Origin of the sequence: Caulobacter sp. SSI4214 (assembly GCF_012184455.1) — a bacterium.
GTDB lineage: Bacteria > Pseudomonadota > Alphaproteobacteria > Caulobacterales > Caulobacteraceae > Caulobacter > Caulobacter vibrioides_E.
Genome location: NZ_SZWJ01000034.1, coordinates 1 through 44,560 on the forward strand (window position 1 = coordinate 1; position 44,560 = coordinate 44,560).

Annotated in this window: 34 protein-coding genes; 13 read left to right on the forward strand and 21 right to left on the reverse strand. The window is 67.9% G+C overall.

The genetic code is table 11. From position 1 onward, the window contains the following. The 7 genes from FCU40_RS11840 to FCU40_RS11870 all read left to right on the forward strand — a co-directional run. Positions 1-1,014: WYL domain-containing protein (locus FCU40_RS11840; protein WP_342672548.1), on the forward strand; the 1,014-nt coding region annotated here is incomplete at its 5' end. Positions 1,015-1,132: 118 nt separating this feature from the next. Next, positions 1,133-3,829, forward strand: a complete 2,697-nt coding sequence (locus FCU40_RS11845) for a PD-(D/E)XK nuclease family protein (protein WP_168075113.1) — start codon at positions 1,133-1,135, stop codon at positions 3,827-3,829. A 2-nt stretch (positions 3,830-3,831) separates the two neighbouring features. Continuing rightward, positions 3,832-6,999 carry a UvrD-helicase domain-containing protein gene (locus FCU40_RS11850; protein WP_168075115.1) on the forward strand — a complete coding sequence of 1,056 codons (3,168 nt, stop codon included), beginning with the start codon at positions 3,832-3,834 and terminating at the stop codon, positions 6,997-6,999. Beyond that, positions 6,996-7,778: a hypothetical protein gene (locus tag FCU40_RS11855; protein WP_168075117.1), complete on the forward strand. Its 783-nt coding sequence runs from the start codon at positions 6,996-6,998 to the stop codon at positions 7,776-7,778. The genes FCU40_RS11850 and FCU40_RS11855 overlap by 4 nt, the downstream gene beginning before the upstream one ends. Beyond that, positions 7,775-8,476: an exonuclease domain-containing protein gene (locus tag FCU40_RS11860; RefSeq protein ID WP_168075119.1), complete on the forward strand. Its 702-nt coding sequence runs from the start codon at positions 7,775-7,777 to the stop codon at positions 8,474-8,476. Before FCU40_RS11855 ends, FCU40_RS11860 begins: the two co-directional genes overlap by 4 nt. A gap of 75 nt (positions 8,477-8,551) precedes the next feature. Beyond that, entirely contained in the window at positions 8,552-8,794 is a 243-nt protein-coding gene (locus tag FCU40_RS11865; protein WP_168075121.1) for a hypothetical protein, read from the forward strand. Positions 8,795-8,829: 35 nt separating this feature from the next. Beyond that, the gene (locus tag FCU40_RS11870; protein ID WP_168075123.1) at positions 8,830-10,308 is read left to right on the forward strand and encodes a hypothetical protein; all 1,479 of its coding nucleotides are present in this window, start codon (positions 8,830-8,832) and stop codon (positions 10,306-10,308) included. On the opposite strand, the gene FCU40_RS11875 is transcribed toward FCU40_RS11870, so the two are convergent. Continuing rightward, on the reverse strand, positions 10,294-11,064 hold the full coding sequence (locus tag FCU40_RS11875; protein ID WP_168075125.1) for a hypothetical protein: 771 nt from the start codon (positions 11,062-11,064) through the stop codon (positions 10,294-10,296). The genes FCU40_RS11870 and FCU40_RS11875 overlap by 15 nt on opposite strands. 636 nt (positions 11,065-11,700) lie before the next feature. On the opposite strand from FCU40_RS11875, the gene FCU40_RS11885 reads away from it, so the two are divergent. Continuing rightward, positions 11,701-12,954 (forward strand): type II toxin-antitoxin system HipA family toxin, encoded by a 1,254-nt coding sequence (locus FCU40_RS11885; protein ID WP_168075129.1) that lies wholly within the window; start codon positions 11,701-11,703, stop codon positions 12,952-12,954. 3 nt (positions 12,955-12,957) lie between these two features. On the opposite strand, the gene trbB is transcribed toward FCU40_RS11885, so the two are convergent. Genes trbB through mobQ form a run of 3 tightly spaced genes read right to left on the reverse strand, consistent with a single transcriptional unit; the run spans position 12,958 to position 17,432 of the window. After that, positions 12,958-13,911, reverse strand: coding sequence for a P-type conjugative transfer ATPase TrbB (gene trbB / locus FCU40_RS11890; RefSeq protein WP_168075131.1), 954 nt, complete (start codon positions 13,909-13,911; stop codon positions 12,958-12,960). A 25-nt stretch (positions 13,912-13,936) separates the two neighbouring features. Further along, a complete protein-coding gene (locus tag FCU40_RS11895) occupies positions 13,937-15,928 on the reverse strand; it encodes a type IV secretory system conjugative DNA transfer family protein (RefSeq protein WP_168075133.1) in 1,992 nt (663 codons plus the stop codon). Between the two features lie 7 nt (positions 15,929-15,935). After that, positions 15,936-17,432, reverse strand: a complete 1,497-nt coding sequence (gene mobQ, locus FCU40_RS11900; protein ID WP_168075135.1) for a MobQ family relaxase — start codon at positions 17,430-17,432, stop codon at positions 15,936-15,938. Between the two features lie 264 nt (positions 17,433-17,696). Between mobQ and FCU40_RS11905 the strand changes: the two genes are divergently transcribed. Then, positions 17,697-18,368 (forward strand): hypothetical protein, encoded by a 672-nt coding sequence (locus tag FCU40_RS11905; protein ID WP_168075137.1) that lies wholly within the window; start codon positions 17,697-17,699, stop codon positions 18,366-18,368. Positions 18,369-18,380: 12 nt separating this feature from the next. On the opposite strand, the gene FCU40_RS11910 is transcribed toward FCU40_RS11905, so the two are convergent. The 6 genes from FCU40_RS11910 to ssb form a co-directional block, all read right to left on the reverse strand. Next, entirely contained in the window at positions 18,381-19,214 is an 834-nt protein-coding gene (locus FCU40_RS11910; RefSeq protein ID WP_168075139.1) for a cell wall hydrolase, read from the reverse strand. After that, positions 19,214-19,765, reverse strand: a complete 552-nt coding sequence (locus FCU40_RS11915) for a S26 family signal peptidase (protein WP_168075141.1) — start codon at positions 19,763-19,765, stop codon at positions 19,214-19,216. Before FCU40_RS11915 ends, FCU40_RS11910 begins: the two co-directional genes overlap by 1 nt. A gap of 1,058 nt (positions 19,766-20,823) precedes the next feature. Further along, positions 20,824-21,792: a replication initiator protein A gene (locus FCU40_RS11920; protein WP_168075143.1), complete on the reverse strand. Its 969-nt coding sequence runs from the start codon at positions 21,790-21,792 to the stop codon at positions 20,824-20,826. 140 nt (positions 21,793-21,932) lie between these two features. Next, on the reverse strand, positions 21,933-22,367 hold the full coding sequence (locus tag FCU40_RS11925; RefSeq protein WP_168075145.1) for a hypothetical protein: 435 nt from the start codon (positions 22,365-22,367) through the stop codon (positions 21,933-21,935). A gap of 16 nt (positions 22,368-22,383) precedes the next feature. Beyond that, on the reverse strand, positions 22,384-23,046 hold the full coding sequence (locus tag FCU40_RS11930; protein WP_168075147.1) for a ParA family protein: 663 nt from the start codon (positions 23,044-23,046) through the stop codon (positions 22,384-22,386). 900 nt (positions 23,047-23,946) lie between these two features. Beyond that, complete coding sequence (gene ssb, locus FCU40_RS11935; RefSeq protein ID WP_168075149.1) at positions 23,947-24,306, reverse strand: single-stranded DNA-binding protein; 360 nt, start codon at positions 24,304-24,306, stop codon at positions 23,947-23,949. 686 nt (positions 24,307-24,992) lie between these two features. Here ssb and FCU40_RS11940 point away from each other — a divergent pair. Together FCU40_RS11940 and FCU40_RS11945 are read left to right on the forward strand one after the other, a co-directional pair. Continuing rightward, positions 24,993-25,715, forward strand: a complete 723-nt coding sequence (locus tag FCU40_RS11940) for an antitoxin Xre/MbcA/ParS toxin-binding domain-containing protein (RefSeq protein ID WP_168075151.1) — start codon at positions 24,993-24,995, stop codon at positions 25,713-25,715. Next, positions 25,712-26,296 carry an RES family NAD+ phosphorylase gene (locus FCU40_RS11945; protein WP_206677335.1) on the forward strand — a complete coding sequence of 195 codons (585 nt, stop codon included), beginning with the start codon at positions 25,712-25,714 and terminating at the stop codon, positions 26,294-26,296. Before FCU40_RS11940 ends, FCU40_RS11945 begins: the two co-directional genes overlap by 4 nt. A gap of 144 nt (positions 26,297-26,440) precedes the next feature. Here the strand turns inward: FCU40_RS11945 and FCU40_RS11950 are convergent, their stop codons facing one another. The 9 genes from FCU40_RS11950 to FCU40_RS11990 form a co-directional block, all read right to left on the reverse strand. After that, positions 26,441-26,659 (reverse strand): hypothetical protein, encoded by a 219-nt coding sequence (locus FCU40_RS11950; RefSeq protein ID WP_168075153.1) that lies wholly within the window; start codon positions 26,657-26,659, stop codon positions 26,441-26,443. A 323-nt stretch (positions 26,660-26,982) separates the two neighbouring features. After that, the gene (locus tag FCU40_RS11955) at positions 26,983-28,245 is read right to left on the reverse strand and encodes a Y-family DNA polymerase (RefSeq protein ID WP_168075155.1); all 1,263 of its coding nucleotides are present in this window, start codon (positions 28,243-28,245) and stop codon (positions 26,983-26,985) included. Further along, the gene (umuD, locus tag FCU40_RS11960) at positions 28,242-28,661 is read right to left on the reverse strand and encodes a translesion error-prone DNA polymerase V autoproteolytic subunit (RefSeq protein WP_168075157.1); all 420 of its coding nucleotides are present in this window, start codon (positions 28,659-28,661) and stop codon (positions 28,242-28,244) included. The genes FCU40_RS11955 and umuD overlap by 4 nt, the downstream gene beginning before the upstream one ends. 151 nt (positions 28,662-28,812) lie before the next feature. Then, positions 28,813-29,745, reverse strand: a complete 933-nt coding sequence (locus FCU40_RS11965) for a DUF2493 domain-containing protein (protein WP_168075159.1) — start codon at positions 29,743-29,745, stop codon at positions 28,813-28,815. 230 nt (positions 29,746-29,975) lie between these two features. Further along, positions 29,976-30,587, reverse strand: coding sequence for a hypothetical protein (locus FCU40_RS11970; RefSeq protein WP_168075161.1), 612 nt, complete (start codon positions 30,585-30,587; stop codon positions 29,976-29,978). 38 nt (positions 30,588-30,625) lie between these two features. Continuing rightward, entirely contained in the window at positions 30,626-31,525 is a 900-nt protein-coding gene (locus FCU40_RS11975) for a zincin-like metallopeptidase domain-containing protein (protein ID WP_168075163.1), read from the reverse strand. A 143-nt stretch (positions 31,526-31,668) separates the two neighbouring features. Then, a complete protein-coding gene (locus FCU40_RS11980) occupies positions 31,669-35,928 on the reverse strand; it encodes a strawberry notch-like NTP hydrolase domain-containing protein (RefSeq protein WP_168075165.1) in 4,260 nt (1,419 codons plus the stop codon). Positions 35,929-36,061: 133 nt separating this feature from the next. Beyond that, the gene (locus FCU40_RS11985; protein ID WP_168075167.1) at positions 36,062-38,092 is read right to left on the reverse strand and encodes a chromosome partitioning protein ParB; all 2,031 of its coding nucleotides are present in this window, start codon (positions 38,090-38,092) and stop codon (positions 36,062-36,064) included. 84 nt (positions 38,093-38,176) lie between these two features. Then, positions 38,177-39,082 carry a toprim domain-containing protein gene (locus FCU40_RS11990; protein WP_168075169.1) on the reverse strand — a complete coding sequence of 302 codons (906 nt, stop codon included), beginning with the start codon at positions 39,080-39,082 and terminating at the stop codon, positions 38,177-38,179. A 346-nt stretch (positions 39,083-39,428) separates the two neighbouring features. Between FCU40_RS11990 and FCU40_RS11995 the strand changes: the two genes are divergently transcribed. Beyond that, positions 39,429-39,803: a hypothetical protein gene (locus tag FCU40_RS11995; RefSeq protein WP_241693599.1), complete on the forward strand. Its 375-nt coding sequence runs from the start codon at positions 39,429-39,431 to the stop codon at positions 39,801-39,803. A gap of 573 nt (positions 39,804-40,376) precedes the next feature. On the opposite strand, the gene FCU40_RS12000 is transcribed toward FCU40_RS11995, so the two are convergent. Together FCU40_RS12000 and FCU40_RS12005 are read right to left on the reverse strand one after the other, a co-directional pair. After that, on the reverse strand, positions 40,377-42,191 hold the full coding sequence (locus FCU40_RS12000; protein WP_168075171.1) for a methyl-accepting chemotaxis protein: 1,815 nt from the start codon (positions 42,189-42,191) through the stop codon (positions 40,377-40,379). 113 nt (positions 42,192-42,304) lie between these two features. Continuing rightward, positions 42,305-42,859: a recombinase family protein gene (locus tag FCU40_RS12005; RefSeq protein ID WP_168075173.1), complete on the reverse strand. Its 555-nt coding sequence runs from the start codon at positions 42,857-42,859 to the stop codon at positions 42,305-42,307. A 116-nt stretch (positions 42,860-42,975) separates the two neighbouring features. Here FCU40_RS12005 and FCU40_RS12010 point away from each other — a divergent pair. Next, positions 42,976-44,560, forward strand: a 1,585-nt coding sequence (locus FCU40_RS12010; RefSeq protein ID WP_168075175.1) for a DUF4158 domain-containing protein, incomplete at its 3' end; no start/stop codon positions are given.

The following is a 44,560-nucleotide window of genomic DNA, read 5'->3' on the forward strand; positions in this document are numbered from 1 at the left end:
AGGGACGCCATGCGCCATGAAAAAGCACAGTCACTCTTGCATCTGGCGCGGGTTCTCGCCGGGTCGGCCGAGGGGCTGACCCTCGACGAGATGGCTGAAGTCGCCGGCACCGGCCGGCGCACGGTCGAGCGGATGCGCGATGCGCTAGAGCAGCTCTTCCCACAACTTGAATGCATCGAAGAGCCGCCGTCCAAGCGCTACCGCATGACCTCCGGCCTGGACGGGCTGTTCCAGGCGCCCACCGCAGAAGAACTGGTCGCACTGGGCACGACCGCCGAGGCGATGCGATCGAGCGGCAACCACGATCGCGCGGCCGCCCTGGCTTCAATCGAGACGAAGGTACGAGCCTCAATGCGCTCGTCGGCGCTGCGCAAGCTTGTGCCGGACATGGAAGCCTTGCTCCACGCCGAGACCGTCGCCGTCCAGGCCGGTCCGCGGCCATTCGAGGACGAAACGGTGCTGGCCACCGTGCGCCATGCGGTCAAGGCGATGTGCGGGCTGAAATTCGCCTACGATGGCGGTTCAACGCCGGGCAGGCTCCGCGAGGTGGCGCCCTACGGCCTGATGTTCGGCCGCACAAATTATCTGGTGGCCGCGGAGCTGGGGTCGGACGAACCGAAGTCATGGCGCCTTGATCGTATCCGCGATCTGACCCTGCTGGACTGCCCAGCTCCAGCCCCCGACGATTTCAACCTCACCGCCTTCGCCGGCCGCTCCTTCGGTGTCTTCCATGGGGACGCCGAAGATGTGGTCCTGCGGATCAAGCCGCATGGCGCGGCGGACGCTCTAGGTTGGCGATTTCATTCCAATCAGCAGGTCACCGAACAACCCGACGGCTCGGTCCTGGTGTGCTTCACGGCAAGTGGAATGCTTGAGCTGGCCTGGCATCTCTTCACCTGGCAGGACAAGGTCGAGATCCTCGCCCCTACCAGGCTGCAGGACCTGATGGTCAACGAGCTGCAGAACGCCTTGGCGGCGCATCGCTCCGCCGCCACCCGCCCGGAACTAGCGTGAGCTGCTTCAGGTAAAATTGCGGCCTTTCAGACCCGCGATCTTTCACCCGACCGAATCTGTCGGGGACACACGGTAGCCTCCAAGAATGGCGGCGGATGATTTTGGCGGGGATACCGGCATGGACTTGATTTTGGGGCTGGCGTGCGACGGGCGAGCCTATCCGGACTTCCCCGGTGACGCGGAGGGCGCCTTGCACGCCGCCGTTGTCGGGCCGAGCGGCCTGATCGACATCCTGGAGGTGCAGCTGGGCCTGACTGGCCCCCGCGGCGCCGAAGCCGTCCGCATCGCCGCCTATGCCGCGAAACTGCGCGCCGCGGCGGCGGTGAACGGCGACCCGTTTTACGCGGCGTCCTTCGCCCGTGACCCTTGGGCCACGGCCAAGGCGTTGTTGGGCTGGCGCGACCAGCTGATCGCCGCCGGGTGGCAGGGTGAAGCCATTGGATCGCCGCGCCTAGACGATCTCGCCCGTGCCGAGAGCGCCGGGCCGTCGCTTCCGGCAGGATCGCCCGATCGGCTGTGCGCGGTACTCACCGCCCTGTTGGACCGGCCCGCGATCACTATCGACCATATCCATCTCGTCGAGCCCCGCCAGGTGCTGCACCCGCCCTATCGCCGACTCGTCGATCAGCTGGAGCGTTGCGGGACTGTGATCGGACAGGTGTCGGTCTCCGGATCGGCCAACGATACCGACCTGCGGAACGTCCAGACGTTTCTAGCCACGGGTTCGCCGCAAGCCCTGCAAGGCGATGCGAGTTTCATGACCGTCGAAGCCGACACCGCTCTGATGGCGGCCGAGGCGTTGGCGGAATGGCTGGCGGCCGGCACTGAAGAGGAGCTGGCCGGGACTGTTGTCGTCAGCTGCGATGGCGACACCGCCCTGCTCGATCGCGCCCTGCAAGCGCGCGGGCTGCCAGCCCTTGGACAGTCCGCCGCCTCGCCCTGGCGTGGCGCGCTGCAGGTCTTGCCGCTGGCCTTCGCCGCCAGCTGGGCCCCGTTCGACGCCAAGGCGCTGCTAGATCTGCTCTTGCTGCCGCGCCCGCCCATCGGCCGGAGCGCAGCGCGCAAGCTGGCGCGCGCCCTCGCGCGAGAGCCCGGCACGGGCGCCGCCGCTTGGGATCGGGCCTGGGCGGACCTCGATGCCGACCTGGCGCAACGGTTCGCCGATCATCCGACCGCCGAGGCCGAGATCCGCCGCAGGCGGGATCGTTGGCGCGAGTGGACAACGGGCGGGCTCTACAATCGGCTCGACGGCATTCCAGCCGACGCGGCCCGCCGCATCGCTGTGCGCGTGGGCCAATGGGCCATTGAGACCGATGCCGGCGGTGGCGACCCGTTGCTGTTGACGGTCGCCGGCGCGGCGAGCGCGCTGACGCAAGCGATCGATGTCCTGGGGCAGGATCACCTCCCCGCCCTGCTGGTCGAACGGATGATCGAGCAGGTGCTGGCGGAAGGCGCCCAGAACCCCGAGCATATCGCGACGGCAGGCGGCCTGCGGTGCGTGAAGACCCCAGCCGCGATCTGGGGGCCGGTCGACCGGCTGATCTGGTGGGATTTCAAGGGGCCGGGTGATCGGGTGCCGACCCCGCCGTGGAGCCAAGCCGAGATCGCAGCCCTCATAGACGCCGGCTGCGAACTTGAATCGCCGGCCGCCGCGGCCGCGCGCATCGGTTGGGGCTACGCCAATGCCCTCCACCACACCCAAACTCGCGCGATGCTGATCCGCCCCGCCCTGTCGGCGGGCGAAGAGACAGTCAGCCATCCGCTTGCGCACCAGCTCAACCCTCTGCTCCAGCCGGCCGGCGGCAAGATCCGCTGGACCGCCGAACGCCTGCTTGAAGACGCCGCCCACGATCTGGCGGGCCGGCGACTACCGCGCGAACTGGCCGCCATCGTCGAGCCGCCCCAGGCGCTGGCCTGCTGGGCCCTGCCGGCGTCAGCCGTCGCCAAGCTCGCGGGCCGCAAGGAGAGCGCCACGAGCTTTGAGCGCCTGGCAGATTGCCAGATGCGCTGGATGCTGCTCGACGTCCTGCGACTCTCGCGTGGCCGGTTTTCGGAGATCCCCGGCCCAGACCAGCTGCTCGGCAATTTGGCCCACGAAATCGCCAACCGCGTCTTGCAGCCCGGTCCCGTGGCGGATGCCGAGGAGGTGCTGCGCCAGGTCGACGCGGTGTTCGACACCCTACTCAGCGCCATCGCCGCGCCCCTGCAACAGCCGGAATTCGCCGGCGAGCTGGCCGCCGCGCGCACGCGCGTTCCCGCCGCCCTGGCCGAACTCGCCCGCCTGCTCCGCCAGAAGAACCTGGAGGTGGTGGGCACCGAGCTCGACCGTGAAGCCGCCTTCGCAAACGGTCTCGATGTACTGGGCCGTCTGGACCTGGTGGTCCGTCACCAGACCCATGGGACCGGCGTCATCGATCTAAAGTGGACCCGCAGCGCCAACCGCCGTCGCACCGAACTCGCCGAAGGCCGAGCGCTTCAGTTGGCGACCTACGGGGCGATCGCTGACCCGGCGGCGGGGACCCCGGCGCCAGGCGCCTACTACCTCCTCAACCAGCGTCGCCTGATCGGTCCGACAGGCGCCTTCGTCGCCGATGAGGAGATCGAGGCGTCTCGCTCTATGGCGGACACCTGGAACGACCTGATGGAAACCTGGCGCGCCTGGCGCGACCTCGCGGTCCAGGGCGTCGCCCTCGGCACAGGCTTGCCGCAGGCCGCGGACCACTTCCCGGCGGACCTGGGCGTCACCCCCGGGGAGGCGCCCTGCCGCTATTGCGAACTGACCAGCCTATGCCGCGTCACCCAGGAGGCGAACTGACCATGAGCGCCGCCAAGATCAACACCGTTGTCGCCTCCGCCGGGGCCGGCAAGACCACCCGCATCGTCCGCGACATCGCCGGGGAAGTGGAAGCCCGCGAGCCAGAAGAAATCGTCGCCACCACCTTCACTGTGAAGGCGGCGGACGAACTCATCGAGCGATCGCGCGCCCACCTCTTCAAGGCCGGCCGCGCAGAACAGGCCGCGCGTCTGTTGGGGGCGCGGTTTGGCACCGTCAACTCGATCTGCGGCCAGATCGTCGGCGAGCACGCCATCGACCTGGGCCGCTCGCCGCGCGCTGAGGTCATTCCCGAAGACGGCGTCTCGCGCCTCTTCGCCATCGCGGCGGACACCGCAATCGAGCGTCATGCCCCAGCGCTCAACGCCCTGGCTGAAGCGATGGGCTTCTTCGAGCCGAAACGCGCCGCTGACGCTGAGCGCTCCGACTGGCGGTCCACCGTGCGGCGGCTGATCGAACTGGCCCGGGCCAATGGTCTGGGGGCCGCCGGCCTCGCCCACTCCGCCGATCGGTCGGTGGAGACCTTCATGGCCCTGTTGCCGGCGCCGAGTATCAGCGCTGACGCGCTCGACCGGGCGCTCCACGGCGCTGTAGCCGCCGCCCTCACCGTGTTCCCCGCAGAATTGGGCAATGACGGCAAAGCGGCGCTGAAGCTGCTGCGTCCAGTGCAGGCCGCCGTACAGCGCGGCGAGCGCCTGTCATGGCCGGATTGGGCGCGGCTCTCGAAGGTCAAATGCGCCAAGAAGGACGGTCAGGCGCTGATCGACGCCCTCGACGCGGTCTCCCGCGCCGCCGCACGCCACCCTGAGCATCCGCGCCTTCAGGCCGACTGCGAAGCCTTCGTCCGCACCCTCTTCACCTGCGCGGCGGAGGCATTAGACGCCTACCAGGCCTACAAGGCCGAGCGCGGCCTGATGGACTTCATCGACCAGGAGGCCCTGGCGCTTGAGGTGCTGCGTGATCCGTCCATGGCCGCGCGGCTGGGCGAGCGCATCAGCCGCGTCTTCGTCGACGAGTTTCAGGACTCCAGTCCCCTCCAGATCGCCATCTTCACGGCCATGGCCGAGCTGGTGGACGCCAGCACATGGGTCGGCGATCCCAAACAGGCGATCTACGGCTTCCGCAACGCCGACAGCGCCCTGACCCAGGCGGCGTTCGACGGTGTCGCGGCCACCACGACCGATCCTCAAGAGGTGCTCGCCACCTCTTATCGCAGCCGCGAGGGGATTGTGTCTTTCGTCAACGCCGCCTTCGGCCCGGCCTTCAGCGCCATGGGCCTGCCGGCGTCGGAGCATGCCTTTAGCGGCACGGCGCGCACGGAGGCGGACTTCAGCCATGCGCCGTTCGCGGTCTGGTGGCTGGAGGGCAAACTGGACCAGCAGTACGCGGCCCTCGCCGCTGGAATCCGCGACGCCATCGCTGACGGGTCCGACTGGATGGTCGGCGACAAGGCCGAGGGCGGGGTCCGCCCGCTCAAGGCCGGCGATGTGGCCGTGCTTTGCCGCAGCCATGCCGACATCCTGCGGGTCGCCACCTCGCTCAGCCGTCTTGGCGTCAAGGTGGCGGTCGAACGCGACGGCCTGGCCAAGACGCCCCACGTCGAGCTGGTCATGGCGGCCCTTCGCTGGGTCGCCGACCCGACCGACCGCCTGGCTCTGGCCGAACTGGCGCGCTTCTTCAGCGACGACCCGACCTCGGACCTTTGGCTGCAGGCGGTGAGCGCCGACGATCAGGACGCGGCTCTGCAGGCCGCCGTGCCGATCTCAGGCGCCCTGGCGGCCCTGCGCGAGACCGTCCTGACCCTGACGCCGGCCGATCTGGTCGACGCCTTGATCGTCCTGCCGCAGGTCGTCCGGCGGATCGAGACCTGGGGCGATGTCGCCGCCCGGCTGGATGACCTCGAAGCCTTGCGCGGGTTCGCCCGCGCCTATGAGGCCAGCTGCGCCAGTTCCGGCGCGCCGGCGACCCCCTCGGGTCTGGTCCTGGCCCTGGCCGCCGACGAGCCGCGCCGCCCCAAGAGCCTGCAAGCCGACGCGGTGAAGGTGATGACCTACCACGGCGCCAAGGGGCTCGAGTGGCCGCTGGTGGTCCTGACCGGCCTGAATCGCGAGCCCAAGCCGCGTCTGTTCGAACCGGTCGCGGAAGCCGAGGGCGCCCTGGACTGGCGCAACCCCCTGGCCGGGCGCTGGATCCGCTACTGGCCCTGGCCTTACGCCAGCCAGAGCAAGGACGTCGGATTGGACGAGGCCGCCCTCACCTCCCCTCTTGGGCAAGCCGCCGAACTGCGAGCAAGGCAGGAGGAAACCCGATTGCTCTATGTCGGCGTCACCCGTGCCCGCGACTACGCCGTCTTCGCGCCGCCCGCGAAGGGTGAGCTGAAATGGCTGCAGGTCCTCGACGCGGCGGCCCCGGGACAGGTGGTCCTGCCTTCGGGCGCCAACAACGTCCTGACCGCCGGAACCGCGACCTACCCGGCGCGCGTGAGCCCCCTGGTGGCCGATGACGCCTTGGTCCCGCCGGTGATCCGCCCCGCTTATGTCCGGCTGACGCGGCAGGCGCGCGAGCGCCCGCCCCTGCATCGTCGGCCAAGCGGCGAGGCGAGCACCGGCGCCTTCGTTGTAGTCGAGAAGGTCCAGCTCGGTCCGCGCCTGCCCTTTGTCGGGACGCCCGACATGCTGAGCCTCGGCGAGGCCGTCCACGCCATCTTCGCCGCCGATCGCCCAGACCAGCCAGGTCCACAGCGACTGCCGAAGGCCGATGAGATCCTGCAGCGCTGGGGCGTGCATCAGGTGAAAGCCCAGGATGTTCTCGACGCCTGCGACCGCCTGAACACCCATCTGGGCGGGCTTTGGCCGGCAGGCCGTCTCCACCGTGAGACGCCCGTGTTCGCGCGGCTGGGTGAGCAGCTGGTGTCCGGCCGCATCGACCTCTTGGCCGAGCATGAAACAGGGTTTGCGGTCATCGACCACAAGAGCTTTCCCGGGTCGCGCGACACATGGGAGGCCCGCGCCGTCAGCTACGGCCCGCAGCTTGGTCTCTATGCCGAGGCCATCGAAGCCGCCGTCGGCCAGGCCTGCGACGGGCTCTACATCCACATGCCGATTGTCGGCGCCCTGCTGCGTGTGGCGCGCCAGAACGAGGGCGCGGCTTGACGGACCTGGATCCCTTCACCGACGCACGAGCCGCCCTGCTCGACCATTTGCCGAAAGCCGCCATCTTGGCCCGCTTTCAGGTGGCCGGCGGTCAGGAGCTGATCAGCGGCAAGTTCGCCAACCCTGAGTCCTCGGCGGCTCTGGTCGCCAATGCCTTCGGCTATTTCGCCGACCAGCCACAGGCGCTGAGCCTGCCGGGGCTCGTCGTGCCCGGCGAGGCCAGCCGTGTCGAGCTCGAGGTTGAGATGCGCTTCCCCTGGAGCGGCGGCTACCATCCCTGGCTCGACGTCGGGGTGGAAACCCCCGATCGCCTGATCGGCATCGAGTCCAAACGCTATGAGCCATTTCGCGACCGCAAGGCCGCCAGCTTCTCGGCCGCCTATTCGCGACCGGTGTGGGGCGAGGCCATGGGCGCCTACGAGGCCATGCGCGACAGCCTGACGGGTGGGCGGGCCTTCGTCTTTCTCGACGCCGCCCAGCTGGTGAAGCACGCCTTTGGTCTTCGCACCCAGGCGCAGGCCACGGGTCGGCGGGCAATCCTCTGCTATCTCTTTGCGGAACCGGCGACCTACCCTGACGGGCGGACCGTGGCCCCGTCGGCCATTGAAGCCCATCGCGCCGAGCTGGCGGCCTTCACCGCCGAGGTCACCGACGCCCTCGCCGACGTCACCTTCTGCAGTCTCTCCTATGGCGCCCTGCTCCAGCATTGGGCGCAGATGCCAACCCTCGCCGACCATGCCCGCGCGCTCGCGGCGCATTTCAACGTCGGCGCGCCATGACCCGGCTGCGCGTGATCGATCTGGAGACGACGGGGACAGAACCGCCGGCTGAGATCATCGAGTTTGGACGGGTCGATGTGGTGATCGGCGCCCAGGGCGCGACGATCGAACCTCCCCAGTCATGGCTCTACCGGCCCATGCGCGGCATCCCGCCGGAGACGATGGCGGTCCACCACATCACCGAGGCCGACTTTGGGCCCAACACGCCGGTCTGCACGCCCGACCAACTCCACGCCGCGGTGTGGAGCGGTCCAGCGCCAGCGGCGCTCGTGGCCCATAGTTGCGCCTTCGAGCGCCAGTTCATCGCCGAAGCGACGACCGGCGCGATCCCTTGGATCTGTACCTACAAGGTGGCCCTGCACGTCTGGCCGGAGGCCCCGCGCCATTCCAACCAGGTGCTTCGCTACTGGCGGGGCCTGACCCTCGACAACGCCCTGGCCATGCCGCCCCATCGGGCCGGCCCAGACGCCTGGGTCACCGCACACCTGGTCGCGGAGCTGGCCCGCTTCGCCAGCTTCGATCAGATGGTCGCCTGGACCCGCGAGCCGCGGCCCATGCCGCTGCTGACCTTCGGCAAGCATCGCGGCCAACCGTGGGCGCAGGTGCCCAGCGACTACCTGCAGTGGATGATCGGCCAGACCGACATGGACGCCGACACGGTCTGGCACGCGCGCCGCGAACTGGCGCAGCGGATCTGACACCCGACCGATTCTGTCGAGCCAACGGCCTACCCTAGTCTTGGGGCCGCTCTTCGCGGCGTGGGGAGGTCAGCCATGAGCCGAGCGGTGCGCAACGCCTTGATGGTGGCGGGCCTGATCGCCCTGGCCTGGATCGTGATCGTCCTGGCCTGGCGGATCACGCGCTGGCTGTTCATCCTGGGCGTCTGGGTCCTGGCTTTCACCATCGCCGGCGCGATTTTGCTGGCTCAGGTCGTGACGCGAGGTTTGCCGGTCTGGACCGCACGTCTTAGCGGCCAGGCGCAGGGTCCGCCTAGGCCCCAGGAGCTCAAGTCGTGACCGATTCCATCCGCCTGACCCTGGACATCCCCGACTTGGCGACCGCGCCGGACGAGGTCATCGAGACCCTCCTGCGGGCGCGTGACGGTCGCTGGAGCCGCCAGACCAAGGCCATGCTGGCCAAGGCTGGCACGGACCGTCTGACCCTTAACGACGCTTGGGCTTCAACGGCGATGAGCTGGGTCTGTCCCTGCTGCCAGCGTGACAAGCCTTCGATTGCGCGCCTGACCCCCAGCGGCGTCCTGCTCTGTCAGTTGGACTATCATCACGACCATCTCAACGACCGCGCCAAGGCGATCTTCCGGGCCGACAATCCTGTGCCGGAAGAGCGCGAAGCTCGCGAACAGCTGATCCGGGCCATCGACAGCTGCCGCCAGCTGATCGAGCGCTTCGCCACCAGCCTGCTTTGCAACGACTGCAACGCGGCCGAAGGAGCGGCCAAGTTGGCGCTGAAGGCTGAGATCGATCCTGACTTCTCCTTCTCGCCGAAGGAGATCGCAATCTTCATCAACCCCAAGCCCCATCAACCGCACGAGATCGATGTCGAGCGCGCGCGCGAGATCTGGCGTGCGACCAAGCCGGTGTTCGAGGACTTGGTCTCCTTTGCGGCGCTGCTCTCGCAGCGCGTGGCCGCGGGGCGACATCGCAAGGAACGCCGGCCAGGCTCACCCTATGGCCGTCCCCTCTCCGACCCGGAGATCGTCCACCACCTTCTTGTGGCCCAGGCCGGCGAGCGCTACCGCCCCTATCAGCTTGCCGGTCTGCTCGACGCCCGCTCACGCGCGGCGTCCGGCGCCGGCAGCGCCCTTCGTCCCAAGCGCCGCCCAGGCGGCGCGGCCCCCTCAGCCGAGGCCTTCGCCGCCCTCGACGCGAAGCAGCAACAGACCTTTGCGCCCTGGCGGGCGGCCCCGGCGGCCTGGCGCTGTGAGGTCTGTGACCGCAGCAAGATCGAGATCTGCCGCACGTCGAACGCCGGCCGCTGGTCGGCGCAGATCCATGACGTCCCGGAGTTCGAGCTCGAGACCGATCCTGTCAATCTGAGTTACCGGCTGGCGGAGCGCGGCCGGCCCATCATCGGCGGACACCGAAGCGCGCTGATCTGCCACGACTGCCGCAACATCGTCGCCGAAGCCAAACGGCGCGCCCCGGGCCTGACCGACGCCAGCCTCACCCTCGAGGATCTTCGCGCGACCATTCTGGCGGTTCAGCCCCACGCCCGACACGACGTTGATTTCGTCAGCGTTCTGGAACGCGGCGCGGCGAACGCAGACCGGGTGGCCGCCGTCCAAGACTACTGGCGCCATCGAAGTCAGGCCTCGGGGCTCTTCCACCAGGCGACCCATCTGCATAAGCGCTGCGGCTGGGCGATCGAAGACGTCGAATGGACCCTCGCTGCCGACACCCTGCCCTCGGCCGAGGAAGATCCTGACCGCGCGCTCGAGCAGATTCGTTGGCTGCTCGACCAGGGCGCGGCGTTCGCCCGTCAGGACCGGCCTGACTTAGCGACCGGCTAGGGCGGCGACCTGCCGTTGCAGGCGCTCTCGCGCCGCATCGATCCGACCGGGGTTGGTCTTGGCCGAAAGCGCCGCGCGGGGTTTGCGGCCAAGGAAATAGGCGATCCGCTCGGCATTGGCGCCGCTCGGGTGCGGCAGTCCGGTCAGGATTCGCGCGGGATCGAGACGACCCGCCTGGGCCAAGTGCTGCAGACCGGCCTCTGCGTGCCCGCCAAGCGGGACCCAGATGGCGCTCGGCAGAGCCGCCGCCTCTTCCGCCAGATGTGTTTCGACCATTTTGCGCAGGACCGGGTGGGACAGAGGCGCAGGCGCGCCCGAATAGTTGGTGCCCCCCGCCAGATAGACCGGATAGCGCAACATCGACGTGAAGTGGACGAGCGGGCTCCCGGCCTCGAAAAACGCCGCCGCGCTGGCCCGACCGAACTTCTGCGGCACGCCGACGAGGTCGAGCATGGCGATCAGCGATGAGCGCATCGATCCGCTGAAGCTCGCCGTGGACTTGGCCGCCGCGAGCGCCCCCTCGAGGTCCCGTCCGGCGTTCAACTGGCCCTGTAGAGCCTCGAGGGCGTTGGCGGCTTGGGTTCGCCCGGGGGTCAGTCCAACGAGCACCAGCTCGGCCTTCCGGGCGATGTGGTCGAAGGGCGCGTAGGAGACGAACAGATCGCGCCCGTCCGATAGGGTAAGCTCTGGCGGGGTGACGCCTCGGCGATAGGCCGCCAGATCCAGTTGGCGGGCGGCGTCGATGTAGGATTGCATCAGGAGACTCAAGCGAACGCGAACAACAACCCCAACCTTAGAGCATCGCGGAGCGCCTCGGGCGATCCGCGCCAAGCAAAATGAAGGCTGCAAGGAGCCCGCGCGAAGCGCGCGGCGGGACGCGCCGTCGAGCGGCTAGCGGCGCGAAGCGCCCGTAGGGGCGGACCCGTAGGAGCCGCGGCACGCGGCGGGACCGAGCACGCCCGACAGCCGCTCTCCGATTTAGCTTCGGCAAAGAGGAGCGTCCCGAGACCGTATCGTTTTGGACAATTATCTTGAACTTTCCCCATTAATTGGCCATATACGGACAGTGTTACAGACACCCTCCGAGATCCTGCATGAGCTCGCCGGCCGCATCAAAGCGCGCCGGGTCGCCTTGGGCTGGCCTCAGCTCGAAGCCGCCCAACGCGCTGGCGTCGCCTACCGGACGTGGCGGCGGCTGGAGACCGAGGGACAGGCTTCGCTGGAGGACATGGTCAAGGCCGCCGTCGCCCTGCGCTGCGAGGAAGCGTTAGGCGCTCTCTTTCCCCTGCCCGCGGCCAGCAGCCTCGACGCTCTCCTGGCGCAGCAGGCCGCGCGCGTCCCAACGCGGCGGGTACGGGCGCCACGTTCACGCTCGGCCAGGCCGCCTACCCCATGAAACTTGCGCCGGGAACCCCGCTGGCCGCCAGTCTGGCCTTTGACGACGACCAGGCCGCCCTGCCCGTCGGCCGCCTGGCCATGGCCGGCGGCCTGGCGCAACTGGAATGGTCTCCGGAACTCATCGCGGCGCCTGTGCCGGTTTCGGCCCTGCTCTACCCGCCAGAACCCGGCCTGCACCCCGCACGCGGACGCGACTTCGAGGGCTTGCACGGCTTCCTCGCCGACAGCTTGCCGGAAGGTTGGGGCTTTCTCGTCATGCGGCGACGCCTGAGCAAGCTCGGCGTCAGCATCGAGACCTTGAGCCCGCTCGACCGCCTGGCGTTGGTCGGCGACCACGGCCGCGGCGCCCTGACCTATCGGCCGGCGACCGCGCCGCCGCCCGAGGTGGCGAGCCTCGACCTTGACGCCCTGGCAGCAGAGTCCACCGCGATCCTGACCGGTCACGAAGGCGAGCTTGCCGACACCTTGGCAGCCCTGGCCGGCGGCTCGGGCGGCGCGCGGCCCAAGGTCCACGTCGGCTTCGATGCCGAGGGACGGATTTCGATCTCGGAGGGCGAGACCGCCGCAGGTCAGGAGGCCTGGATCGTCAAGTTCGCCGCGACCAACGACCCGCCCGACATCGGGCCGATCGAGGCCGCCTATGCCGCCATGGCCCTGACCGCCGGCCTCGACATGGCGCCCTACCGGCTGCTCCCGTCCAGAACCGGCCCCGGCTATTTCGCGACCCGCCGGTTCGACCGGCCGCGTCCCGGCCAGCGACTGCACATGGTCTCGCTGAGCGGCGCCGTCGAAGCGCCCTGGCGCACGCCCGCAAGCTACGACCTCTTCCTGCGCGCCACCGTCGCCATCACCCGGCACGCCGAGGATCTGCAGGCCGCGTTCCGGCGCATGGTCTTCAACGTGCTGGCCAGCAACCGCGACGACCATACCCGGCAGCACAGCTACCTGATGGATGCGCAAGGCCAGTGGCGGCTCGCGCCGGCCTATGACCTGACCTATTCGGCAGGCCCCGGCGGCGAGCACTACCTCGACGTCGAGGGAGAAGGCCGCAACCCCACCCGCGCGCAGGTTCACGCCCTGGGTCGTCGCCACAGCCTCTCCGACCGCCTAATCGACGCCATCATCGAAGAGGTTCGCGCTGCCGTGGCCGATTGGCCGCGCTTTGCCGAAGACGCCGGCGTGACCCGGGCCTCTCGCGCTGAAATCCTCGCCGCCCACCAGGCGGTCGAGGCTTCCTTCTCGACCTGAACTCTAGGCGGCCTGGACGACGTAGCCGCCCTCACCCCACCCCGTCACCCGCATCAGCTCCGACACCCGGCGGCCGCCGGGCGTGCGCGCAATGTGGATCACAAGGTCGATCGCCTGACCGATCGCCCTGTGCGGAATCCGCTGCGTCACCTCGCCGATCAGGTCTTCCAAGCGACTGAGGCCTTCCGCCGCGCTGTTGGCGTGCAAAGTCGCCAACCCGCCCGGGTGACCGGTATTCCACGCCTTCAAGAGATCCAGCGCCGAGCCGTCGCGCACCTCGCCGATGACGATGCGGTCGGGCCGAAGCCGCAGCGTGTCGCGCACCAGGTCGGTCATGGTCACCGCCGGTTCCGTGCGCTTGGTCAGCATCTGAATCTGGTCGGCGGCCGAGCACTGCAGCTCGGCGGTGTCTTCGATCAGGACCACTCGGTCGCCCGCAAAGGCCGGCTCGGCCAGGATGGCGTTGGCCAAGGTCGTCTTGCCCGACCCGGTGCCGCCCACGATGAGCAGGTTTTGGCGCAACTCGGCGGCGGCCCGGATCGTCTCGGCCTGGCTCGCGCTCATCATGCCGCCCTCGACATAGTCGGTGAGGGTGAACACCACCTCGGGCCGCTTGCGGATCGCGAACGCCGGCCGCGCCACGACCGGCATGAAGGCGCCTTGGAAACGCTCGCCGGTCTCCGGCAGGGTCGCGCTCACCCGCGGCCGGTCGCGGGTCACCACCTCCCCCGCGTGATCAGCCAGGAGGCGCAGGATCCGGTCGGCGTCAGCCGCCGCCAGCAGCTCGCCTGTCCAAGAGCGCCCCTCCCCGATCCGGTCGATCCAGATCTTGCCGTCGGGATTGACCATCACCTCGACCACCATGCGGTCGGCGAGGGCGGCGGCGATCACCGGTCCCATGGCCTGGCGCAGCGCGGCGACCTTACGGTCGAGAACAACAGGATGGCGTTCGGTCATGGGGCGCTCGCGGGACAAGGAAGGGTCATAGGCTGCCGTCGTCGTCATCGGCCCGCAGCGCCGCCACAGGGGCCAAGGTGAGGTAGTCGTACGCCAACACCGCCTCTTGGGCGTCGGCGGCCTCTGGAGGGCCCTCAGCCCCGCTGTAGCGGGGCTTGGGGACCCGGACACCGGCAAAGGCTTCTGGCGGGGCGCAGACGGCCCGAACGCCACACCAGTCGATGCTGGCGGGTCCGGGCAGATCGGCCGCGCCCGGCCGCTGCTCATAGGCCGCCGGCACACCGTGGAAATAGGCTCCGGTGCGCGCCTTGAAGAACGGCTCTTCGTAGTAGCGGATCTTGTCGGCCAGGATCGGCTTGGTGTTGTTCACGAACAGGAACTGCTTGCGGTCATCCAGGCCGCGCACGTCCTCCTCCGACAGGATGTAGCGCTGCTGCTCTGACTGCGAAGTCGACCGGTGCGCCCGCCCGAACAGGCTGCGCGGGTCGCTGTAGCTCTCCCGCATCTCTAGCGCCTTGCCGGCGCGGCGCGTGACCTTCTCGATGCTAGTCGGCTCCGACGTCGCGAACGTCGCGGTGATGTGCATGTTGTCGAATAACGGCGTTTTGTCACCGTATTTGGAGAACACGTCGTTGAAGCTCTGGCAGACCAAGTGGGCGGTGATCCCGTAGCCGGCCATCTCGCCCATGGCGTTCTCTAGGAACGGCAGACTGCCGAGCTTGGGAAACTCGTCGAGCAACAGCAGCAGCCGATGGCGCTTACGGCGCCGCCGGCTGTCATAGTGCTCATGCTCCATCAGGCTGTTCACGCTCTGGCGCATGAAGACCCGCACCAGGAAGGCCAGGCGGTCGGCATGGGCCTGCGGGGTGATCAGGTAGAAGGTCACCGGCGCCTCGGCGCACACCAGGTCGCCGATCGAGAAATCCGACCAGCTGGTGGCGTATTCGACCAGGGGATCGGCCCACAGCGACAGCGAGGCCCGGCAGGTCGCCAGCACATTGGACTTCACCCGCTCGTCCATGCCGGCGAGCGCTGTGGCCCCCAGCCGCACCTCGGGATGGGTCTCGGGGATGGGCGCCCCGTCCGCGTCGCGCGCCAGGCCATCGTCCGCGTGATATTCGGGCTGATGGCGATGCTGGGTGTGCAGCATGGCGTGTAGCGTCGGCTCGATGTCGATCAACAGCCGGCGGACCTGCGCGAGGTTCTTGCGCTCGTCAGGCTCGCTGTAGAGCACATGCAGGATCACCGCCGTGAAGAAGTCGGTGGCGCTCTGGTCCCAGAAGTTCAGGTCGCCGGCCTTGCGCCCGAGCGGGTCGACCAGAATGCCGACCACATTCTGGATGTCGGCGATTTCCATCGGACCCTTGCGGACCTCGAACAGCGGATTCCAGCGCACCGTGTTGGGATCGGTTGGGGCGAAGTAGAAGACGTGGCTGAACGTCTTCCGATGATCGGCCGTGATGTGCCAAAGCTCGCCCTTGCGGTCGTAGACAAAGGCGCTCTCCGGCCAGGCCACCAGAGTCGGCACCACATGGCCGGCGCCCTTGCCGCTGCGCGAGGCCCCCACGATGATGGCGTGCTCCGGGCCACCGTAGGTCAGATAGCGGCCCTTGAATCGGCCCAGCACCCGGCCCCGGATCTGACCGCCTTGGCCGAACAGTTTGGCGCGCGCGACGTCCGCCAAGTCCGCCCAGGCGTCGCGGCCAAACGCCTTGGGCGCGCGCCCCGAGCCGCGGGTTACGAGCGCCGTGAAAAGGATCGGCGCCATCGCCACCGCGAGCCCCGCCAGCCCGGCGCCATCGAACAGCCGCGGGTAGCGCGGCTGCAACGCCAGATACCATTCGGCGAAGGCCCAAGGCCGATAGAGCCGGACCGGGCCGAGGTCCGCCCAGCCCGCCCCCAAGGCGGCCGCGTAGTGCAGACCGTGCGCCGCCTGTTGGGTGGCCCAACCGAGGCCGAGCAGGATCGCCAAGACCGCGATCGGCAAGACGAGGAGGAGACGCTGGGAGGTCGTCATTGGAACCTCATCGACCTGGAAGGATGCCGCGGCCGATGGTCTGGCCCATGGAGCGATTGACGCGCTCGACGGCCAGCGCCCGAGCCTGCGCCGGATAGCGCAGCAGGGCGGCCCGGGCGGGCCCGCCGACCTCGCGGATGAACCGGGTTTCGTCGGGCAAGCGAGACGGAACCTGCAGCTCCTTCTGGCCGAGCGCCTGGGCGACCCGCAGATCATTGTAGGCCCGCGTGGCGCCCTCAATCCGCTTGTCGATCCGCTTGATCTTGCGCTCCAGCGTGCGGCGCTGACGCGCCACGTCCCCTGCCCGCTCCAGCTGCGGCCCGCGTCGCCCCGCGACATAGGCCTGACCGGCCGGCGAGGCGATCCAGGCAGCTCGCACCTGCACATCGATCTGCGCCCGCCGCGCCGCCGCACGCGCCCGGGCGATGGCGTTAAGCTCCGCGTGCTTGGCCCAGATCATCCGCGCCGGATTGCGGATCCACTGGACGAGGGCGAGCCGCCTCTGGCGCACGCTGGCCACCCGCTGCTCGACCTGACGCAGCCGAAGTTTGGTCGCCGCCAGCGCCGCGCGGGCGGGCTGCAAGAGCTCGCGCTCCACCGCCCGCACGCTGTCGATTTTCGGTAAGACCAGCGCCGACCTTTCGGCCGCCCAACGATCCCGTTCCGCGATCATCCGGGCGCGCATCTGCTCGGCCTCCGTCGTTAGTTTCGCCACCGGCACGGCGATCACCGGCGCCTCGCGCACCAGCCGATCCGCCGTCGCCTGAAAGTCCGTCCGGAGCTCTTTTCGTTTGGCGTTGTGGGCGCTGGTGTCCCGGTTCTGCTGTCCACGCTCCGAGGCGATGTCCTTGCGCTCCAGAGCGCTCGCCGTCGGCCCCAAATGCACCCCGGGCTCCCGGTCCGAACCCTGCTCGGCCAGGGACAAATGCGAGACCTGCGGCGCGTCGGGACCAAGATGCCGACGCAGATGTTCGTTCTGGATTTCCGCCCACGCAGACCGCCATTCGCGGACCGCCTTCGGGCTCCACCACTCGGCTGGCTTCTTGCCGAATCCGGCCGGCGTCACCGAACGGGTCGTCACCAGAATATGGGCATGGAAATTACGCTCGTCGCCGGCCTGACCAGGCCGGTGCATCGCCACGTCGGCGACCATCCCGCGCGCCACCAACTGTTCGGCGACGAAGGCCTCCACCAAGGCCCGCCGCTGCGCGAAATCCAGCTCGTGCGGCAGCGAGACCAACAGCTCCCTCGCGGGCACGGCGTCCTTGCGATTCTCGGCCGCCTCGGCCGCGTTCCATAGCGTCTGACGATCTCCGAAAGCTTCCGGGGCGTCGGTTGGCGCCATGATGGCCGCGAACTCGATGTCGCCCTTGGCGCCGAAGTCGAACTCCATCGCCAGACGCTCGTCGATCAGGCGATCGCCCGAGCGATAGGCCGCCGCCGCGACGGCGGATCGGCCGGCCGATCTCTGGATGGTTTGGACCTCTAGACGGTACTGCGCCATGCGCCCTCCTCCAGCCTCTTCGCTACGGCCTCTGCCGGGATCGCTAAGGGCAGCGCCCTTGGCTCAAGGTTTCCTGCGGATCGTAGAGACGAAGGGCCTTGAGGGTGTCGGGCGGGGCCTGACCGCAGGGTTGGTGGGCGCAGCACATCCAACCCGTAACTGCGCCCTTGTGACGAAATACGACGAACCCCGGCATAGACCGATTTGCGCTTTGGTGGCAGGATTACGCCGTTTCGTGCTTTTTCTCCAATGAAAGGCCGCGTCATGGCCAAGGTCGACAAGCGCCGTAGGAACGCCCGCCCCTCCAAGTACAAGCCCCGCTCGCCCGCCCAGCTCGCCCGCAAGCGCGAGCTCTGGGCGGCCCGTTCAAGCGACCGCGAACGCGCGAAAAGGACCGACGAAGAAGCCGCCCTGGTCGACCGTCTGGCCGAGCTGGAGACTGCGCTTCGAGAGGCCGGCCAGGACGGAGTCCACAAACAGCGGCACGTCACCCCGCTCGAAGATATCGAAGACGACGCCAAGCGCTTCCACGTCCTGAAAGCCCGTGTCGAGCGGCTCGAAGCCCTGTGGTCGATCAACAAACGCAGGCGCGAAACGCGCGGCAAAATCATCATCGGCGGCGCCCTGCTGGCGGAAGCCGGCGACGCCCATTTTGCCGGAGACGACGAGCTGCTCGCCCGCCTGGGCGACATCCTTGATCGCCGTGTCGAGCGCGTCCGCGACCGCCTGACGGTGCGCGAACTCCTAGGCAATGTACCCCTGCCCTTGCGCCCGGGCGGCGACCTGGATGAGGACGCTGAAAGCGCCCTTCAAGCTGCCGGCGACCGCCTCCCCGATTTCGATCTGATGGCCGAGACAGCCCTCGCTCAGGAAGACGCTGACCCCCTGACGCCGAGCGATCTCGACCCCGACGACGCGGACCTCGATCAGGCCTAGCGCGCCGCCTGATCATCGCTCGGCGCCGGCCGCAAGGCCGGGTCCCACCACGAAGATCGAGCGGCCCGGGTCGGTGACATTGGTGGCCTGCAACGACCCCTGCCCGGCTTCACGCGCCGCCGCATCGGCCGCCGGGTCTCTCGCTGCGTCCGCCCGGTTGTCGCCGACGAAAATAGCGCCGCCAGCTGCCTGCCAAGCGGCGGCGGACGTCGATCCGCGAGGGGTGGTGGTTGCGGCCGTCGTGCGAGATCCCCTGCCCCCAGCGGACCGCGCTTCGACATAGAAACTGTGTGCGCCAATCACCGCCGAGGGACCCGTGCCCCCGAAGTTGACTAAGCCCTCAGACACCTCGCCCCGACGGGCGCGGTCCGCAACGATCTGCGGGTTCTGGAAGAAGCGCGCGCCGTTCGTCAGGTCCGGCAACCGGCCTTCCAGTGCGAGGTTGAGGATAGTCTCGATCCGGGCGCGTTGCGCGACGGTGGAGGCCGGCAGGCGACGCCAGTCACCGCCAGCGCGCATCACCGGCTCGAACTGGCCGCGGGCATTGACCACGGCCTCGACTGTGGCGCCCCACCGCCCGTCCTGGACCCGGTTGAGGATCGTGTAGACGACGGCGGCCAGGCCGCTGTCGCCCTGATTGCCGGCTTCGGCGAAGGCGACGCGGGTGATCGCTTCGCGTGCGTCAGGACCGGCCACGAGGGGACCCAGACCGCTCCCCATCAACGGCGGCGTCATCGCCGCCAAGGCAGGCGCGGGAGGCGGGCAATTGACGCCCGCGGGCATGGGTTGGGCGCTCTGTCCGCGCGCCAGCAGCAGGCACAATCCCGCCAGGGCTGCCGGGTCCATCAACGGTCTCCAAGGGAGGAAAGCGACAGGGTCACCGGCCGGAACACACCGACGATGTCGGCGCGGTTCACCGGGCCGAAGTAGCGACTGTCGAAGCTGTTGGGGATGCGGTCGGAGAAGACGAACACCTCGCCGTCGCGAAGCCGGCGGCAGCCGGTCCAACGCGGCAACACGGCGCCACGGCGATCCTGCTTCAGGATGGGGGCCCGCACCTGCCCATTGATCACCAGCCGGCCGTCGTCCGTGCAGACTTGGTCGCCGGACACGGCGGCGACGGACTTCAGCACCGGAACCCGGCGCAGGTAGTTCATGTGCCCGTCGGCGTAGGGAAAAGCGGCCGCAGGCGCGGGAAAGGCGACCAGCGCGCCGACCCTCACCGGCTCGTCCTGCCGCGCGTAAAGACCCTCCGGCTCACTGGCCGTTCGGTTCCACAAGAGGAGCGGACGAACGCCCCCAGCTGTGGCGATAGACAGCGCCCCGATAAGCGCGGCGCCGCCGCCGAGAGCGCAGGTCACGGGCGTCCAACGCGGGGCTAAAAGGGACAGAAGCATGGGGTGGGACCGGCGCAGCCTAAACGAGCCGAAGGCTCGGCAGGGCTTGCGGCCACGATGTGGCTAATGGCCGGCGATTGTGGGCTTGGGATCGCCGCGCGCCATACCGTCCCTGAGGCCCAGCATGATCTGTTCCCCTCCCCTGTCCCATAGAGCCAGCTTCTGGAGAGCTGTCAGGCTCGCCCTAATAAAGCTCCGCATCCGCAGTGACCGGGACGCTTCTTGAAGGCTGAGCTTGAGCCCCTGGCCGCCAGGCTTCGGCGCACCATCCGATCGTATGACCCCCAGGATGTCGGTGGGCGATCCCCCGGCAAGTCTTGCGTTTAGCTCAAGCCGGCGACTAGGGCCGATTTTTAGGCCCTGCTTCGCCGGCGCGCCTGACGCGGCTGCATTAGGGAGATTGTTAGAAAAGAGGTTAGGTAAGTTAAGCGGCCGGGAAGAGCAGAAAGTTCCTCTGGAATCAAACGCGTAAGATGTCCCCAGGTGGGCGTTAGTCCGTGGATCGGTGGCTGATGCCCCGTGCTTGGGGTGGCTGTTCCCCCGCCTGCGGCGTGGGCGTTCCCCCGAGCGTTTCCACAGGCAGGTCTTGGACCGGCACGGTGGGTGATCCCCCGATTAGGATGGTTGTTGCCGGTGGGCATTACCCCGAAACCAAGGCACTGACCTTCATCAGGCCGCGCCAAGTGCGAATTTCACCCCGGCAGCATCGTCACGGTGGGTGATACCCCGAACGGCGAGGCGCGCGCCTGGCCTCCCGGCGCTGTGAGTGGGTGATATCCCGATGGCGAGCGCCCTTGTCGGTGGGTGATACCCCGAAAGCGGGCGTTTGAAGAGGTGGGTAATCCCCCGAGATCGCGGCGACGTTAGCCGCAATCGAGATCTGGCGCCGAAATAGCCCGGTTGAGCGGCGCTTTAACCCTTTATTCACCACTTTGGCGGTCGCCCAGCCGAGTCTGGTGGGTGATAGACCGTCTCCGCGCCTGACAGCCGCGAGTGAAGAACCTGCTCTAGCGCCTTGTTATTAAACGCTGTATCGATTTGGGGTGGGTGATAGCCCGTTAGAGTTCTCGCTTGAAGAGTCGCCGACGCTCGAATGTGTTGAGGAGGCCGTCAACCTCGGCGGCACGGCGATCTTCGCGCTCGCGGCGGACGCGCGCGGCGTTTTCGGCCTCAAGTTCAGCCCGGATCTGCGCACGTTCGACGACCGTGCGACGGATAAACCGCACGGCCTGGGAGCCGTCGCCGACGGTTGTGAAGGCCATGTCGTATTCGGGCAGCTCGTTGGCCTCGACGATTTTGCGCATCATCCGGCCAAATTCCTTGGGCGCGCTATCTGAACCGGTCTTGTCGTGCAGCAGGCTGACGCGGCACGTCCAGCCATCGTCCTGGTCGCCCGCGTGTTTACGGGCGATGCGATAGAGGGCCCGCTCCAGGCCGCCCGACAGATGGAAATAGTCTGGGTGCATGGTCAGCACCGATTTTTCATTGACGATCCCCTCCCAGACCCAGTCCGAAAGCGTGATCTTGAGCGCGATAGGCTTTTCGGTAATCGGGTCGACATCGACCTCCCAACTGTCGAGCCAGGAGAAACGGCGGTCGCGGCCCTTTTTGGCGCGTATCGAGGTGAATATGGTCGTGGTGGTCAGGCGGTCGAGCGCGGCCTTGAGGTCGGCATAGCCTTTTCCGCCGGTATCGCGGTGGATTGAGCGCAGAAGATCATAGGCGGTGACGCGCAGGGTGCGCGGCACGTCGTTCTTGCCCTCGGCCTTGATCCGGTTGAGCGCGCTGGTCGCCCAGATCAGGATGTCGGCATCCCAAATGGTCGCCATGCCATAGGCGGGCACGGCCTCGACCTTCACATAGGCCTCGCCGTCGGCGCTCTTGTACTCGATCGGCTTGAGGCGCTTGCGCTTTTGCAGCGAAAAAAACGGCCGCTCCATCGTCTCGCGCTGATCCTTCAAGGAAAGATCGCGCATCAACGGAATGAAGAGGTCGAATTGGTTGCCGCGGTCCTTGGGGGCCGTCATTCGCCCTGCCTGTGCACTGTTTGATTCCGACTAGCCCGATTCGTCGGTGGCTCCCCGCCACCTCCGAGCGCGCCGGGCAAGCGGGCAAATGGGGCTTTGCCGGCTTGCCCATTAACCGCGTTCGCCCATGGGCGGTTTCTCTATTTTCGTAGGCGGCGACCATCCTGCGGCTGGCGCTCTAGATCTACCGGATACCCCTTGGCCGCCAGCGCCTCGAGCACGAGATATTTGACCGTCACCCGGCGACGGACGGCCTCGAGTTTTAGGGCCATCCAAAGGGGATCATCGATCTCAAGCTTCAGCGACGAAGTGCGTTCGTCGCCCTGCGGTTCGGGCTGAGCCCTCGGCGAGTCCGTTTTTTCGTCAGTGCGCCGCGAGATGGCCGCGGGCGCGGGCGCCAGGGCCAGGGCGAGTGTTTCTGGGCCGGTGGCCGGCGTTTGGGCCGCATCGTGCGAGGGCCGACCAAAGCCCAGGTCACGCGTGGCTTCTTTCAGCGCTTCAGTAGTCGCCGGGTCATTGATCGGGCGTGGACGCGGGGCCGGCTGAAAGGTTGGTCGGGCGATCTTCTCGGTCATGTCTCCCCTCCCCGCTTCAGGCCGCTTGAGCTTGGCTGGCGGCCAAGGCCTCAAGCAGCTCGGCCAGCACAGCGGCGATTTCCCGCGCGGCCTTGGGCTCGCCGCCCGGCGCGCTGGGCGTTAGTCCCGTGAAGTGGATTTGCTGGTAGGCCGCGCGGGTGATCACTTCGGTGTTGAGCACGGGGATCGCGTTGTCGCGGATTTCCTGGCGAGCGTGGGTGGCCACGCGACTGTTAAGCGGGTTCATCTGGCTGAACACCACGCGCGCGGGGATGGCGCGCTTGAGCATCTTTTCGGCGCGCCGGACGACTTCATAGGTGCGATAGACCTCCTGTAGGTCCATGCCCGAAATTTTGGTGGGGATCAGCACCATATCGCTTTCGGCGATGGCGTAGGTGACGGCCTGCGAGGCCGCGCCTTCCAGATCGACGAAGACCAAGGCGTACTGGGTGGCAGCCTCGGCGATCACGTCCTGGATCTTGGTCTCGTTGGCCTCGCTGACCACTGTGACCTTGCAGTCGTCGCCGGCGCGTTCGCGCCAGGCCTGGACGTGACCGTTGGGATCGCCGTCGACGATCGCCACCGATCCACCTTGTCGTGCGAAGGCGTCAGCCAGGCACATGACCAGGGTCGTCTTTCCCACGCCGCCTTTTGTCGAACACACACTGATCACCGCCATAGATCTGCTCCTCGGTGGGAATGGGCGCTCGGGCTTTGGGTCGCTTGACCACTAGCCCCATCGGTCAATTGGACTTTAGGCGGATTTGGTAAAGAACACGCTAACCCAACTACGCGCTCGGCCGAAAACAGTTTTTGGTCTTTAGGCCAAAATCGCAAATGCGCAAACGCGCTATTGGGCAAACACCCCGGCGCGCATCTGCCCGCTTACCCCGACGCCCTCTAGCCCAATCGCCCAACACCGCAAACGACCTGACGAGCGCTCGCGCCAATGCGCATTTGCGTATCGCCCCGCTTGCCCGCGCCCCCTCTTGCGCAAACCAACCTTCAGTCATTCGGGCATTCGGGCATTCGGGCATTCGGGCATTCGGGCATTCGGGCATTCGGGCATTCGGGCATCCGGGCATCCGGGCATCCGGGCATCCGGGCATCCGGGCATCCGGGCATCCGGGCATCCGGGCATCCGGGCATCCGGGCATCCGGGCATCCGCCCGCACGCGCCAATACCCGCACGCCCTTTCGCCCACCTGGGCAAATACCCATTTGCCCAGGTGGGCCGCGACGCCAACGCCACGGAAGCGATTCAGGCCAATCACACAGACATTGAGTCTGACTATCCGGCTAGACCGGCGATCACCCTTTCCCCCACGCGCCCCTCCCCCCAAGTTCCCATTTGCCCGTACCGACACCACTAGGCGGCAACAGAGCCGAGGGTGCGGATAGCACGCCGACACCAGCAAGCGCGTCTCAACCGCCGACACGCTCTGTGGCGCACAGGTTAGGGCAGGGGAGGGAGGAGCACCGGTGGGCGAAATGGCCCCCAAATGGGCTCATCGCCCGCCCCCCCAATCTCGCAGCCTTTGCGGGCCCGCCAGCCGAAACCGGCGGGCCCTGTCCAAGACTAGTCCTCGTCGGCCGCCTCATGCCGATCGAGAGACTTTAGCTCGTGATGCGGCGTGGCGACCACCACCTTAAAGAAGAACCGCTCCTGGCCGCTTTGGTCGGTGTAGCGGTCGTGGCGGATCTCACCTTCGACGAACACTTTGGAGCCCTTGGGAAGATGGCGGCCTTCCAGCCAGCCGACGGTGCCTTGGTTCCAGATCTCCACCTGGTGCCAGGTGGTGTAGTCCTTCCGATCGCCGTCCTTCTTGGTGTAGCGGTTGGTGGCAACCCGCAGGGTGGCGACCTTCTTGCCGCCCGAGACGGTGCGGATTTCAGCGTCGGCGCCGGTGAAGCCGATGAGTTGAACCTTGTTGAGCATCACGTTTCTCCAATTGACCGCCGGGAAGAACCCCGGCGGCTCGCGGTCCCTGCCGCGATCACGCGACCTGCTGGGCCGGGCGAAAGGGCCGGGCCAAAGCCCGCGGGGTGTGGAAACCGGCCTGCACAGAGCGCAGCGGCGGAAGGCCGGAGGGTCCTGAGGCCCCGCGCCTCGCGCGCGAGGTCGGCTTTGACCCGGAACCGCCCGGCCTAGGTTCGTGGAATTGATCGCGGGGGACCGCAGCCCGCTGGGCGTTTGCTCGGGGTATTGGTGACCGGCCTCAATGGTGGACTGGCTTCATGCGCCTGGCCAGATTTCCACAGCGCGGGCTCAATGAGGTCGCCACAAGGCGTCATTCCCGCAGCCAAGGACGGCGCGGACCACTTTCCAAGCAAGGTGGCGAGTCTGCACCACGGCCCGTCGCGGCTAGGAAGCCAGCGAACCTGGGGGCAGAAGGCCGTCTTGGCGCGATCCGCTGTCCGACACCCTCTAAGGTCAGATGCCGCGACTCGCGGTGGGCGGTCCACGAGGGGTAAGGGTGATGGGCCGTCCGCCAGGCGGAGCGACAGGCGCGGCAGTTGGGCTTTGATCGGCCCGCAGGCGATGCGCTACGGGCGCACGGCACAAATTGGACAAATGGGACGTTTGGGATTATCTATAACGTCATGATCGAAGAGGATCGTCCCATGACCGCCGCGAACGCCCGCCGCTCGACGTCTCGAGGCTCTGCAAAGATGGCCAGCCCTGCAGCCGCAGACCTGATTGGCATGTTCGTTCAGCGCAACCCAAAGTCCAACAGGGGCGAGCTGAGCGAAGTCGTCAAGCTGGTCGCCGAGTTCAGCGCCACGGCGACGAAACTCTCGCCGTCCGCCCGCAAGCGGCTGATCGCCCGCAAGGCGCAGTTCAAGAAATTCATCGCCGAAATCGCCGCCGAACCGGAGGCCGCGCCGCAAGTCCTGAAGCTGGTCGCTAAGGGACCGGCCGAAGTCAGCCAAGGCGCGGGCCTGGGTCAGGTGTTGTCGGCCGAAGTGGGTAAGGCCCGGATCGCGAGCTATGCGATGCCGACCAAGGTCGAGGATTGGGCGGGCCCGCTTGCGGGACCGACCGAGCTTGAGCGAGACTTTGGCGTCGCCCGCTCCACCCTGCACAATTGGCAAAAGCAGGGGGCAGTGATCGGCCTGCTGGTAGGCGTACGCAAACACGCCTTCCCGACCGAGCAGTTCGTCGATGGCCGCCCCGTCTCGGGGCTCGGCCCGGTCGTCGAAGCCGTTGGCGAGCCGCGCATGGCATGGCTTTGGCTGCGTGAACCCAATCCCGAGCTCGGCGGCGTCGCCCCTCTGGCGCGCCTGAAGGCCGGGGCGACCGACAAGGTCGTTGAGGTTGCCCGGTCGAACTTCGCCAGCGCGTGACGCTCGACCCCGACATCCTGGCCGACCTCGCCGTCGAGATCCCGCCGAACGCTTATGTGCGCGTCACGCCGATGGCCCATGCGGCCACGCCGCTGGGGGCGGGGTTTGGCGTGACGCGCTTCGCCAGCCCGACCAAGGCCTTCAGGGTGATCTACCTGGCCCAGGACTTGACCACGAGTGTGGCGGAAACCCTTGTCCGCGACCGCTTTCAGGGCAAGGCGACCCGCAAACTCCTCGATGTCGAGGCCGCGACCTGGGGGGCGACCGAGATCACCGCCCGAGCGCCCCTAACGCTGATCGATCTGCGCACGACGGGCTTGGTGCGGCTGGGCGTGTCAACCGAAGCCGCCCGCGGAAAGGCGCAGGGGCAGGGGCGCAAACTCAGCCAGGCGGTCTACGACCAAACCGACGCCGATGGCTTGGTCTACAGCTCCCGCCTGACCGGTCGCACCTGCATCTGTGTCTACGACCGCGCCCTGCCTGGCGTGCTCGCCGCTTCGCCGGTCGTCGAACTCACCCATCTGGCCGGCTTCGTCGACGCGCTTAAGGCCCTCAACGTCACCCTGATCGCCACGCCGTAGAGGCGCTCTGGCGATGAATCGGAACGAATCACCAACCCCAAGGGATGGTGGGTTCAGGACCGCCCACCTCCAGGGCTTGCAGTCTGTTCGGCGCCTGTTCTGCGGTGTCCGAGGCGCGGCGCCTCGAGGGCGCCGCGCCCTTGGTCAGTGGCGGGTCCTGTGGTTGTCGTGCAGCAAGGTATGGAAGTGGGCGATGGCCGCGGCCTCAAGCTCGAACGGCGTGGCGCTGCGCTCTTCCTGACGGTCCAGCTCCTCGGCGATCGCCAGGACGTCCCAGCATTCGGCCACCACGTACCAGCTGCCGGTGTCATAGAAGTCGTGGGCGTGTTGGAAAACCGCTTGCGCCATCGCCATCGTCGTCATCGTCGTCTCCCGCTTTGCTGCCGGATCGGCGGGCTCGTTCCCGCGATCTCGCGACCGGGAAGGGCGGGGAGTAGGGCAGGGGACAGGGTCGGGGCCGATGGAAACCGGCCTGCAGCGCAGCGAAGGCCGTGAGGGTCCGTCGGCCCCGCCTCGCCCTCGGCGAGGTCGCCTTGGCCCCTAACCGGCCCGCCCTAGGGTCGTGAGTTGGATCGCGGACGAGCGCGCTTCGGCGGCGCCCATCTGGGAGACGACCTTCGATGTTGCGGTGACGTCAGGAGATCACACCCCCTCGGGGCCGCTTAGCCTCCAGCGTCGGTGCGCCTTCAGGCCCGGGCGACAGGCACTTCGTCGAGGCGCGTCGTATAGCGCGGCGTCCGCCACTCGGCCTTTTGCGTCCAGCGCGTTCGCCCTGTCGTCGCCCCGATGACCACGCTGCCGCGTCCAAAGCGCCGGTTCGAGGCGTCCAGCGCCGCCATCAGCCGTTCGGAACGGATCGGGTCTTTCGCCCCCAGCAGGCTGGCCTGCACCTGTCCGGCGGGGGCCAGCCCCTCACAGATCACCCCGGCCTTGCTATAGCGATACCCGTCCCGCCAGGCTTGGCGCGCCGCCTGCCGCGCGCCCGCGACCAGCTGGGTGCTGTCGGCGGTCGCCTCGAGGAAGGTGACCGCGCCGCTGGCGCTGTGATGCGGACCCGCGCCGAACGGGTTGGTGTGCATGAACACCGACAGCCGTGGGGCGACGACGCCATTGCGACGGAGCTTCTCCCCCACTCGGCTGGCGAAGCTGGCGACCGCCTGCAGAAGGTCGTCCAGATTCGTGAGCGGCTGGCCAAAGCTTCGGGTCACCGCGCACCCCTTGCGGCCCGCCGGAACCTCATCCCACGACAGGCAGGTCTGGGCGCGCAGCTCCAGAACCAGGCGCTCGCCGACCACGCTGAGGATGGCGCGGGCCAGACGCGGATCGAGGTCCCGCAATTGGCCGGCCGTGGTCACGCCCATGGCCGTCAACCGCGCCGCATAGGCCGGGCCGACGCCCCAGACGTCGCCGACCGGCAGCGCGTCCAAGGCTGCTGCGCGCACCTGCGGATCGCCAAGATCACAGACGCCCTCCAGCGCCGGCGTCCGTTTGGCCAAGTGGTTAGCCACCTTGGCCAGGGTCTTGGTGGGACCTAGCCCGACGCAGGTCGGGATCCCGGTCCACTGGCGGACGGTCGCGCGCAAGGCGCGGGCATGGCCGACCGGATCAGCCAGCCCGGAGAAATCGAGAAAGCTCTCATCGATGCTGTAGATGACGACGTTGGGTGCGAACCGCTCATAGACGGCGTTCACCCGCCGGCTCATGTCGCCATAGAGAACATAGTTCGACGACAGGGCGACGACCCGCTCGCGGGCGCAGAGCTCGCGGACCTTGAAATAGGGATCGCCCATCTTCAGCCCGATGGCCTTGGCCTCGGGGCTGCGGGCGATGATGTTGCCGTCGTTGGACGACAGCACCACGGTCGGGCGCCCCTCCAGGCGCGGATCGAATACCCGCTCACACGAGACGTAGAAGCAATTGCCATCGCTCAGCGCGATCACCGGCCTCATCGGGTCGGCCGATGCGCGCGCAGCGACCAGGCAACCACGCCCCAGACACTGATTTCGCTGTGCGGATCGGGCGCGAAGGGCGGGGATCGTGGATTGTCGTGGCTGAGCGTCGGTCGGCCGGCGACATAGGCCAGCCGTTTGACCGTCGGCTCCCCGTCGATGACGGCGACCACCACGTCGCCGGAGACCGGGGCCAACGAGCGGTCGCAGACCAGGTAGTCGCCGTCCAGGATGGTTGGCGTCATGCAGTCTCCAGACGTCCGCCACAGGAAGGTGGCGGCGGGGTTGGTGACCACCAGGCGGCTGACGTCGATGGCGTCCTCGATCCAGTCGTCGGCCGGGCTCGGAAACCCGCAGCAAATGCGGAAGCCCACGAGGGGGAGGGGAAGGGGAAGACCGATGACGACGGGACGCATGAGACCTCGAAAGCCTGCCGACACGGGGGCAGGCGGCGAGGTCGAGAACATAAGTAGAACATTTGCGCGCCCGCAAGGGGGCATCGCGCCTGTCCACAAGCCGCCAACAGACAAATGGGCGTGACGGCGCAAGCCGCCACGCCGCGAAATGTCATCCGCGAACCTTGACCGGCAGGTGACGGATACCCTTTTCCGCCGCCTTCTGACCGAGGTTGAGGGCGGGTCCGAACGGCTGCAGCGAGGCGCCCCGCGCGGGGTTCAACGTATTGGCCAGGGTCAGTACGCAGACCGGCTCCAGCGCGATCAGCTCGTCATTGGCCCGGAACGGCGCCGCCCGACCGCATCGGTCGAAATCGGCCTTGGCCAGCACCAGGGTGACGGCCTTCTGCTTGGCCCACTTGATGGCGATCTTTTCGCCACCCTTGGCGCCCGTGGTCGCCAGAGCCATGTCGGGCCACTGCGCCTGCGCCCAGTTCAAGGCGTCGAAAATCCGGTGAGCGTCGTCCTCGGTGTCGGCCTGCGGCGCGGCGCGGAAGGCGACGATGACCGCGCCCGGGTCTGTTGCGGCGTGTTTGCGGGCCTTGGCGGTGCGAAGCGCGTCCCGCGCATCGATCTGGGCGGCGGTCAGACGCGAGGCTTTCACATGACCCTTCCAGGGGGACCAGACTTCGCCGGTCGCCGTGGTGTAGCTGGCGGCGGCCGCGTCCCGCACGAACTCCAGGGCCAGGCAGGCGACATCGGCGGCGCGGGCCTTGCGGGTGGCGTCCTGCATCTCGGTGTCGGCGATCTCCGAGCCGTCGAAGTCTCGGCTCAGGCGGTTGAGGTCATCCCGGGCCCGGTCGGCGTCACGTTCGATGCGCTGGGCGGCGGAATGGAAGGCCCCGATGAGGGTTTCGCAGATGATGGTCTGGAAGTCCTCCAGAGCGGTGTCGCCCAAGACGTCGAGGGTCTCGGTCAACACGGCATGGCCGAGCTGGATCAAGGCGTCTTCGTGAGGGTGGGGCCGGGGATCGTCGAGGGAGAGGGCCTGGGCTTCGAAGTGGGTCAGATGGCCGGTGAGGGGTGAGAAAGCAGGGGAGGGCATGATGGGGTCCTTGTCGGAGTTGGGTTTTGAGCCCGTCGGCTCGACGACCGCCCCGCGCCGACGGCTGGGGACGCCCACAAGGGCTTTGAGCGGAGCGTCCCTTGTGGGCGGCTCCGGACGGTGGCGAGGTCTCAAGAGCCAGAGGACTCAAGGACGCCAAGGCCGCCGGCAGGACCCCTGGCCGCCTTGGCTTCCCTACGCGCCGCCCACACCCCAGTCCGCCCACAGGCTCAGGCTCGGGTTCGCGGCCCCTGCCTCCCCTCGATGCGGTAGACGCGATCCTTCAGCTTGGGGATGCGATAGAGGCCGCCCAGCTCGCTGCGATAGACGAGGCCGCTGCGCGACCGCCCAGGCCAGGCGACAGCCTCGAAGCGGGAAAACGTCCGCCCGTCTCGAAACAGAATCGGCTCGGCCAGGACCACGACATCGCCGGGTTTGGGCGTCGGCTTGGCGGCGCGCGCCGACCGTTCCGACAGCCGGGCGCGGCACCGCGCTCGCCAGGCCAGGGCGTAGGTGTTGTCGGTCGCCGTGAGCAGATCGAGGATCCGCGCCGGACACTCGGACTCGCACGGCCCCATGGACTCCGACATGTCCTTGTAGCCGAACACCAGGCCCTCCCGGTCGCGCGGGTTGTAGCGCACCAGACAGACCAGGCCCCAGACTTCCCGCTCGCCCGATCCGGCGGTCATCCACTCGACGGCCGCATAGTAGGTGCGCCGCCCGACCAGGCTTGAGGCCAAGACGCGAGAGCCGCCGGTGTCGCGGTCATAGGTGAATTTCGCGTCGAGATAGGCTTTTGGGGTCGCGTACCCCGCCAGCGAGCGCATGTAGAGCCAGCCCATGGCGGCCTCCTTGCAAAGATGTTGGGAGAAGGCCGGCGTCAGGCGGCCAGATCGGCGATCGCATCCTGGGCGCTGAACGCGAGCAGGTAGTCGACGGCGCGCTGGGCGTGACCAGAGGCTTCGAGCAAGGCTGAGGGCCTGTGCCGCAGGATTTTCGCCCAATGGCCAAGATAGGCGGCGTGGCTGTCGAGCAGTTGCGGCGCGAGCCCGATGCGCAAGCCAAGCGCCGCCGCGCCGATCTCGGCGACGAGCTCCTCGAAGGCGTAAGCCTCGTCCCCGAACCGCTTGCCGAAGGCGCGGTCCAGACGATGCGCCGCGCCCGACCAATGCAGCTGCTCGTGCGCCTTGGTCGCCAGGAAGTCGTCGGGCGTGTCGAAGGCTTCCGGGCGCGGGAGCCGGATCAGGTCCAGCGCCGGCACATAGCAGGGCGTGCCGCCGCCGAACTCGACCCGGGCCGGGATCGCATCCAGCACGGCGTTGCGCGCCGCCGCGCGGGCGGCGGGGTCGGGATCGACGACGTCGAGGAAGGTGCGCGGGCAGTCGGTCAGCTGCTCGGCGTTGAAGACGCTGTAGGTCTTCAGATAGCGCAGAACGCGCGGGTCGCCGGCGTCGTCCGCCGCGCCGACCTCCGCCCCCTCGGACGGCTCGCCGACCAGGCGGGTCTTGTAGAGGATCGCCGGCGAGGCCTTCTCGCCCTTGCCGACCGGCGCCTGGATGGCCAGGGCCTGGCGAAAGGTGAACCAGTAGGGCGAGCGATAGCCGCGCAACGCGCCGGCGAAGGCCAGCAGCCAAGCATTGCTGCCGCTGAACGGCTCGCCGTTCGCTCGCAAGGGCAGTCTCGGATCGGCGCTGGCCGTCCAGGCCTGGCGCCACGGCGGAACGCCCGCCTCGATGCGGGCGATGAGATCTTGGATCAGGTCGTCGAGCGGGTTGGACATGGGAGCCTCCGGTCCGGCCCCGGGCCAATCCCGGAGCGCTTGCCCGCTCCGTCCCTTCCTCCAACCCTTTGCCGGCCAGGCCGCCAACGCAAAAGGAGCCGCCGGCCCATCACCGGCGGCTCCCGATCAACGGCTCCGATCCGTCAGGCCGCGGCCGGCAGGATGGTCTGCGCCGGCCAGCGTTCGAGGATGGCGCCCAGCACCTCTGGCCGATCGGTCGGTACGAAGACGCGCGGGGTGTAGGCGATGATCTCGACGAAGCAGCCCAGCGCCACGAAGCTGGACCGCTCCGCCCCCGCGCCGACGATCTCCAGCCGCTGGCGATCCATCACCTTAGCCCGACGCAACCAAAGGCCGCCGCTCAAGGCGACGGAGGCGCCCTCGCTCAACACCAGGCGGGCGGCCGAGGCGCCGTCGCCGACCGCGCTGGCGGTATCGGTCAGGCCTAAGGCGATCTTCAGCGGGGTGACCTGCGCGCGATCGAGCAGGCGGCCCAGCCAACGGCGCCCGTCCGGCGCCTTGAGCCGGCGCACGGACGTGCGCTTGTCGGGCAGGTTGCTCCAGATCGGCAGCAACAGGCCGGTGACCAACACGAGTTCGCGGGTCACCCACGGGTCGGCCGCCGCCAGCTCGGCGTCCCACGCCGCGCGCCAGGCCGCCTCATCCGCCGCTTCCCAAGCCGACTCCTCATAGGCCTTCAGCGGCGCGACGCTGCGCTTTTCCGGCCGGATCAGACGCACCGCCGGCACCAGGCGGTCGTCATCATTGGTCGTCGTGAGCCCCTGGATGACCAAGGCGGCGCGGCCAGACTTGCTGTTGACCGCGAACACCCGTGCGTCCGGGTTGGCGTCCGCCAAAGCCGCCTCGGCGCTCATCAGGGCTCGGGCGGTGCGCACCTGGACGCGAAGCAGCCGGGTCTCGGCCCCCGTCACCGCGTCGGTGCGGATGACCTCCTCGTCCAGCACCACAAGGTCGTCAGCCACGACGTCCTCCATGCCCCGGTCCAAGGCGCCGGACGCCGCCGCCCGCTCCAGGATGCTGGCCAGGATCTCGTCGAAGGCCGCAAACAGGCTGTTCTGATCGGCGATCCGCAAGGCCAGCAGCCGATTGAGGAAGGTGTTCATCGCAGGCATGTCGTCGGTCGATCGCAGCTCGCCGTCCCCGTCGAGCAGCCGCAGGCCGGTCTTGGCCTCGAAGGTCTCCCGGTTCATCGCCTCGACGTTGCCGAAGTGGAGCGCGATGTAGAAGGCCTGCAGCGCACGGTGCGCCCAAGGGCTCTCCAGGTTGTCCTCAGCGCGGAACAGCCCATTGCCGGCCGTCCGCCGCTCGCCGCGGGTCAGGGCGCCCAGGCTGTCGAGGCGCCGGGCGATGGTCGACAGGAAGCGCTTCTCGCCGTGGATGTCCGTGGTCACCGGCCGAAACAGCGGGGCGATGGCCTGGTTGGTGCGATGCGAGCGCCCCAGGCCCTGGATGGCCGCATCGGCCCGCCAACCCGGCTCGACCAGATAGTGGACGCGCCGCTGCTGGTTCGCCACGCCCAGATCAGCGTGATAGCTGCGCCCCGTCCCGCCAGCGTCAGAGAACACCAAGACGCGCTTCTTGCCACTCATGAAGGCGTCGGTCTCGGCCTTGGCGGCCGAGGCGCTGCGCCGCTCGACCACGCGGCGGCCATCACGGCGGATCACCCGGCGGCTGCGCCCGGTGATCTCGGCGACCTGTTCGGTCCCGAGCGCCTCGAGCACCGCATCCAGCACGCCGGGCACGGCCGGCAGGCAGGCCAGGTGGGTGACCAGCTCGTCGCGCAGGCGCAGGGCCGCCTGGCTGACGACGGGCGCGCCGTCGACCATCACCGGGACCATGGTGACATTGCCGTCCTCATCCTCGACCGCGTCCATCGCCATGATCGGGAAGGCGCCCATCAGGTAGTCGAGCACCTGATCCTTGGGCGTCAGATCGACGGCGAGGTTGTTCCATTCCTCCGGCGGGATCTCGGCGAGGCGTCGCTCCATCACCGCCTCATTGGTCGAGACCACCTGGACGATGGCCGAGCGGCCGGCCGCCAGGTCCTGGCGGATCGAGGCCACGAGGGAGGGGGCTTTCAGGCCCGCCAGCAGGTGACCAAAGAAGCGCAGCTTGGAGCCCTCGAAGGCCGACATCACCGCCGACGCCGCCTGGCCGCTCTTGGCCTTGCCCTCCTCGGTGACCCCGACCGCCTCCAGCGCGGCGCGCAGATTGTGGTGGATCAGCTGGTAGGCGTCGGCCCAAGCGTCCCAGATGCCGATGTCCTCGGCGCTGAGCGGATGGCGCAGGGCGTCATACTCCACGCCGTCGAACGACAGGGAGCGGGCGATGTAGAGCCCCATGGCCTTCAGTTCCCGGGCGATCAGCTCCATGACCGCCACGCCGCCGGTCTCGACGGCGTCCATGAAGGCCTCGCGCGTCGGGAACGGCGCATCGGGTCCACCCCACAGGCCCAGGCGCGCGGCGTAGGCCAGGTTCTCCGGGGTCGTCGCGCCGGTCGCCGAGACGTAGAGGATGCGGGCGTTGGGCAGGCGGTTCTGCAAGGCGAGGCCCGCCATGCCCTGTTGCGAGGCCTTCTTCGGTCCCCGCGCGCCCTTGGCGCCGCCGGCGGCGTTGGCCATGGCATGGGCCTCGTCGAAGACGATCACCCCATCGAAATCGGCGCCCAGCCAGGCCACGATCTGATCGAGGCGAGACGGCCGGTCGCCCCGCGCCGGTTGGCGCAAGGTGGCGTAGGTCGTGAACAGGATGCCGCGATCGAGGCGGATGGCGTCCGCCTGCTTCCAGGCCGACTGCGGGGTCAGATCACTGGCCGCGCCGCCGATCGCGCCCCAGTCGCGCCGCGCGTCTTCCAGAAGGGCGTCGTTCTTCGACAGCCAGACAGCCCGGGTTCGCCCCTGGGCGAGGTTGTCGGCGATGACGCCGGCGATCTGACGGCCTTTGCCGCAGCCGGTGCCGTCCCCGAGGAAAAAGCCCCGCCGGAAACTGACCGCGTCGGGCGTGTCGTCGCCGACGAGCAGCACCTGGTGCGGCGCTTCGCCGAGCCGCCAGCGGCCCGGCAACAGGTTGGCGTGGGCTTCGCCGGCGTAGATCACCGTCTCAAGCTGGGCGTCGGAGATCAGACCCGCGTCCACGATCTTGCCGGGCAGGACCGGCCGATAGGTCGGGGCCGGCGGCGCCACGGACGCCATCGGTCCGGATTCCACGAGCGGGGAGGGGTGAGGGCGGCTCTGGGCGAAATCGATCCGACCGAGCCGATAGGCCTGGTAGAGGCCGACATCGTGGCCTTCGCCGGACCAGGGCCGGGTCTCATAGGCGACGGGCGCCGTGGTGGCGAGGAAGGCCAGCCGGTTCGACGGCGTCGCCAGGGCCCGGGCACGCGGCGCGAGGATGGCGACATTGGAGACGGCCCGGAACTGGCGCGGTTGTGCGCTCGGCCGGGCCGCAACAGCGCCCGCCGCCCGGGCCGCGTCCGCCAAGCTCTCCGCCGCGATCACCGGCGAAAGTCCGCTCGCCTGGCCGCGGTCGATGACCAGGAGGCCCGTCTCGACCGAGGTCCCGTGTTTGGCGTAGGCGCGTGGCGGAAAGGCCAGCCGCAGCACAATCGGTCCCCGCGTCGCCAGGCGGCGCATAGCCTGGGCGTCCTCGAAGAGGCGCGTCGGCACGATGGCCGACAGCCGGCCGCCATCGGCCAGGGTGTCCAGCGCCGCGTGGAGATGCTCTTCCAACACCTGGAACGGCGGATTGGCGACAACGGCATGGAAGCTGCCGGACGCCGGCAGGATGTCCTTCAGATGCCGGGCGTCATGGACGCTGCGCGCGGCCAGCGGAAAGAGACCCTCCAGGATCGCGCCCCGCTGATCGGCAATCTCATTGAGGGTCAGGTTGGCCCCACAGGCTTCGGCCAGCACGGCCAGAAGGCCCGTGCCGGCGGAGGGTTCAAGGACCTGGTCGCCGGGCCGGATTTGCGCGGCCAGCACCGCCAGGGCGCCCAGCTGCGGCGGGGTCGAGAACTGGTCGAGCGCCACCTGCTCTTCACTGCGCCGCGTGTGAGTGAGGCCAAGCTCAGCGAGATTGGCGAGCAGGGCGCAGATCTCGGCGGGCGCATCCTCCAGCCGGCTGATCTGCGGCGACAGCCGGCGCAGCTGCAGCACCAGGGCCGCTTCGACCGCGTCATAGGCGTCGCGCCAGATCCAAGCGCCGTCCGCGTCCGAGCCGCCGAAGGTGGTGGTCATGACCCCCGCCACCAGCCGCCGGTCGAGCGTGCGGGATCGATTGAGCTGCGGGGTCAGGGCGCGAGCGGCGGCCAGAATGTTGGCGGCCTTGTGCGACGCGGGGTCGGACGCTCCAGCGGTCGCGAAGAGGGGAAGCATGGCGTTCATGGCGGGGATCCGTTCACCCGCGGCGGAGGGCGCCTCCCTCCAGTCCCGACGGGCTCGCCCGTCCGCCTCCCTTCCTTGACCCTTTGGTCGGCAGAGCAAGAGCCCCCGCCGGTCAGACGAGGGCTCCGCTGGATCAGGCCGCGATGGCGTCGGCGACCGCTTCGGGCTCAGCCTCGTCTTGGGCCTCGCGATCATCCGCCTCGTCGGGCTCGGCCACGTCCTCTTCAGCCGCCACGTCCGTTTCGCCATCGTCGTCGCCAAGCGCCGCCGGACGGTCCCAGGACAGCACCGCCGGGGCCCACTGCCGTTCGGCCGCCGCCTCGGCGACAAAGGTCACCAGGGCGTCCTTCTTCAGGGTCTTGGCGCGATCGTCCTCCACCCCCAGCTCTTCGAGCAGGACCAGGAGCTGGGCCTTGGAGTGGACCGCCAGATAGGCCTCGTCCGGCGTCCAGTGCGCCGAAATGTCCGCGCCGCACAGGGCGGCGATCTCGGCCGCCTCGGCCCGGGCGCCATGGCGCAGCAGGCTGGTGCGGGCCTCGCGCATGTTGAGCGACATCGCGGTCAGCTCCGCCATCAGAGCCATCTTCTCCCCGTGCGGCAGGGTCTCGACCCAGGTGATCGGCCGCAGGCCCGAGGCCCGGTAGGCGTCGCGGCGGGCGTCGAGGCGGCCCCGCACCTCGCCGTCCAGGCCCGCGATCGGCACCATCGCGCCGCGTTGGTAGCGGGTCGCAGCGATCTGCGAAGCCGAGCCGTCCAAAGCGCCGCTGGACTGCAGCGCCAGCTGCTTGAAGAGCTGCGCGACCAGCACGGTCAGGGCGGCGCTGGGGTCGTCGGCCAGGTCACGGATCAGACCGCGGGTGGCCACGTCGGTGCGGGTCTCGTGAAGGACGTGGCTCGCGCCCTCCACCTCCACATCGGCGCGGGGGACCTCGACGTCGTTGGTGACGACGCCGGGCCGGCCGCCAAGCGAAGCTGTGTCCTCATCGGCGTCCTCCTCCTCCGGCAGGTCCTCGACCGGCAGCGGGACCGAATAGAAGGTCGCCGCCAGGCCATGGCCGTCCGACGGGGTGAGCAGCACCGCGCCGATCTTGCTGCGGGTCAGCACCGCCCCGGCCGCGACGCCATAGGCGCTGACCAGGGGCGCCAACTGGGCCGGGGCCTCGTCCGCCGACGGATCGAGATCCTGCAGCACGCTCTCCAGCTGGGTCACCGCGTAGCGCGCGTCAGCGAGCGCGGTCTTCTGCGCCTCGTCCAGGTCACGCTCCCAAACATGGGCGAGGCGGAAGAAGCCGTCCGGGGCGCCGTAGCCCGCCTCACGCGCGACATAGACCGCCAGGCCCTCGGCCTTCAGGTGATCGACGATCGGCTGCACCCGTTCGCGCCAGACGCCCTGCAGGACCTCGGGATCGAGCAGGAAGTCGGGGTATTCGCCGAACAGGTCGGAGGCCACCCGGCCGCCGGCGGCCAGATAGCGGTCCATCCCGACCAGAGTGAAGCGATCGTCCTCGACCGTCGCCCGGTCATGCTCGACGACAGCGCGCAGTTGATAGTCCTGGAAGTAGCCGTCGAGCGCGGTCTGGGCGATCTCGGCCTGCTGCTTCTTGTCGGGCAGGCGGGCGAACAGCCGAACCTGCTTCAGGGTCAGCCGGCCTTGGCGCAACGCTTTGAGGACCGTCGGGTGGACGGCGGCCAGGGCCTCCAGGCGCTTGATCTCCAGCTCGGCGTAGCCGAGCGCGGTCGAGATCGCCTGGGTGTCCATCTTGGCTTTGCGCAGCTTGCCGATAGCGGTGATCACATCGGCGATGTGGACCGGCGCGTGCTCGGTATTGGGCAGCACGATGGCGGCCGCCTGTTGGGCCGGGGTCTCGGCCAGCAGGCAGTCGATCAGGTAGTCGTCACCGATGTCGCCGCGCTCGCGCAGCAGGATCAGGCCAAAGCGCCGGCGACGGCCGTCGAGCGCCATGAACGAGGCCTCGCCCTTGCGCCCAGGCCGCACGATCGGCGGGATCACTACCCCGGCGGCCAGCAGGGTGTCGGCCAGCTGCGGCACACCATCGTCGGCCGGTTCGTGGAAGCGCAGGTTCTCCTTGGCCAGGCCAAGGTCGCCGAGGCGCACCTGGATGCGGCTCATGGCGGCCGGGGAGGCGGGGACTTGATCGGTCATCGGGGTCTAGCTCCTCGCGCCTGGGCGAGGGACATCCTGCCCCTGGGCGCACCCGCCCGATTCCTTCCTCCCTCCTTTGGCGGCTCAGCTCAGGACCGGATCCAGCAGGCCCGCGGCCTCCGCCTCGTTCCAATCCCCAAAGCCCTCCGGCGGCAGGGCGACCCGCGCCTTCAACCCGGCGGCGACCAGGCCCGCGCGCAGCTGCTCGGCCGAGGCCTCGCCGTCAGCCCCGTGATCGCCGGCGATCAGCACCTCGCGCACACCCTCCGGCGGTCGCCAGTGGCGCAGGTTGCGTGTCGACATCAGCGCCCAGGCCGGCAGGGCGAAGCGCGCGCTGGCCGACAGGGTGGTGAACAGGCCCTCCGCCACCAGCATCTGCGGCGCGGCCGCATCGATGCGCACCGCGCAGCGGGCCGGCGAAGGACCGACCGTCTTGCGGCTGAGCCGCAGGTCAATCGCTCGGCGGGCGTTGGGGGCCAGGTAGGTGACCTCTACGGCGGTGAAGGCGCCTTCCTCATCGGTGATGGCCGCCAATAAGGCCGGACGATGATGGCGCGACGCGGCATAGGCCGATACCGGCGTCTCCGTGCCATGGCGCAGCACGTCGGGGCCGGGGAGGGGGCGGCTGACCCCGCGCAGCGCGCAGTGCCGTGCCGACAAGGTGCCGGCGAGCGGCCGCCCAGCCTCCCAGATCCGTAACGCCGCCAGGCGGCGCTCCAGCCCGGTCGCGGGCCCGGACGCTTGGGCGCGACGCGCCTGCGAGAGGCTGGTTGGGGCATTGTGCGCATCGACCAGGCCCTCGCCGCGCAGATAGTCCAGCACATCCTTCCAGTCGCCGTCACCGAAGGTGTGGACGATCACCCGGCCTTCCCGCAGCAGCAGCGAGACCGAACGGTCAGCGGCGCTGTGGCCGGGCGCCGGGATATTCGCCCGAAGGCCGCGATCGTAGAGATCGCCGCCCAGGGCCTGGACGATGGGTTTCAAGGACATGGGTCGATCCTCCTTTGCCCCACAAGGGTCGCCCCAAGGCCGCCTCCCTCCGCCTTCGGCCGCCGAAGGCCGGCCCAAACCCTTGGGGGGCGTTGCGGGGGACCGCCCCCGCTGGAGGGGGTAGGCGCTCAAGGCCTGCCTTTGCGACTCAGGGGGAGGGCGCTCCCCCGCCTCGCGCCTCAAGGCTCACGCCATGGCCACTCAGGGTATAGGACCCAGCAATGCGGCTCAAAAATACGACGCCTGCCCGGCAAAACCGGGCGAACTGTCACGCTTCATCGCCAACCGCCCCGCGACAGGACGGTGCTTTTCTGCCAAGTTAAGCACGATTGTAGGGGAGCAGGCCTTGCCGCAGCAGATGATGGCTGAACGGGAAACAGAAACGGAACCGCGCGAGGAGGCCTGGGTCATCGCGACCAATCCCGACTTCCCGATCCGCGCCCGCAACGTCAATTGGTTCCTGGAACGCGGCGGCTCGATCAAGGAAGTCCGGCTCACCGAGTCGGAAGCTGGCGAGTGGAGCGTCTGGCTGCGCCTGGCCGGCCGTTCGGGCGAACACCGCCTGGCCATGTTCAAGTCCGACGAACCGCGCGTCTACCGCGACGTCGCCCGCGCCATCGCCATGTGCCGTGACGACTTCGGCTACTTCGGCCCCATCACCCTGTCGACCGATCGGCAACCCGGCGGCCACAACGACCCGCACCCCACACCCACCGCCTAAGTCTCGGCGCAGCGGCATTTGCACGACGGAGGCCGCCGCTGATGGGCGTGATGGATTGGATCAAGGGGGGAGGCCGGAAGGCCGAGGTCCCCAAAGCGAACCCGGGTAAGGCGCTCTACGAGACGACCGGCAGCTTGGTCTTCATCAACGGCCGAGACTTTGTCGGCAGTTACAGCCGCTCGCCCAATGGACGCTTCCTGCTGGCCTGGCGGGATGCAAACGACGCTGGGACACGCGGCGGGGCGCGATCCAGCGGCCACGGCCGCTACATCCTGATCGAGGACGACGCGATCATCGCCGAGGGCCGCGCCGAACGTCCGAACGACGGCAAAGTCGCCGACAACGGCGTCTTCATCCTCAACGATTGGCTGTTCTTCAGCGAACGCCTCGAGGGGGTATTCCTGGCTTTCCACAAGAACGGCGCCCCGATCCTGTCGCGCCGGTTTAAGGCGAACCTCTTGGGCTCACCTCAAGGTTTGTTCGCTAGCGTGCGCCAAGAAGAACAAAAGCGGTATGAGGCCGCTGCTGCCTCATCGCAACCGATATTGTGTATTGAGTTGTGGGGTACTGAGACTACGCCGCGTTACGTTGCGCCCCGTTGCTGCGCCCCGCGAACACTTCAACCAATCGCCCTAGCTGAACCGCCTCGCGGCTTAGGCTGTGGCTCGCTGCCGTCGTCTGTTCGACCATGGCGGCGTTCTGCTGTGTGACCTGGTCCATTTCGTTTACCGCCGTGTTCACCTCGGCGAGGCCGGACGCTTGTTCTCTGGCGGCCTGCGCGATGTCCCGAACCAACCCTTCAATTCGGCTGAACTCGGAAACAACGCTGGTCAGTGCTTCGCCGACCTTGACCACAAGGTCCACACCGCTCTGGACGCTTGAAGACGCTTCAGAAATCAGCCCCTTGATCTCCTTGGCGGCATCGGCGGACCGCTGGGCGAGTGCTCTCACCTCTTGAGCGACAACCGCGAAACCCCGGCCCGCTTCGCCAGCTCGTGCGGCTTCAACGCCTGCGTTCAACGCCAGAAGATTGGTCTGGAACGCGATCTCGTCGATCACCCCGATGATTTGGCCGATCTGACGCGAAGAGGCGTCGATGCGCTCCATGGCGCTGATCGCCTGGCCCGCCACTGCGCTGGATCCGGCGACGCTGTTGCGACTTTCGGACATGGCCTGCTGCGCCATCAGGGCGCTTTCCGAGGTCTGCCGGATAGTGGCGGTCACTTCGTCCAAAGCCGCAGCCGTTTGTTCGAGACTGGCAGCCTGATGCTCGGTGCGTCGTGACAAATCATCAGCGGCGGCAGAGATCTCACGCGCACCGCTGTCGACGGCAGCCGCGCTCGCAACAACCTGCGCAATGATGTTCTGGAGCGATTGCAATGAGCTATTGAAGTTCACACGCAGCTGCTCAAATTCCTCCGGGAACGCGTTGGCGATCCGGTGCTGCAGATCGCCGGCGGCCAGGGCCCGCAGCCCCTGATCCAGCGACCGGACGACTTCGTCGCGCCGTTGCGCTTCTGCGGCAATCCGCTCTTGCTGCTCGGATCTTTCCTGCCAGACACGGGCTTCCATGGCTTCGTGCTGCTCGCGCGCCGTTCGACGCTCCAGCACCGCCTGGCGGAAAACGCCGACGGATCGGGCCATATCGCCGACCTCGTCGGGCCTTGAGCGATGCGGAACCTCTTGGGAATAGTCCCCCGCGGCCAGACGGCCCATGTAACCGGCCATATCTAGGACAGGCCGAACGACCTTGGCGCGTAGCGAAGCAACCCCGCCGATCACGACAGAGAGCATCAGCAGTGAAGTCACCGACAACAGGGCGATGATTTCGATTGTCAGCTTATTTGCCCGCTGGATCTTCTCGTCGGCGACGCGCTGAGCCTGGATCGCCATTTCGTCAATGACAAGCCGGTGGGCTTGATAGTGCATGCTGAGGTCTGAGATCGCGGCATCCATCTGCGTTGTATCGCCAGCCCTTAGCGCAGGAATGAACTGACTATCAATCACCTGCCAGAATTTCTGAACTTCGGCGTCCGATTTATTCAATGATTGCAGCAAATCGTCAGATAGCGGGTTTGCGCGCCAATACTCGCGGCGGGAATCATAATCTTGTTTCAGACTTTTTAGCTTTTTCTCGATCTCAGCCGCCCTATCCAGCTCATCTGGTCCCCGATGGGCCGTCAACAGCGCCTCTACGAGGTAGAGCGGGGGCGGAAGGATGTCGGCAATGAACGTCTGGGCCTTTGTCTGCTGCTCGGACACCGGTCCGCCAACGCGAAGCTCCATGAGCGAGAATGCCGCCGCACCTGTAGCGAGAATAAAGCCCGCAATGAGCAGCGCCGCGAAGAGGTTCAAAACCCCACTGATCCGGATTGCCATCGTTTGCATGACCTCAGACGCCCAGCCCGAAGGTTGCGCCTGAATGGTTAATGAACGGTAGAAAGCAGATGCGACAATGTGGCCCTAACGTTAGGCCTGAATATAGGCTGCCATCGCTCTCCCTAGCGATCAGAAGGAGGTATCCGCCCAATTGTCGCTTTGCTGACACCCAAAACCTTGGCTAGGTGGCGAACGCTCTCACCACTAGCGCGCTGTTGAGCGACGAAGGTGCGCTGGGCGACGGTCAGGCAGTGGCGGCGTCCAAGCTTAACACCGCGGGCTTTGGCCCGTTCACGGCCCTCGCCGGTGCGGGATCGGATCAGGTCGCGTTCGAACTCGGCCAGGCCGCCCAAAACGGTGAGCATCAATCGCCCGTGCGGCGTGGTGGTGTCCGCCCAGGTGTCGCGGACCGATCGAAACTGCGCGCCCTTCTCGGTGAGTGTGGCTAGGACGTTGAGCAGATCCCGTGTCGAGCGCGCTAGGCGGTCGAGCCGGGTGACCACAAGCACGTCGCCGGCGGCCAGCGAAGCAATGGCCTTCTTCAGTTGGGTCCGATCAGTCTTGGCTCCGGACGCGGTCTCGCTGAATACCTTCTCGCAGCCGGCCGCCGTCAGTTCGGCGACCTGCGCTGCGGCGCTCTGACCGTCGGTCGAAACCCGTGCATATCCGCAAATCATGGGCCTAATTCTGAGACTATAATCTGAGACAAGCAAGCCGCTGATATCGTTGGGACTGGCCAGCGTCTCATTTTTCAAGAATTCTGAGCCACCGCAGAAGGCGGAGAGGCTGTCCGATGGCGCGGCGAAGCTTGCTCACGGGAGAGGAACGTCAACGGCTGTTCGAGCCGCCGACTAGCGATCGCGAGATCGCCACCCTTTACACCCTGTCCCCCGATGACCTCGATTGGATCGAAGAACGACGCAATCCCGCTAACAAGCTTGGGGCCGCCTTGCAGTTGGCGCTTCTACGACATCCCGGGTTCGGATGGGGCCCTGATGCGGTCCTCGCGCCTACGCTAGTGGATTTCATCGCCGAGCAGATCCACGTGCCGCCAGGGGCGTTGGCCCGTTACGGCGCTCGAGGACAGACGAGAAGCGCCCACCTTGCGGCGCTCCGTGCTAGGCTTGGCCTCCGTGCCTTTGTCCGCTCTGATTTGCAAACGACGATCGCCATCGCGGCTGAGGCGGCGCGATCGACCGACAAGGGCGGACCAATCGTCGAAGCGGTCATGGCGCAGCTTCATCGCCTGGGCATCGCGTTTCCGTCTCCGGACACCATCGAGCGCATAGGACTGGCCGGGCGCGCCCAAGCCAGGCGACAGTCAGCCACTGACCTTCTGGCGAGTCTATCGCGGGAGCAGCTTGCGGCGCTGGACCAGCTGCTCGTCAATGACGAGAGCCTTGGTAAGTCACCGCTGGCCTGGCTGCGTGATCTGCCGGAGGCTCCAAGCGCTCTCAATATGAGCGCGCTGATGGAGCGGTTGGACTACGTTCGCGCCATTGACTTACCCCCAAAGATCGCCGACGCGATCCACGAACGGCGCTTTGATCAATATGTCCGCGAAGGGGCGATCGCCCCGGCGTTCCTGCTAGGTGGCTATAGCGTAGGACGGCGGCGCGCGACTGTGGCCGCCCAACTCCTCGATCTTGAGCGCCGGATCAGCGACGCGGCTGTCGACATGTTCGATAAGATGGTCGGTTCGCTCTTCGCCAAGGCTCGACGCGGTCGCGAGCGGCAGTATCAAGCCAGTCAGCGCGAGGTCGCCCAGCTGATGGGTCTGTTCAGTGGCGTCATCGCCTCGGTCGAGCGCGCCAGGGCCGATGGCCGGGACGTTCTTGACCAGATTGACGCTGACGTCGGCTGGTGGAAGGTGGTCGCCGCGCGGCCGAAAATCGAGGCGCTGGCCTCCCTTTCAGCTCAAGATCCATTGGTCAGCGCCGGGGAGCGATACGGCGCCCTTCGTCGCTTCGCTCCAACCTTCCTTGCTCACATGCGGTTCCGGGCCGGGACCGGTGGCGCGCCGATGCTCAAGGCGATAGCGCTGCTGAAGGAACTCAATGCCGGCGAGCGTAGACGCCTGCCAGACGATGTGCCGATGCCGTTCGCCTCAAAGGCTTGGAAGAACCTCGTTAAGCCGCCCCGGGCGCCGATCAACCGGCGTCTCTATGAAACCGCCGTCATCGCCACCCTGCGTGATCGTCTTCGCGCCGGCGACGTTTGGATCGATGGTTCGAGAGCCTACCGTAGGTTCGACGACTATTTGATCCCGCAGGACCATGTCGCCGCAGAAGCACAGTCCCTGCCAGTGACGGTTGAGATGGGCGCCTATTTGAATGAGCGGGCCAGTCTGCTCGATCAGCGTCTTGCCGCCTTTCCCC

Bases quoted from the DNA above. Each gene is read 5' to 3' on its own strand.
- FCU40_RS11845 (WP_168075113.1), top strand. From the start codon at position 1,133: ATGGACTTGATTTTGGGGCTGGCGTGCGACGGGCGAGCCTATCCGGAC.
- FCU40_RS11850 (WP_168075115.1), top strand. From the start codon at position 3,832: ATGAGCGCCGCCAAGATCAACACCGTTGTCGCCTCCGCCGGGGCCGGC.
- FCU40_RS11860 (WP_168075119.1), top strand. From the start codon at position 7,775: ATGACCCGGCTGCGCGTGATCGATCTGGAGACGACGGGGACAGAACCG.
- FCU40_RS11865 (WP_168075121.1), top strand. From the start codon at position 8,552: ATGAGCCGAGCGGTGCGCAACGCCTTGATGGTGGCGGGCCTGATCGCC.
- FCU40_RS11875 (WP_168075125.1), bottom strand. From the start codon at position 11,064: ATGCAATCCTACATCGACGCCGCCCGCCAACTGGATCTGGCGGCCTAT.
- FCU40_RS11885 (WP_168075129.1), top strand. From the start codon at position 11,701: ATGAAACTTGCGCCGGGAACCCCGCTGGCCGCCAGTCTGGCCTTTGAC.
- trbB (WP_168075131.1), bottom strand. From the start codon at position 13,911: ATGACCGAACGCCATCCTGTTGTTCTCGACCGTAAGGTCGCCGCGCTG.
- FCU40_RS11895 (WP_168075133.1), bottom strand. From the start codon at position 15,928: ATGACGACCTCCCAGCGTCTCCTCCTCGTCTTGCCGATCGCGGTCTTG.
- mobQ (WP_168075135.1), bottom strand. From the start codon at position 17,432: ATGGCGCAGTACCGTCTAGAGGTCCAAACCATCCAGAGATCGGCCGGC.
- FCU40_RS11905 (WP_168075137.1), top strand. From the start codon at position 17,697: ATGGCCAAGGTCGACAAGCGCCGTAGGAACGCCCGCCCCTCCAAGTAC.
- FCU40_RS11910 (WP_168075139.1), bottom strand. From the start codon at position 19,214: ATGGACCCGGCAGCCCTGGCGGGATTGTGCCTGCTGCTGGCGCGCGGA.
- FCU40_RS11915 (WP_168075141.1), bottom strand. From the start codon at position 19,765: ATGCTTCTGTCCCTTTTAGCCCCGCGTTGGACGCCCGTGACCTGCGCT.
- FCU40_RS11920 (WP_168075143.1), bottom strand. From the start codon at position 21,792: ATGACGGCCCCCAAGGACCGCGGCAACCAATTCGACCTCTTCATTCCG.
- FCU40_RS11925 (WP_168075145.1), bottom strand. From the start codon at position 22,367: ATGACCGAGAAGATCGCCCGACCAACCTTTCAGCCGGCCCCGCGTCCA.
- FCU40_RS11930 (WP_168075147.1), bottom strand. From the start codon at position 23,046: ATGGCGGTGATCAGTGTGTGTTCGACAAAAGGCGGCGTGGGAAAGACG.
- ssb (WP_168075149.1), bottom strand. From the start codon at position 24,306: ATGCTCAACAAGGTTCAACTCATCGGCTTCACCGGCGCCGACGCTGAA.
- FCU40_RS11940 (WP_168075151.1), top strand. From the start codon at position 24,993: ATGACCGCCGCGAACGCCCGCCGCTCGACGTCTCGAGGCTCTGCAAAG.
- FCU40_RS11950 (WP_168075153.1), bottom strand. From the start codon at position 26,659: ATGACGACGATGGCGATGGCGCAAGCGGTTTTCCAACACGCCCACGAC.
- FCU40_RS11955 (WP_168075155.1), bottom strand. From the start codon at position 28,245: ATGAGGCCGGTGATCGCGCTGAGCGATGGCAATTGCTTCTACGTCTCG.
- umuD (WP_168075157.1), bottom strand. From the start codon at position 28,661: ATGCGTCCCGTCGTCATCGGTCTTCCCCTTCCCCTCCCCCTCGTGGGC.
- FCU40_RS11965 (WP_168075159.1), bottom strand. From the start codon at position 29,745: ATGCCCTCCCCTGCTTTCTCACCCCTCACCGGCCATCTGACCCACTTC.
- FCU40_RS11970 (WP_168075161.1), bottom strand. From the start codon at position 30,587: ATGGGCTGGCTCTACATGCGCTCGCTGGCGGGGTACGCGACCCCAAAA.
- FCU40_RS11975 (WP_168075163.1), bottom strand. From the start codon at position 31,525: ATGTCCAACCCGCTCGACGACCTGATCCAAGATCTCATCGCCCGCATC.
- FCU40_RS11980 (WP_168075165.1), bottom strand. From the start codon at position 35,928: ATGAACGCCATGCTTCCCCTCTTCGCGACCGCTGGAGCGTCCGACCCC.
- FCU40_RS11985 (WP_168075167.1), bottom strand. From the start codon at position 38,092: ATGACCGATCAAGTCCCCGCCTCCCCGGCCGCCATGAGCCGCATCCAG.
- FCU40_RS11990 (WP_168075169.1), bottom strand. From the start codon at position 39,082: ATGTCCTTGAAACCCATCGTCCAGGCCCTGGGCGGCGATCTCTACGAT.
- FCU40_RS12000 (WP_168075171.1), bottom strand. From the start codon at position 42,191: ATGCAAACGATGGCAATCCGGATCAGTGGGGTTTTGAACCTCTTCGCG.
- FCU40_RS12005 (WP_168075173.1), bottom strand. From the start codon at position 42,859: ATGATTTGCGGATATGCACGGGTTTCGACCGACGGTCAGAGCGCCGCA.